This window comes from Streptomyces microflavus (assembly GCF_014650075.1).
In the GTDB taxonomy this organism is placed as follows: Bacteria; Actinomycetota; Actinomycetes; order Streptomycetales; family Streptomycetaceae; genus Streptomyces; species Streptomyces microflavus.
On sequence record NZ_BMUG01000014.1, the window covers coordinates 57,672 to 113,208 of the forward strand.

The 55,537-nt window shown below is 72.8% G+C and carries 54 protein-coding genes and 2 pseudogenes (2 of these 56 only partly in view); 28 read left to right on the forward strand and 28 right to left on the reverse strand.

The features are described from left to right. On the forward strand, window positions 1-672 hold the 3' portion of the coding sequence (locus tag IE264_RS32750; RefSeq protein WP_032759564.1) for a class II fructose-bisphosphate aldolase. 198 nt of this gene lie to the left of the window's left edge; only the last 672 of its 870 coding nucleotides appear in the window; its start codon lies off the left edge, out of view; its stop codon occupies window positions 670-672. A gap of 38 nt (window positions 673-710) precedes the next feature. On the opposite strand, the gene IE264_RS32755 is transcribed toward IE264_RS32750, so the two are convergent. From IE264_RS32755 to IE264_RS32780, 6 genes are all read right to left on the reverse strand, one after another. Then, window positions 711-2,198 (reverse strand): HAD-IA family hydrolase, encoded by a 1,488-nt coding sequence (locus IE264_RS32755; RefSeq protein WP_032759565.1) that lies wholly within the window; start codon window positions 2,196-2,198, stop codon window positions 711-713. Between the two features lie 45 nt (window positions 2,199-2,243). Next, entirely contained in the window at window positions 2,244-3,230 is a 987-nt protein-coding gene (locus tag IE264_RS32760) for a hydroxyacid dehydrogenase (protein ID WP_051821996.1), read from the reverse strand. Between the two features lie 56 nt (window positions 3,231-3,286). Next, window positions 3,287-4,219 carry a carbohydrate ABC transporter permease gene (locus IE264_RS32765; RefSeq protein WP_032759567.1) on the reverse strand — a complete coding sequence of 311 codons (933 nt, stop codon included), beginning with the start codon at window positions 4,217-4,219 and terminating at the stop codon, window positions 3,287-3,289. Then, on the reverse strand, window positions 4,216-5,199 hold the full coding sequence (locus tag IE264_RS32770) for a carbohydrate ABC transporter permease (protein ID WP_190167748.1): 984 nt from the start codon (window positions 5,197-5,199) through the stop codon (window positions 4,216-4,218). Before IE264_RS32770 ends, IE264_RS32765 begins: the two co-directional genes overlap by 4 nt. A 105-nt stretch (window positions 5,200-5,304) precedes the next feature. Then, entirely contained in the window at window positions 5,305-6,615 is a 1,311-nt protein-coding gene (locus IE264_RS32775) for an ABC transporter substrate-binding protein (protein ID WP_032759568.1), read from the reverse strand. Between the two features lie 215 nt (window positions 6,616-6,830). Further along, window positions 6,831-7,934: a substrate-binding domain-containing protein gene (locus tag IE264_RS32780; protein ID WP_032759569.1), complete on the reverse strand. Its 1,104-nt coding sequence runs from the start codon at window positions 7,932-7,934 to the stop codon at window positions 6,831-6,833. Window positions 7,935-8,284: 350 nt separating this feature from the next. Here IE264_RS32780 and IE264_RS32785 point away from each other — a divergent pair, with 350 nt between their 5' ends. The 3 genes from IE264_RS32785 to IE264_RS32795 all read left to right on the forward strand — a co-directional run bounded on the left by IE264_RS32785 (window position 8,285) and on the right by IE264_RS32795 (window position 12,118). Then, complete coding sequence (locus tag IE264_RS32785; protein ID WP_032759570.1) at window positions 8,285-10,696, forward strand: polysaccharide lyase 8 family protein; 2,412 nt, start codon at window positions 8,285-8,287, stop codon at window positions 10,694-10,696. 65 nt (window positions 10,697-10,761) lie between these two features. Next, window positions 10,762-11,271 (forward strand): DinB family protein, encoded by a 510-nt coding sequence (locus tag IE264_RS32790; protein WP_032759571.1) that lies wholly within the window; start codon window positions 10,762-10,764, stop codon window positions 11,269-11,271. 88 nt (window positions 11,272-11,359) lie between these two features. Next, window positions 11,360-12,118, forward strand: coding sequence for a transporter substrate-binding domain-containing protein (locus IE264_RS32795; protein WP_015606389.1), 759 nt, complete (start codon window positions 11,360-11,362; stop codon window positions 12,116-12,118). Window positions 12,119-12,228: 110 nt separating this feature from the next. On the opposite strand, the gene IE264_RS32800 is transcribed toward IE264_RS32795, so the two are convergent. The 5 genes from IE264_RS32800 to IE264_RS32820 all read right to left on the reverse strand — a co-directional run bounded on the left by IE264_RS32800 (window position 12,229) and on the right by IE264_RS32820 (window position 14,856). Next, window positions 12,229-12,396, reverse strand: a complete 168-nt coding sequence (locus IE264_RS32800) for a DUF6381 family protein (RefSeq protein ID WP_176145221.1) — start codon at window positions 12,394-12,396, stop codon at window positions 12,229-12,231. A gap of 125 nt (window positions 12,397-12,521) precedes the next feature. Then, window positions 12,522-13,529 carry an iron-containing redox enzyme family protein gene (locus tag IE264_RS32805; protein ID WP_032759572.1) on the reverse strand — a complete coding sequence of 336 codons (1,008 nt, stop codon included), beginning with the start codon at window positions 13,527-13,529 and terminating at the stop codon, window positions 12,522-12,524. Next, the gene (locus IE264_RS32810) at window positions 13,529-13,861 is read right to left on the reverse strand and encodes a CDGSH iron-sulfur domain-containing protein (RefSeq protein WP_032759573.1); all 333 of its coding nucleotides are present in this window, start codon (window positions 13,859-13,861) and stop codon (window positions 13,529-13,531) included. Before IE264_RS32810 ends, IE264_RS32805 begins: the two co-directional genes overlap by 1 nt. Beyond that, window positions 13,845-14,534, reverse strand: coding sequence for a HemK2/MTQ2 family protein methyltransferase (locus tag IE264_RS32815; protein WP_032759574.1), 690 nt, complete (start codon window positions 14,532-14,534; stop codon window positions 13,845-13,847). The genes IE264_RS32810 and IE264_RS32815 overlap by 17 nt, the downstream gene beginning before the upstream one ends. A 142-nt stretch (window positions 14,535-14,676) precedes the next feature. After that, a complete protein-coding gene (locus tag IE264_RS32820) occupies window positions 14,677-14,856 on the reverse strand; it encodes a hypothetical protein (RefSeq protein ID WP_015606394.1) in 180 nt (59 codons plus the stop codon). Between the two features lie 242 nt (window positions 14,857-15,098). On the opposite strand from IE264_RS32820, the gene IE264_RS32825 reads away from it, so the two are divergent. From IE264_RS32825 to IE264_RS32840, 4 genes are read left to right on the forward strand one after another with little or no spacing between them, the layout of a single operon-like run. Continuing rightward, a complete protein-coding gene (locus tag IE264_RS32825; protein WP_031125335.1) occupies window positions 15,099-15,851 on the forward strand; it encodes a (5-formylfuran-3-yl)methyl phosphate synthase in 753 nt (250 codons plus the stop codon). A gap of 8 nt (window positions 15,852-15,859) precedes the next feature. Next, complete coding sequence (locus IE264_RS32830) at window positions 15,860-17,377, forward strand: aldehyde dehydrogenase family protein (RefSeq protein ID WP_032759575.1); 1,518 nt, start codon at window positions 15,860-15,862, stop codon at window positions 17,375-17,377. Then, window positions 17,374-18,474, forward strand: a complete 1,101-nt coding sequence (locus IE264_RS32835) for an NAD(P)-dependent alcohol dehydrogenase (RefSeq protein WP_032759576.1) — start codon at window positions 17,374-17,376, stop codon at window positions 18,472-18,474. Before IE264_RS32830 ends, IE264_RS32835 begins: the two co-directional genes overlap by 4 nt. Before the next feature lie 26 nt (window positions 18,475-18,500). Continuing rightward, a complete protein-coding gene (locus IE264_RS32840) occupies window positions 18,501-19,409 on the forward strand; it encodes a class I SAM-dependent methyltransferase (protein WP_032759577.1) in 909 nt (302 codons plus the stop codon). A gap of 34 nt (window positions 19,410-19,443) precedes the next feature. Here the strand turns inward: IE264_RS32840 and IE264_RS32845 are convergent, their stop codons facing one another. Together IE264_RS32845 and IE264_RS32850 are read right to left on the reverse strand one after the other, a co-directional pair. After that, complete coding sequence (locus tag IE264_RS32845) at window positions 19,444-20,448, reverse strand: MerR family transcriptional regulator (protein ID WP_032759578.1); 1,005 nt, start codon at window positions 20,446-20,448, stop codon at window positions 19,444-19,446. 3 nt (window positions 20,449-20,451) lie between these two features. Then, complete coding sequence (locus IE264_RS32850) at window positions 20,452-21,123, reverse strand: HEAT repeat domain-containing protein (RefSeq protein ID WP_032759579.1); 672 nt, start codon at window positions 21,121-21,123, stop codon at window positions 20,452-20,454. Between the two features lie 229 nt (window positions 21,124-21,352). Between IE264_RS32850 and IE264_RS32855 the strand changes: the two genes are divergently transcribed. From IE264_RS32855 to IE264_RS32875, 5 genes are all read left to right on the forward strand, one after another. Then, window positions 21,353-23,278, forward strand: coding sequence for an HtaA domain-containing protein (locus IE264_RS32855; RefSeq protein ID WP_032759580.1), 1,926 nt, complete (start codon window positions 21,353-21,355; stop codon window positions 23,276-23,278). Window positions 23,279-23,588: 310 nt separating this feature from the next. Further along, entirely contained in the window at window positions 23,589-24,839 is a 1,251-nt protein-coding gene (locus IE264_RS32860; protein WP_032759581.1) for a polyprenyl synthetase family protein, read from the forward strand. Continuing rightward, a complete protein-coding gene (locus IE264_RS32865) occupies window positions 24,836-26,353 on the forward strand; it encodes a phytoene desaturase (RefSeq protein WP_032759582.1) in 1,518 nt (505 codons plus the stop codon). The genes IE264_RS32860 and IE264_RS32865 overlap by 4 nt, the downstream gene beginning before the upstream one ends. Continuing rightward, a complete protein-coding gene (locus tag IE264_RS32870; RefSeq protein ID WP_032759583.1) occupies window positions 26,350-27,384 on the forward strand; it encodes a phytoene/squalene synthase family protein in 1,035 nt (344 codons plus the stop codon). The genes IE264_RS32865 and IE264_RS32870 overlap by 4 nt, the downstream gene beginning before the upstream one ends. After that, window positions 27,381-28,403 (forward strand): Rieske (2Fe-2S) protein, encoded by a 1,023-nt coding sequence (locus tag IE264_RS32875; RefSeq protein ID WP_032759584.1) that lies wholly within the window; start codon window positions 27,381-27,383, stop codon window positions 28,401-28,403. The genes IE264_RS32870 and IE264_RS32875 overlap by 4 nt, the downstream gene beginning before the upstream one ends. Before the next feature lie 42 nt (window positions 28,404-28,445). On the opposite strand, the gene IE264_RS32880 is transcribed toward IE264_RS32875, so the two are convergent. The 4 genes from IE264_RS32880 to IE264_RS32895 form a co-directional block, all read right to left on the reverse strand. Continuing rightward, window positions 28,446-30,008 (reverse strand): FAD-dependent oxidoreductase, encoded by a 1,563-nt coding sequence (locus tag IE264_RS32880; RefSeq protein WP_032759585.1) that lies wholly within the window; start codon window positions 30,006-30,008, stop codon window positions 28,446-28,448. Continuing rightward, window positions 30,005-30,718: a class I SAM-dependent methyltransferase gene (locus IE264_RS32885; RefSeq protein ID WP_015606407.1), complete on the reverse strand. Its 714-nt coding sequence runs from the start codon at window positions 30,716-30,718 to the stop codon at window positions 30,005-30,007. The genes IE264_RS32880 and IE264_RS32885 overlap by 4 nt, the downstream gene beginning before the upstream one ends. Then, window positions 30,715-31,944 carry a lycopene cyclase family protein gene (locus IE264_RS32890; RefSeq protein WP_032759586.1) on the reverse strand — a complete coding sequence of 410 codons (1,230 nt, stop codon included), beginning with the start codon at window positions 31,942-31,944 and terminating at the stop codon, window positions 30,715-30,717. Before IE264_RS32890 ends, IE264_RS32885 begins: the two co-directional genes overlap by 4 nt. A gap of 115 nt (window positions 31,945-32,059) precedes the next feature. Then, window positions 32,060-32,494 carry a hypothetical protein gene (locus IE264_RS32895; protein ID WP_032759587.1) on the reverse strand — a complete coding sequence of 145 codons (435 nt, stop codon included), beginning with the start codon at window positions 32,492-32,494 and terminating at the stop codon, window positions 32,060-32,062. Between the two features lie 188 nt (window positions 32,495-32,682). Between IE264_RS32895 and IE264_RS32900 the strand changes: the two genes are divergently transcribed. After that, window positions 32,683-33,165, forward strand: a complete 483-nt coding sequence (locus tag IE264_RS32900) for a helix-turn-helix domain-containing protein (RefSeq protein ID WP_015606410.1) — start codon at window positions 32,683-32,685, stop codon at window positions 33,163-33,165. Next, the gene (locus IE264_RS32905) at window positions 33,158-33,520 is read left to right on the forward strand and encodes a DUF4180 domain-containing protein (protein ID WP_015606411.1); all 363 of its coding nucleotides are present in this window, start codon (window positions 33,158-33,160) and stop codon (window positions 33,518-33,520) included. The genes IE264_RS32900 and IE264_RS32905 overlap by 8 nt, the downstream gene beginning before the upstream one ends. 175 nt (window positions 33,521-33,695) lie before the next feature. Here IE264_RS32905 and IE264_RS38200 read toward each other — a convergent pair whose 3' ends face one another. From IE264_RS38200 to IE264_RS32915, 3 genes and pseudogenes are all read right to left on the reverse strand, one after another. Beyond that, window positions 33,696-33,839, reverse strand: a complete 144-nt coding sequence (locus tag IE264_RS38200; RefSeq protein ID WP_229887878.1) for a hypothetical protein — start codon at window positions 33,837-33,839, stop codon at window positions 33,696-33,698. 31 nt (window positions 33,840-33,870) lie between these two features. Beyond that, window positions 33,871-33,930: pseudogene (locus IE264_RS38600) on the reverse strand (hypothetical protein); the annotation flags it as partial. 112 nt (window positions 33,931-34,042) lie between these two features. After that, on the reverse strand, window positions 34,043-35,026 hold the full coding sequence (locus IE264_RS32915; RefSeq protein WP_015606412.1) for a sporulation protein: 984 nt from the start codon (window positions 35,024-35,026) through the stop codon (window positions 34,043-34,045). A 254-nt stretch (window positions 35,027-35,280) separates the two neighbouring features. On the opposite strand from IE264_RS32915, the gene IE264_RS32920 reads away from it, so the two are divergent. The 6 genes from IE264_RS32920 to IE264_RS32945 all read left to right on the forward strand — a co-directional run bounded on the left by IE264_RS32920 (window position 35,281) and on the right by IE264_RS32945 (window position 40,146). Next, window positions 35,281-36,618, forward strand: a complete 1,338-nt coding sequence (locus IE264_RS32920) for a hemolysin family protein (RefSeq protein WP_015606413.1) — start codon at window positions 35,281-35,283, stop codon at window positions 36,616-36,618. Then, window positions 36,615-37,631, forward strand: coding sequence for a hemolysin family protein (locus IE264_RS32925; protein ID WP_015606414.1), 1,017 nt, complete (start codon window positions 36,615-36,617; stop codon window positions 37,629-37,631). The genes IE264_RS32920 and IE264_RS32925 overlap by 4 nt, the downstream gene beginning before the upstream one ends. 145 nt (window positions 37,632-37,776) lie before the next feature. Continuing rightward, complete coding sequence (locus IE264_RS32930; RefSeq protein ID WP_032759588.1) at window positions 37,777-38,397, forward strand: L-threonylcarbamoyladenylate synthase; 621 nt, start codon at window positions 37,777-37,779, stop codon at window positions 38,395-38,397. 102 nt (window positions 38,398-38,499) lie between these two features. Then, a complete protein-coding gene (locus tag IE264_RS38760; protein ID WP_032759589.1) occupies window positions 38,500-39,114 on the forward strand; it encodes a helix-turn-helix domain-containing protein in 615 nt (204 codons plus the stop codon). Window positions 39,115-39,185: 71 nt separating this feature from the next. Further along, on the forward strand, window positions 39,186-39,806 hold the full coding sequence (locus IE264_RS32940) for a hypothetical protein (RefSeq protein WP_032759590.1): 621 nt from the start codon (window positions 39,186-39,188) through the stop codon (window positions 39,804-39,806). A 115-nt stretch (window positions 39,807-39,921) separates the two neighbouring features. After that, the gene (locus IE264_RS32945) at window positions 39,922-40,146 is read left to right on the forward strand and encodes a hypothetical protein (RefSeq protein ID WP_015606418.1); all 225 of its coding nucleotides are present in this window, start codon (window positions 39,922-39,924) and stop codon (window positions 40,144-40,146) included. Window positions 40,147-40,171: 25 nt separating this feature from the next. Here the strand turns inward: IE264_RS32945 and IE264_RS32950 are convergent, their stop codons facing one another. The 5 genes and pseudogenes from IE264_RS32950 to IE264_RS32970 form a co-directional block, all read right to left on the reverse strand. Next, the gene (locus IE264_RS32950; RefSeq protein ID WP_032759591.1) at window positions 40,172-40,702 is read right to left on the reverse strand and encodes an AAA family ATPase; all 531 of its coding nucleotides are present in this window, start codon (window positions 40,700-40,702) and stop codon (window positions 40,172-40,174) included. Next, complete coding sequence (locus tag IE264_RS32955; protein ID WP_051821993.1) at window positions 40,692-42,422, reverse strand: ABC-F family ATP-binding cassette domain-containing protein; 1,731 nt, start codon at window positions 42,420-42,422, stop codon at window positions 40,692-40,694. The genes IE264_RS32950 and IE264_RS32955 overlap by 11 nt, the downstream gene beginning before the upstream one ends. Window positions 42,423-42,732: 310 nt before the next feature. Beyond that, window positions 42,733-44,220: a polyprenol phosphomannose-dependent alpha 1,6 mannosyltransferase MptB gene (gene mptB / locus IE264_RS32960; protein WP_032759592.1), complete on the reverse strand. Its 1,488-nt coding sequence runs from the start codon at window positions 44,218-44,220 to the stop codon at window positions 42,733-42,735. Between the two features lie 106 nt (window positions 44,221-44,326). Next, window positions 44,327-44,743 carry an SRPBCC family protein gene (locus tag IE264_RS32965; RefSeq protein ID WP_032759593.1) on the reverse strand — a complete coding sequence of 139 codons (417 nt, stop codon included), beginning with the start codon at window positions 44,741-44,743 and terminating at the stop codon, window positions 44,327-44,329. A 45-nt stretch (window positions 44,744-44,788) separates the two neighbouring features. Continuing rightward, window positions 44,789-45,798 (reverse strand): annotated as a pseudogene (locus tag IE264_RS32970) (aldo/keto reductase). Window positions 45,799-45,962: 164 nt separating this feature from the next. On the opposite strand from IE264_RS32970, the gene IE264_RS32975 reads away from it, so the two are divergent. Next, window positions 45,963-46,859: a LysR substrate-binding domain-containing protein gene (locus IE264_RS32975; protein ID WP_015606424.1), complete on the forward strand. Its 897-nt coding sequence runs from the start codon at window positions 45,963-45,965 to the stop codon at window positions 46,857-46,859. 17 nt (window positions 46,860-46,876) lie between these two features. Here IE264_RS32975 and IE264_RS32980 read toward each other — a convergent pair whose 3' ends face one another. Continuing rightward, window positions 46,877-47,146 carry a hypothetical protein gene (locus tag IE264_RS32980; RefSeq protein WP_015606425.1) on the reverse strand — a complete coding sequence of 90 codons (270 nt, stop codon included), beginning with the start codon at window positions 47,144-47,146 and terminating at the stop codon, window positions 46,877-46,879. Between the two features lie 184 nt (window positions 47,147-47,330). Between IE264_RS32980 and IE264_RS32985 the strand changes: the two genes are divergently transcribed. The 6 genes from IE264_RS32985 to IE264_RS33010 all read left to right on the forward strand — a co-directional run bounded on the left by IE264_RS32985 (window position 47,331) and on the right by IE264_RS33010 (window position 54,298). Further along, window positions 47,331-47,951, forward strand: coding sequence for a DinB family protein (locus IE264_RS32985; RefSeq protein WP_032759594.1), 621 nt, complete (start codon window positions 47,331-47,333; stop codon window positions 47,949-47,951). Between the two features lie 109 nt (window positions 47,952-48,060). Next, the gene (locus tag IE264_RS32990) at window positions 48,061-48,888 is read left to right on the forward strand and encodes a PP2C family protein-serine/threonine phosphatase (protein WP_015606427.1); all 828 of its coding nucleotides are present in this window, start codon (window positions 48,061-48,063) and stop codon (window positions 48,886-48,888) included. A gap of 66 nt (window positions 48,889-48,954) precedes the next feature. Then, on the forward strand, window positions 48,955-49,950 hold the full coding sequence (locus IE264_RS32995) for an MASE1 domain-containing protein (protein ID WP_015606428.1): 996 nt from the start codon (window positions 48,955-48,957) through the stop codon (window positions 49,948-49,950). Window positions 49,951-50,232: 282 nt separating this feature from the next. Next, the gene (locus IE264_RS33000) at window positions 50,233-50,427 is read left to right on the forward strand and encodes an antitoxin (protein ID WP_015606429.1); all 195 of its coding nucleotides are present in this window, start codon (window positions 50,233-50,235) and stop codon (window positions 50,425-50,427) included. A gap of 255 nt (window positions 50,428-50,682) precedes the next feature. Continuing rightward, entirely contained in the window at window positions 50,683-52,284 is a 1,602-nt protein-coding gene (locus IE264_RS33005; protein ID WP_032759596.1) for a sigma-70 family RNA polymerase sigma factor, read from the forward strand. A gap of 274 nt (window positions 52,285-52,558) precedes the next feature. Continuing rightward, the gene (locus tag IE264_RS33010) at window positions 52,559-54,298 is read left to right on the forward strand and encodes an FUSC family protein (RefSeq protein WP_229887881.1); all 1,740 of its coding nucleotides are present in this window, start codon (window positions 52,559-52,561) and stop codon (window positions 54,296-54,298) included. A gap of 59 nt (window positions 54,299-54,357) precedes the next feature. Here the strand turns inward: IE264_RS33010 and IE264_RS33015 are convergent, their stop codons facing one another. Continuing rightward, entirely contained in the window at window positions 54,358-54,699 is a 342-nt protein-coding gene (locus IE264_RS33015) for a hypothetical protein (protein WP_015606433.1), read from the reverse strand. A gap of 44 nt (window positions 54,700-54,743) precedes the next feature. Next, on the reverse strand, window positions 54,744-55,537 hold the end of the coding sequence (ctaD, locus tag IE264_RS33020) for an aa3-type cytochrome oxidase subunit I (RefSeq protein WP_043971305.1). Its footprint extends 937 nt past the window's final position; only the last 794 of its 1,731 coding nucleotides appear in the window; its start codon lies beyond the right edge, outside the window — the gene reads right to left on this strand; its stop codon occupies window positions 54,744-54,746.

The window sequence follows — 55,537 nt, forward strand, 5'->3', positions numbered from 1 at the left end:
GCCGCACACGAGACGGCCCGGGCGGCCACCGTTCCGGTCGCCCTCCATCTCGACCACGTCCACTCCCCCGAGCTCCTGCACCAGGCGGCGGAGTGCGGCTTCGGCTCGGCGATGTTCGACGCCGCCCGGCTGCCGTACGCGGAGAACGTGGCGGCCACCCGCGCCGCCGTCGTATGGGCGCACGAGAACGGTCTCTGGCTGGAGGCCGAGCTCGGCCAGGTCGGCGGCAAGAACGGTCAGACGCCGCTGGACGCCCATGCGCCCGGTGCCCGTACGGACCCGGAGGAGGCCCTCGCCTTCGTCGCCGCCACCGGGGTCGACGCGCTGGCCGTGGCCGTCGGCACCGCGCACGCCATGACCTCGCGGGACGCCCGGATCGACCACGACCTCCTGGCCCGGCTCCGTAAGGCCGTGCCGGTGCCCCTGGTGCTGCACGGTTCGTCCGGCGCCTCGGACGAGGAGCTGGCCCGGGCCGTGGCCGGGGGGATCGCCAAGGTCAACATCGGCACCGCGCTGAACATCGCGATGACCGGCGCGGTACGGGAGCACCTGGCGCGGGACGAGCGGGGCGTCGATCCCCGTGCCTACCTCGCGCAGGGCCGGGACGCGATGGCCCGGACGGTGACCCGCCTGATAGGGGTTCTGCCCGCGCCCGCCGTGAAGGCGGCGTAGGGCACGGGGAGGGGGCGTCGTGCCCCCTCCCCGTGCTGTCACCCCTGCGCGGGTGTCCGCCATTGCGCGACGAGCGATGTGAGGCTCTCCAGGACCCGGCGGCCCGGCGCCGCCGGGATCGGTGTCGCGGAGGGGACGGCCACCACCCGGCAGCCGGCCTCCTCGGCCGCCGCGGTGCCGGTGGGGCTGTCCTCGACCACCAGGCATGCTCCGGGCGGGAGTCGGAGGCGTGCTGCGGCTTCGAGGTAGGGGTCCGGGTGGGGCTTGGAGCGGTCCGTCTCGCCGTCCGCCACCGTCGTACGGAACGCCTCGGCGCCCAGCGTCTTCAGCACCGCGTCCACGACCCGGCGCGGGGAGGCCGACACCAGGGCCGCGGGTATGTTCCCGTCCGCCAGCAGGTCGAGCAGGTCGCGGGCGCCGGGGCGTAGCTCGATGCCCGCCTCGACCGCCGCGAGGAACGTGTCCTCCAGGGCGGATTCCAGGATCCGGTCGTCGACGGCCCGGGGGCACAAGGCTGCGAGGTGGACGGCCGTGTCGGCGCAGGTGCGGCCGAGGACTCCGGCGCCCTCCTCGTCGGTGAGGGTGTGGCCGTGGGCGGCGGCGACCTCACGGGCCGCGTCGAGCCACAGGGGTTCGGTGTCCACCAGGGTGCCGTCCATGTCGAGCAGGACGGCCCGCGGCAGGGTCGGTACGGCGGTGCCGTCGAGGGTCCAGTGCGAGTCGGGGGTCCGGTCGAGCGCGGCGTACACCTGGGCCGCGACGTCCTCGTGCCGGACCGGGCGCAGCGGCCGGGCGCCCGCCGTGATGTCCGGGCCCGCACAGGCCAGCCACGCCGTGCGTTCGGTCTCGCTGTTCCCTCCGTGGCCGCCCTCGTCCCGGTGCCCGTGGTCCGTGACGACGAGGACGGTCCAGGCCTCCTCCTCGTACGACGGACGGGTGCGCAGGGCGGTGAGGAGGCTGCCCAGGCGGCGGTCGGCCGAGGCGATGGACTGCTCGTACGTGGAGCCGCAGCCGAGGTGGTGGGCTGTCTCGTCGGGGGCGCCGAGGTAGACGAAGGAGGCCTCGGGGTCCTCGTGGGTCAGGACGGTGACGGCGTCGCGGACGGTCGCCTCGTCGGCGTCCTCCCAGGCCTGCGGGGTGTCGGCGGCCGGTGCGTGGTGGGTGAGGCGGGTGGGGCGGCGGAACATCGGTCCGCCGTCGGCCACGGTGACCAGGGGTTCCCAAGCCGCCGCGGCATAGGTGCGGCGGCCGTCCTGGCGGGCCAGCCGGGTGGTGAAGTCCGGGAAGACGCCGAGGCGGTGGCCGCTGAAGTCGTTGGACCACACGGCGTGCTTGGTGACGCGCACGCCGGTGACGATCGTCGCCCAGCACGGGCCGGACATCGTGGGGGTGGAATCCGCGACCGTCACGGGGGCCAGGAATCCGGCGTCGGCGACCGTATCGAGGTGCGGGGTGGGGACACGGGCGAGCGTGTCGAGGCGTACTCCGTCGATGCCGACGACGAGCACGCGGCGGGCGCGGGGCATGGTGGTCTCCCGGGGCGGTGCTGGAGTGGTGGCAGGGGTGCGGGGTCAGGCCTGCTGGTGGAGGGTACGGGGGTCCACGGCGTGGGCGAACGGCAGCCCGTGGGCGTACCGTTCGAGCTCGTCGACCGCGGCGTCGGCCAGCCGGTGGAGCTCGCCGCCCTGGGAGCCGGCGATGTGCGGGGTGAGCAGGACGTTCGGCAGGTCGTACAACGGCGAGTCGGCGGGCAGCACTTCCGGCTCGGTGTGGTCGAGTACGGCGTTGAGGCGGCCGCTGACCAGCTCCTTGACCAGCGCGTCGGTGTCGACCAACGAACCGCGTGCCGTGTTGACGAGCGTCGCGCCGTCCCGCATGAGCGCAAGGCGTCCCGCATCGAACAGGTGCCGGGTCTGCGGGAGTTCGGGGGCGTGGATGGAGACCACGTCACTCTGCGCGACGAGCGCGTCCAGTGGGGTCAGCTCCGCGCCGAGGGCCTGTGCGCTCTTCTCGTCCAGGTACGGGTCGTGCACGAGGACGCGCAGGTCGAAGGGGCGCAGCAGTTCGGCGACGCGGCGGCCGATGCGGGAGGCGCCGACGAGGCCGACCGTGCGGCGGTAGTTGCCGATGCCCGGGAACTCCGCGAGCAGGTTGACCCGGGTCCGTGACTCCCGGTAGACGCGGGCGCTCCCCAGGACGTGCTTGTTGGTGAAGAGGATCGCCGCGACCGTGTACTCGGCGACCGGAAGGGCATTGGCCGTGGCGGCCGTGGAGACGGTGATGCCCCGGTCCCAGACCTCCTGGGTGATGTGGTGCTTGACGGAGCCCGCCGCGTGCACGACGGCCCGCAGCCGGGGCATGGCGGTCAGGGCGGCCGCGTCCAGGGGCGGGCAGCCCCAGCCCGTGAAGAGGGCCTCGGTGTCCCGCAGTGCGGCGCGCTGGGCGGGGTCGTCGGCGCCGAAGTCGGTGACGAGCAGGGCGGGTTGTACGTCCGCGACCCGGGCGAGGCGCTCCAGGGCCGTCGGGAGGAGGATCGCGTCGCGGGTCTCCCCGCTCATCGCCAGAACGGTACGGGGTCGGGTGCGGGGCCGGCTGGACGACGTGGCGGGGCGGCTCACTTGACGGCTCCTGCGGTGAGGCCCGAGCGCCAGAAGCGCTGCAGGCAGAGGAAGGCGATGATCAGCGGGACGACGGCCACCAGGGAGCCGATGATGACCAGGGGGTACAGCTCGGGCTGCTGGTAGACGTTCTGGTTCCACATGAACAGACCCAGGTTGACGGGGTAGAGCCGCTCGTCGTTCAGCATCATCAGCGCGCCGTAGAAATTGTTCCAGTTGGCGGTGAACGAGAACAGGAAGATGGTCACGAAGCCGGGGGCCAGCATCGGCAGGGCCACCTTGGTGAAGGTCTTGAGCTCCCCCGCCCCGTCGACCCGGGCCGCCTCCAGGACCTCGCCCGGTACGTACCCCTCGGAGAAGACGCGGGCCAGGTAGACGCCGAACGGGTTGACGAGGCTGGGGATCAGCACAGCCCAGTAGGTGTCGACGAGGCCGAGCTCCGAGGCCATCAGGTACAGCGGGAGCTGGACGACGGTGGAGGGGATCAGGACGCCGACGAGGACGACGCCGAACAGCTTCTCCTTGCCCCGGAAGGCGTACTTGTCGAAGGCGTAGCCGCAGGCGACGGAGACCAGGGTGGAGAGGACGGCCGCGACCAGGGTGTACAGGAGGCTGTTGAACAGCCAGCGGCCGTACAGCCCGTCGTTGTAGGCGAACAGGGCGTCCAGGTTGGACAGGAGGTGGAAGTCGCCCAGGCTGAACGGGTTGGTGGCGAACAGGTCGCGGTAGTTCTTGGTGGCGGCGATGAGCAGCCAGGTCAGTGGCATGAGGGTGTAGACGGCGACGACGGCGAGTACGGCGTTGACCGCGACCTTCGAGGTGAGCCCCTGGGTACGCCGGGGGCGCGGGCGCGGTGACGGTCGGCGTCCGGCCTTGGTGCGGGTCTCGGGGGCGGGCGGTGCGTCGGGGGTGGCTGTCTGGGTGCTCATGAGGCCTTCCACCGGTTGCCGAGCTTGGTGACGACGAAGGACAGCAGGCCGGCGACGAGGGCGAGCAGCAGGGAGCTCGCGGCGGCCAGGCCGTAGTCGTGGCCCTTGAAGGCCGCGGTGTAGATGAACATGGTCGGCGACCAGTCCTCGCCCATGGTGTTGGCGCGGAGCTGGACGAGCTTGGGGGCGTCGAAGAGCTGGATGGCGCCGACGCAGGTGAAGAGGAGGGTCAGGACGACGGTCGGCCGGATCATGGGGACCTTGACCTGGAGAGCCGTGCGCAGGGCACCCGATCCGTCGACGGTCGCAGCTTCCAGGACCTCGCGCGGGACCGCCTGGAGCCCCGCGTAGAAGATGATCATGTTGTAGCCGGTCCACTGCCAGGCGGAGATGTTGACGACCGAGTAGATCGCCTCGTCGTGGCCGAAGAAGTTCCAGTTCGCGCCGAGCGCGTCGAGTACGTCGGTGATCGGGCTGAGGCCCGGTGTGTACAGGTAGAGCCAGATGAGCGAGGCGATCAGGCCCGGCACCGCGTGCGGCAGGAAGTACGCGATCTGGAAGAAGCGGCGGGCCCGGGCCATGGCCGAGTCGACGAGCAGGGCGAGGACGAGCGCGCCGCCGACCATGGCGGGGATGTAGAGCACGCAGTAGAACGCGATGTGCCCGAACGAGCGGAGGAACGCCTCGTTGGTGAGGGCCTCGGTGAAGTTGCCGAATCCGGCGAAGACGCGTTCGGTGCCGCCGAAGCCGAGGCCGGAGGACTCCTCGCGGAAGAGGCTCATCCAGGCCGCGTAGAACATCGGCAGGACGGTGACGGCGGTGAAGAGGGCGAAGAACGGCACCATGAACAGGGTCACGGCCCGGCGCTGTCCGCGCCGCGCGCCCGGGCCGCTGGGGCTCTTCGGTGCGGCGGGGCCGTCCGAGGGCGATGCGGCCCGGGGTGGTGGGGTCTTGGCCGGCCGGGTGAGTGGGGCTGCCACCTGGTGCTCCTTCGGCAGGATGGGCGGGAGGGGAGAAGGGGAGCCCGGGGCGGGGCGGTGGGGGCCTTGCGGCCCCGTTGCGCGCCCCGCCGGTCGGGGGCCGGGCTACTGGGCGAGCTTCAGGCCGCGGTCCGTGACCGCGCTCTCGCCCTTCGTCTGTCCGGCGCTCAGCATCTTGGTGTGGTCGCCGCCCGCGGCCATCTGCGCCGAGGTGACCTGCTGCTGGACCGGGCCCCAGGTCCAGCCGGGCACGATGGTGCCTGCCGCCTCACCGGAGAGCTTGTAGACGTCCTGGTCGCCGAAGTAGGAGTTGTCGAACTCCTTGGCGGCCGCGGCCCGCATTCCCTCGTTGGCGGGCAGGGCGCTGCTGGGGGTCTTGAGGGAGGAGAGGCGGGCGGTCATGGCCTGGGGGTCGGTGGTGACCCACTTGATGAACTCGGCGGCCGCTCCGGTGTGCTTGCTGCCCTTGGGGACGATGTAGGAGGTGCCGCCGTACATGCCGGTGCTCGGTGTGCCGTCCCAGGTCGGCAGCGGGGCTATGCCCCACTTGCCCTTGCTGTCGGGGTAGCTGACGGGGAAGCTGCCCGCGCTCCAGGCGGCGCCGATGATGGTGGCGACCTTGCCGGTGGCGCGCTCCTTGGTCTCGCCCTCGCCCCAGAGCGGAGTCCTGGAGGCGAGGCCGTCCTTGAGGAGGCCGTCCCAGTAGGCGGCGACCTTCTGCGACTTGGGGTCGTCGATGTTCACCTTCCAGGCGTCGTCCTTCGTGCCGTACCACTGGGCGCCCGCTTGCCAGGCGAGACCGGAGAGCAGGGCCGGGTCGCCGCCGCCGAAGTTGGTGATGGTGAGGTCCGGGTCGCCCCGGTGGATCTTCTCCGCGGCCGTGCGGTACTCCGCCCAGGTGGTGGGGACCTCGACGCCGTACTTCTGGAAGAGGTCCTTGCGGTAGTAGAGCTGGATGGGCGTCACGTCGAAGGGGACGGCCCAGGTGGAGCCGCCGAGGTTGACCAGGGACTGCACGGCCTCGGGGAACTCCTTCTTCACCAGCTCGCCGGAGCTGGCGGTGAGGTCCTCCAGGTTGCCCTCGCTGGCGTACTCGGGGAGGGCGGAGTAGTCCATGGTGGCGATGTCGGGGGCGTTGCCGCCCTTGACGGCGTTGGAGAGCTTGGTGACGCCTTCGGGGCCCGCCGGGACGAGCGAGAACTTCACCTTGATGTCGGGGTGGGTCTTGTTGAAGGCCTCGGCCGTCTCCTTGGCGCCCGCGGTGGCCGACCAGAAGGTGAGCGTGACGGGCTTGCCGCCGTCGCCGGGGCCCGACGCGTCCGGGCCCGAGCCGCCACCGCAGGCGGTGGTGAGCAGGGCCAGTGAGGCGGCGGACGCTGCGAGGGCGAGGCGGGTGGTGCGGTTCGTACAAGGCATGGGCCGGCTCCTACGGGACCTCGAACTGCGGGAGATGAGGCGAACGCCACACATCATTTTGCGCAGAACCGATCACCGTCAAGAGCAAATGACCAATTCAATCGAATCGATCATATGACGGCGTGCGTGCGGATCGCCTCCGCGGCGCGTCCGGGCATGCGAAAAGCCGTACCCACAGGGCCTGTTGACCCGGGGTACGGCTGGGGCGCGTCGGATCAGGCGCCGGCGGCGGCAGCGGCCCCGCAGGAGACCCGGACCCGCAACGCGGGCAGGATGTCGAGATGGCGGCGGGCGGCGGGGCCCTCGTCGGGCACACCCAGCCGGGCGAGCAGAAGCCTCGCGGCCGCCGCACCGACCGCGTGCTTGTCCGGCGCGACGGCGGTGAGCGGCAGGTCGGCCAGGCTCGCGACCTCGTCGTCGTACGCGATCACCGCGAGGTCCTCCGGCACCCGCACGCCCCGGGCCTGGAGGCGCGGGATGAGCACGATCGCGTCCGCGTCGCTGTGCACGACGGCGGCGGTGACGTTGCCGCTCGCCACCCCCTCGCAGAGGTACTCAAGCGTCCGCTCGAAACGATCGGTCTCCGAGCGCGACGGCGCGCCCTCCAGAGGGGAGGCGGCGACCGGGCTCAGCCCCAGCGCCTCGACGGCGGCCGCGTAACCGGCCTTGAGGCGGGGGGCGGTGGGGCTCTCCTGCACGGCGAGCGCGATGGACCGGTGGCCGAGGCGGGCCAGGTGCGCGACCGCTTCCGCGGCGCCGTGGGCGTGGTCGGAGCGGACCCGGTCCAGGCCCGCCGCCGGGTGGCCGAGCGGGGCCCAGCGCTCCACCAGGACCACCGGGGTGTCCTGTTCGGCCACCCACAGCCCCTCGCCCTGCTCCGGGTGGCCCCTCTCCCAGCTGGGGGTCAGGAGGAGGCCGTCGGCGCCGGTGGAGAGCAGGCGGCGGGCCTGGGCCGCGTCCTCGTCGGGGAGGTACCGGGAGAGCCCGATGGTCAGGCGCGCACCGGCGGCCTCGACCGTCTCCCGGGCGCCGCGTACGACGTCCGCGTAGTAGTACTCGGTGGTCGGGACGACCATGCCCACCACAAGCCCCTCGGCGGAGGGTACGGCGGCGGGTGCCGGGCGGGAGGCGCCGGAGGGCCAGACGACCGCCCCGTGCAGCCGCTCCACCAGCCCCTGGGCCGCGAGCGTCTCGACGTCCCTGCGCAGGGTGACCGCGGACATGCCGAGCTCCTCGGCGAGTTCGGCGACGCGGAGGCTGCCTCGCTCGCGGACGAGCTGGAGCACCCGCTCGTGGCGCTGGTCGACGTGGAGTCGCATGGATCCCCCTGGTCTCGGAGACGGCTGTGGCTGTGGGGCCGGCGGCGCGGGTCGGGTGCCCGTGATGGATCCGTCCGGCACCCCTCAACCATATCGATCACATCCGCTCGAAACGATCCCACCGGCAGCTCCGCCTCTGCCGAGGGGACTGGTTGCCGATAAGCCCGTTGGAGCGACATACACCCCACCTGAACCGATCAACACGATCAATTCGGCCAAAGTTATTGAGCGGGTTGCCGGACGGCTGTTAGAAAGTGCCTGCCCGCTCAGAACAGTCGGATCCAGGACCCCGGTCAGCGCTCGGCGCACCGGTTCCGCCGGAAACGAGACACCCGACCCGGAGCTCACCCATGACATCTGCCTGGTCCCGCCGCACGTTCCTCGCCACCTCCGCCGTGCTCACCGCCGCGGGCGGCAGCGCCCTCGTGCTGGCCGCGCCCCGCACCGCCACCGCGGCTGACGACGATCCGTACGCCGCTCTGCGTGCCACGTGGAGCGCCCTGATCCTCGGCGAGGGGTTCAGCCCGACCGCCGAACCCTTCAAGAGCCGGCTGGCGACCCTGGGCAGCCAGGCCCGGCAGTGGCTGGACACCATGGCTCCGGCCACCGGATCGCTGTGGCCGGACGCCGTGTACGCCGACCCCGACCCGGACACCGACCCCGAGTCGTACGGCTTCTCCGCGAAGATGGCCGACAGCTTCATCCGGCTGAACACGATGGCCCAGGCCTACCGGCAGCAGGGCACCGGACTGACCGCGAACACCGGACTGCGCGACGCGATCGTCACCGGCCTCGAACACCTCAACAGCCAGGTCTACAAGGCCGGTCGGACGCGGTACGGGAACTGGTACAGCTGGCAGATCGGCGCGCCCCAGGCCCTGCTGGACGTGTGCGTGCTGATGTACGACGCCCTGACCCCGGCACAGCTCGGGCGCTACTGCGCCGCCGTCGACCACTTCGTCCCCGACTCCGCGGTCGCCTCGTACACCGGCACGAGCACCGGGGCGAACCGGGTCGACCTGTGCCGGGTGCTGGCCCTGCGCGGGGTCGTCGGCGGGACCGCCGCCAAGATCGCCCTGGCCCGGGACGCCCTCTCCCCCGTCTTCCCGCTGGTCACCAAGGGCGACGGCCTCTACGCCGACGGCTCGTTCATCCAGCACACCACCGTGCCCTACACCGGCAGCTACGGCTCGGTGATGCTCGGCGGGCTCGGGCTGCTGTTCGCGCTGCTCAAGGGCACCACCTGGGAGGTGACCGACCCGAAGCGGCAGGTGGTGTTCGACGCCGTGGAGAACGCCTGGGCACCCTTCCTCTACAACGGCCTCGTCATGGACTCCGTCGCGGGCCGCGCCATCAGCCGCGGCGAGGTCGACGACCACCGGCGCGGCCATCCCATCCTGGCCTCCATCGCCTTGCTCGGCCGGGGCGCGTCCGCCGCCGAGAACGCCCGGTGGCGGGCGCTCGTCAAGGGCTGGGCCCAGCGCGACTACTACAGCCCGCCGCTGAGCAACCCCTCCCTCGGCCTCACCGCCCTGGCCCGCCTCAAGTCCGTACTGGACGACACCTCGCTCACCCCGGTCCCAGAACCGGAGGGCCACCGCCTCTTCCCCGACATGGCGCGGGCCACCCACCGCCGCCCCGGCTGGGCCGCCGCCCTGTCCATGGCGGACCGGCGGATCACGTACTACGAGACCGGCAACGGCGAGAACCTGCGCGGCTGGCACACCGGGGCGGGAATGCTCTACTGGTGGGGCGACACCTTCGCCAACGGCCAGTACAGCGACGCGTTCTGGCCCACCGTCGACCCGTACCGGCTCCCCGGCACCACGGCCTCGCGCAAGGTGCTGGCCGACGGGGCGGGTGGCGACTGGGGCGCGGCGCTGCCCGATGTGAACTGGGTCGGCGGGGTCACGGACAAGAAGCGGGCAGCCGTGGGGCAGTACCTCAAGGGGCTGTCCAGCACGCTGCTCGCGAAGAAGTCGTGGTTCTTCCTGGACGACACCGTGGTCTGCCTGGGCGCCGGTATCCGCTGCCAGGACGGGGCGGCGGTGGAGACCACGGTCGACAACCGCAACCTGGGGCCGGTCGGCAACGCGCCCTTCACCGTCGACGGCTCGGTGAAGCCCGTCACGCGCCCGTGGTCGGCGACCCTCACCGACGCCTCCTGGGCCCACCTGGGCGGGCACGGCGGCTATGTCTTCCCGGGCGGGGCGACGCTCAAGGCGCTGCGCGAGAACAGGTCCGGGCGGTGGCGCGACATCAACACCGGTGGCTCCACGGACACGGTGACGCGCGCCTATCTCACTCTCTGGGCCGATCACGGCCAGAACCCGGCGGGCGCCTCGTACGCCTACCAGCTGCTGCCCGGAGCCTCCGAGCAGCGGACCGCCGCCCGGGCCGCCGACACCGGCTGGCTGCGGGTGCTCGCCAACACCGACGACCAGCAAGGGGTGTCGGTCCCCTCGCTCGGGCTGACCGCCGTCAACTTCTGGTTCGGCGGGAGCGTCGGGCCGCTCGACGCGGACGCCCCCTGCTCCGTCATGGTCACCGAGCACGCCGACGGCACGGCCACCCTCTGCGTCAGCGACCCCATGCGGATGCGGACGAGCCTGGCCCTCACCTGGAACAGGGCCGTCGCCTCCGTCGTCTCGAAGCCGTCGACCGTGACCTCGGCGGCCACGGGGGCCTCCCTCCGCCTGGTGTTCGGCGATCTCTCCGGTACGCGCGGGGCGACGCAGACCGTGAAGGTGCGCCTGGCCTGAGCGCCGGGCCGGGGACGACGGGGATACTGACCGCCGGCACGACGGACGGAACGAGGGGCGCAGCCATGACAGATGACCACCGGGTGGGGCCCCCTTCCTTCGGGAGTGAGCGCGAGACTCTGCGGGCGTTCCTCGACTACCACCGGGCGACTCTGGCCATGAAGTGCGAGGGGCTGACGGACGAGCAACTGCGCGAGAAGTCGATGGAGCCGTCGGCCCTGTCGCTCCTCGCGCTGGTCCGGCACATGGCGGAGGTGGAACGGGCCTGGTTCCGCCGGACCTTCGAGGACGGCGAAGCCCCGATGGTCTGGTCGGAGAAGGTCGACTTCCAGGCGGCGTACGACGCGAGCGCGTCGACCCGGGCGGAGGCGTTCACCGCCTGGGAGGCGGAGGTCGAGACCTCGCGGCGCATCGAGCGGGAGGCCGGTTCCCTGGATCTGGCGGGCTACCAGCCCCGGTGGGGCGAGGAGGTCTCGCTGCGGATGGTCATGGTGCATGTCCTTCTGGAGTACGGCCGTCACAACGGGCACGCGGACCTGCTGCGTGAAGGGGTGGACGGGACGGTGGGCGCCTGAGCCCCGGGGTGCAGTGCGGTCGCGGGCCAGGTCGGCGGGGTTCCGGAGCCCCGCCGACGCCGGGCGCCGGGCTCGTAGACTCGCCCGCATGACCTCGCAGCAGATAGCTCCGGCCCTCGTTCCCGCGTTCGCGCCCAGTGGCACGCTGCGCGCGTCGATCAACCTCGGCAATCCGATCCTCGCCAACCGGGCTCCGGCGGGCGGCGACCCGGTCGGTGTGTCGATCGATCTCGCGTACGAGTTCGGCCGGCGGCTCGGGGTGCCCGTCGAGCTCGTGGTCTTCGAGAGAGCGGCCGCCTCGGTGGACGCGGTGAAGGCGGAGAAGGCGGACATCGGCTTCTTCGCCGTCGACCCGGCGCGGAGCGAGGGACTGCTGTTCACCGCTCCCTATGTGCTGATCGAGGGCAGTTACCTCGTGCCCGAATCGTCCGCGCTGACCGAGAACGGGCAGGTGGACCGTGAGGGGACCCGTATCTCGGTCGGTTCGGGCAGCGCCTACGACCTCTTCCTCACCCGCGCGATCCAGCACGCCGGGATCATCCGGCTGCAGGGCGCTCCTGCCGCGCTCGCCGCACTGCGGGAGGGAGAGGTGGAAGTGGCCGCCGGGATCCGCCAGTTGCTGGAGGGCGAGGCCGCGCGTGCGTCCGGCGTACGGGTGCTGCCGGGGCGCTTCATGGTGATCCAGCAGGCCATGGGCATCCCGGCCGCCCGCGGTACGGCGGCCCAGGAGGTGCTGGCGTCCTTCGTGGAGGAGATGAAGGCGAGCGGATTCGTCGCGGACGCGCTGGAGCGGCACCGGATCGAGGGGGCGCTCGTGGCACCGGCCGCTCAGCCCTCCTCCTGCTGACCTCCGCCGCTCAGCGCTCCTCCTCTTCCTGACCTCCGCCGCTCAGCCCTCCTCCTCTTCCTGACCTCCTCCGGTCTCCGCCGGTCGGCTCGCCTTGCGGCTTCCGGCGGTCAGCTCCCCTCCTGCCCCTCCAGCTCCTCGCCGAGCAGGCGCCGGGCCTTCTCCCGCAGGCGCTGCCGGTGCTCGGGGTCGGTCGCCCGGTCGGCGGCGCGGCCCAGCTCCTCGGCGCGTTCACGGGTGCGGCGGCTTCGCTCCAGGGGGGTGTCGGGCAGGTTCATGGGGACGTCCTTCGTCGTGGTTTCCTCCGTCGGCAACAGCTGTGGCGTGCGCGACCGGAGCCCCAGCGTCACCGGAGACCGGCCGGATCGCATCTCGTGCGGTCACGTACGGTGACACCCGCCGCTCAGCCCGGTTGCCCGCGCAGCGCTGTGGAGTTGCTCCGCCAGGCGGCGAGGAGGCGGGCCGCGAGGCGGTCCTCCAGCAGCCCGGTGGCCTCGATGCCGAAGGCGATGTCGGACTCCAGGTCCGGCTCGTCGGCGAGCAGTCCGCCGATGACGTCCCGGCGTACCACCTGTTCGTGCACGGCGTCGGCCTCCACGTGCTCGTCGTAGAACCGCTGGGCGGCCGGTCCCGCCCCGACGCGCTTCAGTGCCGCGGCGAGCCGGCGCGAACCGGGTGACGAGGTCACCTCGACGGCGGCGAAGTGGCCGACGAGCGCGCCCCTGAGGGAGCGGTGCAGCCCGAACAGGGACATCAGGTTGACGGTCGCGAGTACGTCGGCGGGCGCGGCGTCGAGGTAGTGCCCGTACGCCGTCTCCAGGGAGAGGTCCGTCATCAGGTCCGCGTACAGGCGGGCGTGGATGTCCGCTTCCCGCCCGGCGCCGAACTCGTCGAACTCCACCGCCACCATCGCGGCCTTGGCCCGTCCGTACAGCCGGGGGATCACCCAGGCGTGCGGATCGGCTTCCTTGAGGTGGTAGAGCGAGCGCAGGGCGGCGTACTCGCGCAGGTGCCACAGCTCGCCGTGGTCCTGCAGGAAGTGGCTGACGCTGTGCCCGTCGTCGCCGATGGGCTCGACCAGCAGGCCGCTCAGGGCGCTCTCCACGTCCCCGTCCGTACCCGCGCCCGCACGGAGGGCGGCGAGGAAGGGTTCTTCCAGGGAGCGGCGCAGTGCGAGCAGGCCGGGGCTCCACTCGTGCTCGTCGTCCACACCCTCGAAGCCCTGGTAGTGCAGTTCGTACAGGATGTAGAGGGCAAGCTGGAGGTCGTCGCCGAAGGGGTCCGCGTCACCGACCGCGGGGGCCGGGTGGTCCGCGCCGGTGCGCAGGGCGTCGATGACCGCGTCCGACAGCGGTCCGCGCGGGGCGGGCAGTGGGGGGCTTCTGCGCCTCGGCTCACGGTAGGCGGGCATCAGGCGGCTCCGTCGGTCTTGTTGTCCATCGTCTTGGTCTTGTCCGTCTTCTCGGGCTCGTCCGTCTTCTCGGGCTCGTCCGTCTTCTCGGGCTCGTCCGTCTTCTTCTCGGGCTCGTCGCCTGCCGCGCGCTCCGGCTTCACGCGGCGGCGGTGGCTGGTGTCGCACCACGGGTACGTGCGGGTTCTGCGGCAGGTGCAGATGGCGGCGGTGAAGCGGCGCGAGGTGTACAGGGTGCCGTCGTCGCCGACCACCTCGACGGGCCCTTCCACCAGGATCGGCCCCTCGGCCCCGAGGGTGACGCGGGCGGGTCGGTCAGGGCTGCTCGGCACGGATGACCACCAGATTCTCCTCGTCGGCGTGCTCGCCCAGGAGCCCCCGGCCCCGCAGCCACGGGAGCCGGGAGAGCAGGACGGGCCCGAACGGCACGCTCGCCGTATCGCTCACCTCGGCCCGCAGCCCGCCACGGGACAGTCGCCGCAGGGTCGCCTCCGTACCGGTGAGGTCGGAGTGGACCATGAGCAGGACGCCTTTCCTGCGCAGAAGGTACGGGGCCGCGTCGCAGATGCGGTCCACCACCGCCCGCCCGTCGTGCCCCGCGTCCCAGGCGCGGGCGCTCCCGCGCCGGGGTGGCGGGCCCAGCGGGGAAGGGACGTAGGGCGGGTTGCTGAGCACCAGGTCGTACGTCTGTCCGGGCACCGGGTCCGCCAGGTCGCCCCGGTGGACGGTCACCCGCTGCCGGGCGAGCAGCGCGTTCAGGCGGGCGGTGAGCACGGCCCGCCGGCCGACGTCGACAGCGGTCACATGTGCTCCCCGGCGTGCGGCCGCCACCGCGAGGAGGCCGCTGCCGGTGCCGAGGTCGATCACTTCGGAGCCGGGGCGGACGGTCTCACGGGCCAGGGCCCTCAGCAGGAGATGCGTATCGTGCTGAGGTGCGTAGACCCCGGGCAGGGTACGCACACCCAGCTGCCGGGAAGCGGTCGTCGTGGGAACGGCAGCGGTCACAGGGGCCTCCTGCACGCGTCGGGCGCGTGGATCGTAGGTCGTGCCACCCATCAAGGCTCCGCTCGTTCGGCCGGGGACGCCATTCGTGAGTTCGCACAGCGTGACCGGCCGTCCGGTCCGCACTTCGGGCAGGTCGCGTGCGTCAGCGCCGGCGCGACGAACCGGTGCGCAGGCCGGAGCCGACCCCTGCCACGTGCAGGGCGAGCAGCGCGAGGCCGATGAGCATGACGTTCGTCGAAGCGAAAACCTCGTTCGTCGAGATGTCCGCCGCGTTGATCAGGAAGGCGATGAAGAACAGGACTGCCGCCGCTATACCGAGCATGGGGGTGTTTCCCTTCCGAGTGTGTGAGTGAAGTGACAGCCGTGTGCCCGTGAATCGCGGAGTTAGACAGGCGGTCGACGCGTTTCGGGGGCGTGAGCACGTCGGGGCAGTGCCCCGTTCGCCATCCCGCGCGCCCTGCCGGAGGCCACGGGCCGCGGCCAGGATGAGCCGACCGCACAAGATCCCGGCGAATCCGCGCACCTGCCCCCGGGCGGGTGGACATGCGGTGGAAGGAATCCACGTTGCTGCTTCTCATCTCCCCGGACGGTGTCGAAGAGGCCCTCGAGTGCGCGAAGGCGGCGGAACACCTTGACATCGTCGATGTCAAGAAGCCCGACGAGGGCTCGCTCGGCGCGAACTTCCCGTGGGTCATCAGGGAGATCCGCGGCGCGGTCCCGGCGGACAAGCCGGTCTCCGCCACCGTGGGGGACGTGCCGTTCAAGCCCGGCACAGTGGCCCAGGCGGCGCTCGGCGCGGCTGTCTCCGGCGCCACGTACATCAAGGTCGGCCTCTACGGATGCACGACGCCCGACCAGGCGATCGAGGTCATGCGCGGGGTCGTCCGGGCCGTGAAGGACTACCGGCCGGACGCGTTCGTCGTCGCCTCGGGCTACGCCGACGCCCACCGGATCGGCTGCGTCAACCCGCTCGCCCTGCCCGACATCGCCCGCCGCTCCGGCTCCGACGCGGCCATGCTCGACACCGCGATCAAGGACGGAACCCGGCTGTTCGACCATGTGCCGCCCGAGGCCTGCGGGGAGTTCGTCCGGCTGGCCCACGAGGCCGGTCTGCTGGCCGCCCTTGCGGGCAGCGTGAAATCGGCGGACCTCGCCACGCTCACCCGCATCGGGACGGACATCGTCGGCGTGCGCGGGGCGGTGTGCGAGGGGGGCGACCGCAACAAGGGGAGGATCCAGCCGAGGCTGGTGGCCGACTTCCGGGCGGAGATGGACCGGCACGCCCGGGAACACGCGGCCACCCTCGCCGCGAGCTGACCGCCGGTATGGACCTGGATCAGCCCAGCGTCGCCAGACACCCGGATCAGCCCGGCACCGCCAGGGACCCAGACCAGCCCGGCACCGCCAGACACCCGGATCAGCCCGGCGCCGGCAGGGCTCCTCGTCCTTCCCTCCCCGGGCCAGGGCTTCGAGGCGAGCACTTCACCGTCCTCGACCCGGCGACGGGCCAGGCCTTCGACGAGGCTCCCGACCAGCGGCCCCAGGAGCTGGACGCCGTGGTCGGCCGGGCCCACGAGGCATGGCTCGGCTGGCGGGCCGACCCCGTCGCCCGCGCCACCGCGTTGCTGACGGCGGCCGACGCGGTGGAGGCGGCCGGGGCGGACCTCGCCCCGCTGCTCACCCGTGAGCAGGGCAAACCCCTGTCCGAGTCGTACGCGGAGGTCGCCCGTACGGCGGCCCGCCTGCGCTACTTCGCCGGGTCGTCCCCCGAGTCACGGACGATCGCGGACGGCCGGCCGGTGCACAGCGAGATCCGCTGGCGCCCGCTCGGGCCCGTCGCCGCCATCGTCCCGTGGAACTTTCCCCTCCAGCTCGCGTCGGCGAAGTTCGCGCCCGCGCTCGCCGCGGGGAACACGGTGGTGCTCAAGCCCTCCCCCTTCACGCCGCTCGCGACCCGGCTGCTGGGGTCCGTCATGTCGGCCGCCCTCCCCGAGGGCGTGCTGACGATCGTCACCGGCCGAGAACCGCTCGGCGCCCGCCTCGCGTCACACCCGGGGATCCGCCATGTGACCTTCACCGGTTCGGTTCCCACCGGGCGGGCCGTCGCCGCAGGCGCGGCGCCTGGACTCGCCCGGGTCACCCTGGAGCTGGGCGGCAACGACGCCGCGATCCTGCTGGACGATGTGGATGTGGAGCGGATCGCGGACCGGCTGTTCTGGGCCGCGTTCCGCAACTGCGGGCAGGTCTGCATGGCGGTCAAGCGGGTCTACGCCCCGGCCCGGCTCCACTCCCGGGTGGTCGAGGCCCTCGCGGAGCGTGCGAAGACCGTCGTCGTCGGATCGGGTCTCGACCCGGGTACGGAGCTGGGGCCGGTCAACAACGCCGCCCAGCTGGCCCGGGTGGAGCGCTGTACGGCCCGGGCCCTGGCGGACGGGGCCCGGGCCGTGGCCGGGGGCCACCGGCTGGACCGGCCGGGCTACTTCTACGCCCCGACCGTCCTGGCCGATGTCCCGCCCGACAGCCCGGTGGTGACGGAGGAACAGTTCGGTCCGGTGCTGCCGGTGCTGCCGTACGGGAGCCTCGACGAAGCCGTCGAGGCGGCCAACGCCACCCGCTACGGGCTGGGCGGCTCGGTATGGGGGACCGACCTGGACCGGGCCGAGGCGGTGGCCGAGCGGCTGGAGTGCGGGACTGCGTGGATCAACCACCACGCCGAACTGTCCCTCGCCCAGCCCTTCGCCGGGATCAAGGAGAGCGGTGTCGGCGTCGCGGGCGGGCCGTGGGGGCTCTACGGGAACCTCAGGCCGTTCGTCGTACACCGTCCACGGGAGGCGGGAGGGTGAGGTTCGGTGCGGCCGTGCTGCGCTCGTACGAGGAACCGTTCGCCGTCGAGGAGGTGATGCTGGGGTCGGGGCCCGCCGGCGGCGAGATCCTGGTCCGGATCGCGGGCTGCGGGATGTGCCGGACCGACCTCGCCGTCCGGCGCTCGGCGGGCCGCTCGCCGCTGCCCGCGGTGCTCGGCCACGAGGGGGCCGGGGTGGTGGTGGAGACGGGCGGCCCGGACACGGGGCTGAGCCCCGGCGACCATGTCGTGCTGAGCTTCGACTCCTGCGGACACTGCCGGAGCTGTCTGGGCGCTGCCCCCGCCTACTGCGACCGGTTCGCCGCGCTCAACCTCTTCGGGGGGCGTACCGAGAACGCGGCGCGGTTCACCGACGCGGCCGGGGGCGCGCTCGCCCCCCGGTGGTTCGGCCAGTCCTCTTTCGCCGAGTACGCGATGGTCCCGGCCCGCAACGCCGTGCGGGTCGACGCCTCGCTCCCCCTCGAACTGCTCGGACCGCTCGGCTGCGGGTTCCTGACCGGCGCCGGGGCGGTGTTCAACTCCTTCGGCGCCGGCCCCGGGGACACCGTCGCGGTCTTCGGCGCGGGAGCGGTGGGCCTGGCCGCGGTCATGGCGGCCACCGCCGCCGGTGCCTTCACCGTGGCGGTCGACCGGCACCCCGAACGGCTGGCCCAGGCCGAGAAGTTCGGGGCGGTCCCGCTGGATGCCGCCTCGGCCGACCTGCCCGGCCGCGTCCAGCGGCTGACCGACGGCGGCGCGCGGTACGCGCTGGACACCACGGGTTCCGGCGGGCTGATCAACGACGCGCTCCGGGCGTTGCGCCCGACGGGCCACCTGGGCCTGGTGGCCCGGCTCCACACCGCGCTCCCGCTCGAACCGGGGACCCTGGACCGGGGCCGGAGGATCTCCCACATCTGCGAGGGGGACGCGGTGCCGGGGCTGCTGATTCCCCGGCTGACCGAGCTGTGGCAGGCCGGCCTGTTCCCCTTCGACCAGCTGATCCGCACGTACCCGCTGGCCGACATCGACGAAGCCGAACGCGACTGCGAGGCGGGCCGCGTGGTCAAACCGGTCCTGATCCCGGAACACCGGACGTGATCTCTATTCGCACCGAAGGAGTGCACATGGTCGACACAGCGCACCGGAACACCGGTGTGGAAGGTGTGGCAGGAGGGGTCGGCGTGACGGCTCTTCTGGTCGCCGCTGCGCGGGCGATCGAGACCCACCGCCCCGACAGCCTGGCCAGGGACGTCTTCGCGGAGCACTTCGTGCTCGCCGCACCGGCGTCCGCGGGCTGGCCGATCCATCCGCGACAGGTCCCGGAAGGGGACGCGGACCCGCTGTGGGGACGGTTCGCACGCTACTTCGGGCTGCGGACGCGGGTCCTGGACGACTTCCTCCTGCAGTCGGTGCACGCGGGGGGCGCCCGCCAAGTGGTCCTTCTCGGGGCGGGGCTGGATTCGCGGGCGTTCCGGCTCGACTGGCCCCCCGGCTGCGTGATCTTCGAGATCGACAGGGAGGAGGTGCTGGCGTTCAAGCACCAGGTCCTCGACGGCCTTTCGGCCGCGCCGAAGGCGGCCAGGGTGCCGGTCCCGATGGATCTGCGCGCCGACTGGGCCGGCGCCCTGCCCGGCGCCGGCTTCGACCCGGCCGCGCCGAGCGTCTGGCTGGTGGAGGGGCTGCTGTTCTATCTGCCGCCCGCCGCCGAGACCTACCTCATCGATACGGTGGACCGGCTGAGCACGGCGGGAAGCGCGCTGGCCTTCGAGGTCAAGCTCGACAAGGACCTGCTGGAGTACCGCGACAGCCCGCTCTACACGGCGACGAAGCACCAGATCGGCATCGACCTGCTGGACCTGTTCGACCGGGAGCCCCGGCCCGACTCGGCGGGGAACCTGACGGACAAGGGCTGGTCCACCTCGGTCCACACGCCCTTCGACTTCACCCGCCGGCACCGGCGCGGCCCGCTGCCCGAGCAGAACGACGCGCTGGCAGGCAACCGATGGGTGTTCGCGGACAAGCCACGGCCGTAGACACGGGCCGGGTACCGGGGTCCGGTGGGATCCGTCAACGTCCGGCGCGCAGCTGAAGGAGGTAGGTGGCGGTCAGCGCGACGGCTCTCTCAGCGTCGTGCGACAGCTCCACGAGGGCGCGTGACGCGGTCGTCCCCGGTACGCCCGCCAGCGCCTGGGTCAGCCGCCCCCGGGCCGGCGCTCCGGTGGTGTCGTGGGCGAGGCGGTCCACGAGCCGGGCCGCGATCCGGTCGGCCGCCGCGGTGTCGCTCGCCAGCACGCTGAGGGCGTCGGCCGCTTCGGTGTCGTTCCTTCCCTCCGCGATCATGTCGATGAGCGTCGGTACGGCGTCGGCATCGCCGCGTGCCCCGAGTTCCAGAGCCGCGTATCCGCCGACCACGGGATCGGGGTGCGCGAGGGCGTCCCGCAGATGCCCGGTGGCCTCGTCACCGGGCATCTCGGCAAGGGACCGGACGGCGCGTTCCCGCACCGCGGCCACCGGTGAGCCGATGCCCTCCGCCAGCAGGGCCTGGCCACCGTCGCCCGAGCGTGCCAGCGCCCATCGGAGGGCGCCCGCGACATGGGGGTCCGTCTCGCCGAGTACCGCCTCGACCAGGGCTTCCACCGGCAGCGGTGGATCGTCGGCCGAGGAGAGGGCCGCGCGCTGGCGGGCGTCGGCGCTCGGCGATCCCAGTGCCTGGAGGAGCGTCACGACGTGGAGGGCGTCCTCCCAGCCGGCGGGATCGGCGGCATGGATCCGGCTCAGCCGTGTGAGCAGTTCGGTCTCCGCCGCGATACGTTCGCGCGTCCGGCCGATGAGGTCGCCGACGAGCGACGAGGGAGTGAAGCCGGGATCGTCGAGCGCGCGTCCGACCTCGCGCAGCGACAGCCCCAGTGCCCGTAGGCTCTCGATGTGGAAGATCCGCCGGATGTCCTGCGCGGAGTACTCCCGGTAGCCGGAGCCTGTACGGCCCGAAGGGCGCACCAGGCCGAGCGACTCGTAGTGCCGGAGCATGCGGGCGCTGACCCCGGACCGCCGCGCCACCTCACCGATCAGCACGCCTCATCGTCCCTCCTGGCCGGACCCGCCGAGCGCCACGACGCGCTTCGCCTCCTCGACGGCGTACGTGAATCCGGCGTCCGGGTCGCGCAGCAGCCGCTGGGTGGCGAGCGCGTGCGCGCGGATGTGCGGGTCCGGGGCCTTCTCCGCACGGAGCAGGGCCGGCACCATCACCTCCCCCAGTGCGACCAGCGCCTGGCTGAGGCTCAGTTGCGTCTCCCGCCCCCCGCGCCCGAGCTGCGTCGCCAGCACCGTGGCCAGCGCGGGCTCCTGGCCCTCCGGCACGAGGACGACGGCGGCCCGCCAGGCGCTCCGCGCCACCTCGTCGTCGGCGTCGGTCAGCAGCTCCCGGGTGATCGCAGGCCACACCTGCCGGTCCCCGGTCTTGGAGAGCGTGTGCAGTGCCTGACTCCGTGCCTGCGCCCGCCCCGAGCGGAGTTCGCGGAGCAGGGCGGGGAGCGTCAGGGAGACCGGGTGGCGGGTGAGCGCCCAGGTCAGCATGTCCCTGACGAAGAACTCGGGCTCGGTCGCACACCGTTCGACGAGCCGGTCGACATAGCGCGGGTCGGGCGTCGTCCCGATGGCCAGAGCGGCCCGCAGCCGTACGGAGGAGCGGTCGTCCTCCAGCGCCTCGAGCGCTCGCACCACTTCCGTGTCCTGTCCTGCGACCGTCATGACGATCACCTCCTCGGTCAGCAGTGAAGGCCCTGTCACGGTGTCAAGGTCAAGCGGGAACGAGCGTCGGACACCCGACGATGACATTTAGGTAAGCCTCACCTAATATGACGATGTCGTCTTCGGGTCCCCACACAAGAAGCCGGTATCCCCTCTTCTTTGTCATTCGTCCGAGCACGGCTGCCCCACCGGCTGTGCCGCGCCCTCCCCCGAAGGAGACATGCAGCGCATGTCCATGCCCCGCCGCGGCCGCCTGGCCGCTCTCGCCGCCCTGACCGTCGTCTCCATGGGCACCGGCGTCCTCGCCGTTCCCGCCTCCGCCGCCCCGAGCGCCCTCGTCGCCGCACAGGCCCAGCAGCCCGGGAACACGTCGGCGGCCGCCCCGATCCTGGTGGCCGGCGGGTCCTCCTGGGGCTTCAAGGAGTCCTGGGTCCGCTATGTGACGTCCATGGGCGGCTCGGTGAACGTGGCCGGCGGCGCCACCAAGGACGCGGCCGGGCTGATCGGTTACCCCGTCAAGCACGGTTCGGTGGACGCGGCCAAGCGCTCCGCCGATGTGCGCTTCGGCGGTTCGGTCACCTACGCGGTGCCCGAGCACGGCATCACCGCCATCACCCTCGCCAACCCCCGGGTCGTCCTCAAGAACGGCCAGGGCACGCTCCACGTGGACGTGACGACCGATCTGGTCGCCGGTCAGGCCCCGGTCACGACGGCCGGTGTGCCGCTCGCCACGCTGCAGGCGTCCGCCGGTGCCCTGAACGGGAACGCCCTCGACTGGACCGGCATAGCCACCGCCCTCACCAGCCAGGGTGCGGACATCTTCGCCTTCCAGGGCCGGCCCATGTACCCGGTCGGCACGGCGCTGGACCCCCTCGCCATCGGCGGCCGCGTCAGCGTCCCCACGCTGACGGTCAGCCAGGTCACCGGGCTGGGTGCCGAGACCGAGGTCACGGTCGTCGGCTCGGGCTACCAGCCCGGCCGCGGGGTGTACCTGGCGCAGTCCATCGCCCTGCCCGGCACCACGTACCCCAGCGTCTACGGCAACGCGGCCTGGGTCCGCCAGGTCGGCGCCGACGGAACCTTCACCGTGACGGCGAAGCTCACCGAGACGTTCACCTCCGGCGGCACCACCGTCGACTGCCGTACGACCGCCTGCTTCGTCACCACCTTCAACTCGCACGACGGCAGCGACCCGACCTGGATGCCCTCGCGCGCCCAGGACGTCGCCCAGCCGCTCAGTTTCGGCACCGCCGTCCCGGCCGCCGTCGTGACCCGGCAGCCCACCGCTCGTACCGCCCGCTCGGGCGCCGACGCCGTCTTCACCGCCGACGCGACCGGCTACGACTCGGTCCGCTGGGAGCGCAGCACCGACGCCGGCAAGAACTGGAGCGCCGTCTCCGGGGCCACCTCCACCACTCTTACGGTGAAGGCGAGCGCCGCGCTCAACGCGCACCGCTACCGCGCCGTGTTCGTCAACGCGTCCGGCGAGACCGCCACCTCGGCCGCCGTGCTCACCGTCTCCGCCGTGCCCGCCCGGATCGTCTCCTTCAACGCCTCCCCCGAGCCGGTCGGCAAGGGCGGCAAGCTGAAGGCGGCCGGCACGCTCCAGACCGTAGGCGCCACGGACAACACCTGGCGTCCGTTGGCCAAGACGTCCGTCGTGATCGAGTTCCAGGCGAAGGGCAGCAAGACCTGGAGCCGGGCCGCCGCGGTCACCACCAGCAGCAAGGGCGTCTTCTCGGCCTCGGTCACCGCCAAGGCGGACGGCACCTGGCGCGCCCGTTACGCGGGCACCGCCGACCGTGCCGCCGCCGTCAGCGGCGCCGACTACGTGGACGTCAAGCTGCGGACCTCCGTCTCCGGCTTCAACGCCTCCCCGGAGCCGGTCCGCAAGGGCCGCACCATCACGGCCAAGGGCACCCTGCGGAGCCTGGACGGGAGCTGGAAGAACACCTCCGGCCAGTCCGTGAACATCCTGTTCCAGGCCAAGGGCTCCAAGAAGTGGACCAAGCTGGCCACCGTGCGCACGAACGGCAAGGGCGTCTTCAGCAAGGGCTTCACCGCCAAGAAGGACGGCACCTGGAAGGCCGAGTTCAAGGCCACGTCCGCCCGTCTGGGGACGACCAGCTCCGGCGACTACGTCGACGTACGCTGACCGTCGTCGGCCCGTACCCCTTCACCGGACGGCCGGTCACCGCAGGCAACTCGCCCGCAGGTGACCGGCCGTCCGGCCGTGTACCCGCTCCCCCGCGCCCGTAGGCCGAACGGGCGGGCCGACCGTTTCCGGGGCTCCGCTCCGGGTGTTTCTGCGCCGGGAGCGTGCCGCTGCCGTGATCGTCTCTGACCACCGTCTCCCTCCCTGTGCGGCCCGCCCACCCGATCAGTCCTGAGGAACCGCATCCGGACGGGGTACGAGTGCGGAAGGAGTGACGAATGGTTCGCCCCCCTGAGCGGAAGGACGTGAGATGGCCCGTATCCAGGCCGTGGAACACTCCTTCGCCGCCTGCCCGCTCCCGGTGGGCCCCGGCCCGTCGGGAGCGGAAGCCGGTGCCGTCGACGCGGACGTGGCCGGCGCCGTCCTGCGTACCGCACGGGCGGTTCTCGCGGAGCGGGTCGCCCAGGCGGCGGAGATCGACGCCTCGTTCGCCGGGGACCTGGCCGGGCGGGTCGCCGACTTCACGCTGGACGGGGGCAAGCGGATGCGTCCCCGGCTCCTGTGGTGGGGGATGCGCACCTGCGGTGGGGCGGATGCCGGGTCCACCGCCGCCGCACTGCGGCTGGGGGTGGCGCTGGAGCTCATCCAGACGTGCGCGCTGATCCACGACGACGTGATGGACCGCTCGCGGCTGCGGCGGGGGAAGCCGGCCGTGCACATCGGCCTCGCCACCCGGGCCGGTCTCTCCCCGGACTCGGAGCGGGGCTCCGCGTTCGGTACGTCCGCCGCCGTGCTGGCCGGGGACCTCGCGCTGGTCTGGGCCGACGACACCGTTACGGAGACGGCGCTGCCCGCCCACGTACGACACCGGATCCGGACCATCTGGCGCTCCATGCGGACCGAGATGGTCGCCGGGCAGTACCTGGACCTGCACGGCCAGGCCACCGGAGGCTCCTCGGCGGCGCGGGCGATACGGACCGCCTGCCTCAAGAGCGCCCTGTACTCCGTCGAACGGCCCCTGGCGATCGGGGCCGCACTGGCCGAGGCCGACGAGCGCACCACCGCCGCGCTGCGCTCGGCCGGGCGGTGCGCGGGCATCGCCTTCCAGCTCCGGGACGACCTGCTCGGGGTCTTCGGCGACCCGGCTAACACCGGAAAGCCGTCCTGCGACGACATCCGCGAGGGCAAGCCCACCTTTCTCCTCGCCGTCGCCCGTACGCGGGCCGAAGCGGCGGGCGACGACAGGGCGCTGGCCGTCCTCGGCCACGCCGTGGGCAATCCCGACGTCACCGAGGACGGACTCGCGGACGTACGCGGTGTCTTCGAGAGCACGGGGGCGCGCGCCCATGTGGAGCGCAAGGCGGAGCGCCTCCGCGACCATGCCGTACGCCGTCTGGGTGAGGCCGTCGATGTGGACGCGCACGGTGGCCGGCAGCTGCTCGGCCTGCTGCGCACGGTCTCCGGAGACAGCTCCGGGGACTCCCCCGACGACACCCGCGGGCACGAGCGCCGGGCGGCGGACCGGGACCTGAGCGCGGCCGAAGGAGGACATGTCCGGTGATCACGGTGAAGGGGCCCGTCGACCATGTGGTGGTGGTCGGTGCCGGTCTTGCGGGGCTGGCCGCGACGCTCCATCTGCTCGGCGCGGGCCGCCGGGTCACGGTCGTCGAGCGGGACTCCGGGCCCGGGGGCCGGGCCGGGCTGCTGGAGTCGGGCGGCTACCGCATCGACACCGGTCCGACCGTGCTGACCATGCCGGATCTGGTGGAGGAGGCCTTCGCCGCGGTCGGGGACCGGCTGGCCGACCGGCTGGAGCTGATCCCGCTGGACCCGGCCTACCGGGCCAGGTTCGCCGACGGGACCCAGCTCGACGTGCACACCGACGGGGCCGCGATGGAGGCCGCCGTCGAGCAGTTCGCGGGGGCCCGGCAGGCGGTGGGCTACCGGCGGCTGCGCAGGTGGCTGGAGCGCCTCTACCGCGTACAGATGCGCCGCTTCATCGACGCCAACTTCGACTCGCCGCTCCAGCTCGCCCACCCCGATCTCGCGCGGCTCGCCGCCCTCGGCGGTTTCGGCCGGCTCGACGCGCGGATCGGGCACTTCGTCTCGGACGAACGGCTGCGCAGGGTCTTCTCGTTCCAGGCGCTCTACGCGGGCGTCCCGCCGGCCCGGGCGCTCGCCGCGTACGCCGTCATCGCCTACATGGACACGATCGCCGGGGTGTACTTCCCCAAGGGCGGCATGCACGCGCTCCCGCGTGCGCTGGCGGACTCGGCCGCCGAGGCGGGCGCCGCCTTCCGCTACGGACAGACCGTGACCCGGCTGGAGCGTTCGGGTGACCGCGTCACCGCGGTCGTCACCGACCAGGAGCGCATCCCCTGCGACGCGGTGGTCCTCACCCCCGATCTGCCCATCGCCTACCGACTGCTCGGCCGCGCCCCCCACCGGCCGCTCCCTCTGCGCCACTCACCCTCTGCGGTGATCCTGCACGCGGGCACGGACCGCACCTGGCCGGATCTGGCGCACCACACCATCTCGTTCGGCGCGGCCTGGAAGAGCACCTTCCGCGAACTCACCCGCGCCGGGGAGCTGATGTCGGACCCCTCGCTCCTCATCACCCGGCCCACCGCGACCGACCCCACGCTCGCCCCGCCCGGCAAGCACCTCCACTACGTGCTGGCGCCCTGCCCGAACACCGAGGTCGGGCCGGGCGTACGGGAGTGGCGGGAGCTGGGGCCCCGCTACCGGGACGAGCTGCTCGCCGAGCTGGAGCGCCGTGAGATGCCCGGCCTCGGCGCGGCGATCGAGGAGGAGGGGCTGGTCACTCCGGTCGACTGGACCGCCCAGGGGCATGCGGCGGGCACCCCCTTCTCCGTGGCCCACACGTTCCCCCAGACCGGGCCCTTCCGCCCGCGCAACCTGGTGCGCGGCACGGTCAACGCCGTCCTCGCGGGGTGCGGCACCACGCCCGGTGTCGGCGTGCCGACCGTCCTGATCTCCGGGAAGCTGGCGGCGGAGAGGATCACCGGCCCCCGTCCCGTCCCTCGTCCCGTCCGGAGAGGCACCACCGCATGACCGTCCGTGAACTCGACGCCGCAGGCATCCACGAACCCGCCCTCCGCGCGGCGTACACCCACTGCCGGGGGCTCAACGCGCGCCACGGCAAGACGTACTTCCTCGCGACCCGGCTGCTTCCCGTCGACCGGCGCCCGGCCGTCCACGCCCTGTACGGCTTCGCCCGCTGGGCCGACGACATCGTGGACGATCTCGACTCCTCGGCCACCCCCGGGGAGCGGGCCCACGCGCTGCTCGCCCTGGAGGCCCAGCTGGAGGCGGGGCTGCGGCGGGAGAGGGCCACCGAGCCGGTGATCCGGGCGCTCGCCGACACGGCACGGCGGTACGGCATCGACCGCCGCCACTTCACCGACTTCCTGGCCTCCATGCGCAGCGATCTGACGGTCGGCGGGTACGCCTCGTACGAGGAGCTCGGCCGGTACATGCACGGGTCGGCCGCGGTGATCGGCCTTCAGATGCTGCCGGTGCTCGGGACGGTGGGACCGCGTGAGCAGGCCGCTCCGCACGCGGCCGCGCTCGGCGTCGCCTTCCAGCTCACCAACTTCCTGCGGGACGTGGGTGAGGACCTGGACCGGGGCAGGCTGTATCTGCCGGCCGAGCTGCTGGCCGCGCACGGGGTGGACCGGGAGCGGTTCGAGTGGAGCCGGAGCACGGGGGCGCGGGACACACGGATCACCGATGTCCTGCGAGCCGCAGCGGCCCACAACCGGGCCGTCTACCGGGACGCCCTGCCCGGGATCGCGATGCTCGCCCCAGTGTCGCGGCCCTGCATCCGTACGGCGTTCGTGCTGTACAGCGGCATCCTCGACGCGATCGAGGCCGACGGGTACGCCGTCCTGCACCGCCGGGCGGTCGTGCCGCGCCGACGGCGGGCCGCCGTGGCGCTGGACGGGCTGGTGCGGGCGGTCGCCGTGCGCGCGGCGAGTCGGAGTGGCCGGGAGGAGCCGGTCGCGGGGCCCTGCGACGCCGCCCCGTCGTCCCGGCCCCGGGTGGCCGGCGCCCCCGCGCCCGTACGGGAGGAGGCCGTATGAGTCCGGCACCGGGACGGCCCAGCCGTGTTCCGTTGCGCCTGCGGCGCGCGCCCGTCCCCTGGGAGAGGCAGGCGCCGACGTGGCGGGAGGCGAAACCGGGGCTGATCGCGGAGGCCCTGAAGCGGGCGCAGAGCCGGCCGTCCGGCAACTGGTACGTCATCGGCGCCGCCCGGGACCTTCCTCCCGGACGGACGCTCGGGGTCACGGTCGGCTCCACCGAGGTGGTGGCATGGCGGGACGCCGGGGGGAGGCTCCGCACCGGCCCGGGGGCCTGCCCGCACCTCGGGGCGCCGCTGCGCGACAGCCCCGTCCGCTGCGGCACCCTGGTCTGCCACTGGCACGGACTGGCCCTGGACGGGGAGCCGTTCGCCGGGTGGGAGCCCTACCCGGCCTTCGACGACGGGGTCCTCCTCTGGGTGCGGCTCGACCGGGTGGGGGGCGAGACCCCTTCGGAGCGGCCCTACGTTCCGGCCCGGCCCCGCGTCCGGGACGCCGTGGAGGCGGTCTACGCGGGCGTCGGCCGCTGCGAGCCGGAGGACGTGGTGGCCAACCGCCTCGATCCGTGGCACGGGGCGTGGTTCCACCCGTACTCCTTCGTGGACCTGACCGTGACCGGAACGCCCGCCGACTCCACGGCGGACGGCCCGGCGGAGGACGACGGGTTCACCGTCGACGTGTCCTTCAAGGTGGCCGGACGGCTGGTGGTGCCGGTCCGGGCGCGGTTCACGGCGCCCGAGCCCCGTACCGTCGTCATGCACATCATCGAGGGCGAGGGCGCGGGGTCCGTGGTGGAGACGCACGCCACCCCTCTCGCTCCGGACGGGCGGGGGCGGCCCCGAACCGCTGTGACGGAGGCGCTGGTCGCCGCGTCGGACCGCCGCGGATTCGCCGTGGCCCGGGCGGCCGCGCCGCTGCTGCGGCCTCTCATGCGTGCTTCGGCGGGCCGGTTGTGGCGGGACGACCTGGCGTACGCGGAGCGGCGCTGGGAGCTCCGCGACAGCGGGCGGTTCCCGGGCTGACCGGGGACGGGCCACCGCACCCGCCCCCTCGCGGCCCGTCCGTCAGCCGTCCCCCAGCGCGGCGAGCCGGCGCAGAACGGCGGAGCGGCCCGCGCGTGGCACGGTCCAGAGCGTCTGCCCGCGTACGCCCCACCGTTCCAGCAGGGCGTTCGCGGCGAGGAATCCGCTGGTGGCGGCGCGTTCCATCAGCGCCACAGGGAGCCCGGTGCGGACCATGTCCCCGGCGACCGTGACGGCGGGGTCGGGGGTGCGCACGCCCGGCCGGTCCCGGTAGCCGCCCACGGGGAACATCGGGCAGTCCGCCCGCCATTCGTGGCGTTCGTCGATGATGCGGGCGCTGAGCGTCTCCGGGTAGATCCGGTGCAGTTGGCGCAGCACCTCGGCCTGCACGGCTCCCCGGTCCGCGTCCGGTGCGACGGCGTACGCGTGCAGTTCGACGACCGAGCCCCTGGTGCGCCGGGCCCAGCGCGCGGCCTCGCCCTCCCAGCGGTCCAGGACGCTCACGTTGTCCAGGGGCCCGTAGCCGCTGGTGCCGAGGAAGCCGGGACGGTCGTACGCCACCGGCCGGTCGAGCCAGAGCCGGGAGACCAGGAACGGCGGGGCGGTGCGCAGCCGGTCGATCCTGGCCCGCCAGTCGGCGTCGCCCAGCTCCGGGGAGGCGGCGACGACCCGGCGCAGGCCGCCGCTGTCGAGGGCGAGGACGAGGGCGTCGTACCGGGTGGTGCGGTCGTCGGTGGTGAGGTCGAGCCCGCCGTCGGGCCGGGGCCGCACCTGCCGGACCGGTGTCCGTGTCCGTACGTCGGTGCCGTGGCCTTCCAGGTAGCCGTGGAGGGGGTCCCACAGGGCGGTGGGGAACGGCTCGTCGGGGACGTCGAAGAGCAGGCCCTCGCTGGAGCCGAGGAAGTAGATGTGGAACATCAGCACCAGTTCCGCCGCCGACAGTTCGCGCGGATCGGCGAAGAAGCTGCGCGAGAACACCTCGAAGGCCAGGTGGTGGGCGGCTTCGGGGAAGCGGATGCGGGTGAGGAAGTCATGGGCGCTGACGCCGTCGAGCCGGTCGTAGACCTCGGGCACGCGTACGTCCAGCAGCGGCAGGGCGGCTCGCGGGTTCATCCGGGCCAGGTCCCGCAGGCCGAACGTGGGGCTGAGTGCGACGAATCCAATGGCGCTGAGGGGCGGGGTGCGCGGCACCCGGGCGAAGCTGTCGTGGAGGCCGGAGCTGTGGCGCAGGGGGTAGTCGGGCAGCCGGGTCAGCGAGTCGAGCCCCGGGTCGACGCGGCGCAGCAGGCCGCGCAGGTTGTAGTACTGCCGGAAGAAGGCGTGGAAGCCTCGGCTCATGGTGACGGTGGTGCCGTCGGCGAGTTCGGTGGGCCGGCCGGAAAGCCGTCCGCCCAGGCTCGGTTCGCTCTCGTGGAGGGTGACGCGTACGCCGCGCTCGGCCAGCAGGGTGGCGGCCGCGAGCCCGGCGATGCCGCCGCCGACGACCGCCGCGGTGGGGGCGGCCTCTCCGGTGAACCGGGCGCGGCCGTCCGGGGCGGGCACCACGGCCGCCCGGCGGTCGCGTCCGTGCCGGTGGCCCGTGCCCGGGGAGCGGAGGAACGTCATGACCGCTCCCCCACGCCGACGAAGGTGTGGGTGATCCCGGTCTGCCAGCCGGGCAGTGGGAGGACGCGTACGTCGCGGAAGCCGGCCCGGCGCAGACGGCCGGCGAACGCGGGGGCCGTGTCGAACTCGATGACACTGCGCCGGAGATGGCGGTAGAGCCCGTCGTCCCCGGCGAGCCGTCCGGCGGGCTGGATGACCGTGGCGCAGACCGTGTTCCACACGGCCCGGTGGACGGGGGATCCGCCGAGCGTGTACTCGTGCACGGCGAGGCGGCCGCCCGGGGCGAGGAGACCGCGTACCAGGTCGAGGGCCTTGTCGGGGTCGGCGAGGTTGCGGAAGAGGTAGCCGGCGAACACCGCGTCGAAGGAGCCGGGTCGCAGCCGCCCGGCCAGCTCCTCGACCGGGGCGTGCAAGAAGTCGACGCCCTCCGGCCAGCTCTTGGCCGCCGCGCGGTCCAGCATGCCCGCGGAGGCGTCGACGCCGGTGATCCGGGCGTGGGGGGCGGCGGCGAGGAGCGCGGCCGTGGAGGCTCCCGTACCGCATCCCAGGTCGAGTACGCGCAGTCCGCGTCCGCCGTCCGGAAGACCCAGTCGGCGGGCGCTGCGGCGCAGATGGGCGTGGTAGCCGGGGCTCGCCGCGACGAGGCGGTCGTAGGCGGCGGAGCCGTGGTCGAAGGCTGCAGACAGTGCGTCGCCGCGCAACAGGGTCATGGGGTGCTCTCTTGGTGGCCGGTCGGTGGGGGTGGGAACGGGGGCGGTTCGCGTCGCGCCGTGAAGGGGAGTTCGACGACGGTCCGCAGCATGGGGACGACCGGTGTCCGCAGGCCGATCAGCAGGTCCTCGTGGATCTGCGAGCTGCCGTCGAGGAAGCGGAGCAGCCGCTCGGCGGGAACACCGCGGAAGAGGCGGGTGAAGAAGTCGGCGCCGTCCACCCGGCCGCTGTCCAGCGCCCGCAGCATGACCGCGTCCATCGCGCGCGGCCGGGCTCCGTACGGTGGCGGCATGCGCGGCGGCCGTCCGGCGCGCAGCCGGGCGGCGACGGTCCGGCTCTGCCGCTGCACGGCCGCGAAGGTGTAGCCGGTGGAGGGACGGGTCGCGCCTCCGGCCGTGCCGATGCGGTACACCGAACGGCCCGCGCGGTGCGGGAAGGGGCCGTCCGTCATGGGGATGATGCCGCGCTCCTGTGCGGTGACCCGGAACTCCCCGAGTTCCAGGACCTCTTGGGTGTAGTGGTGCAGGGCGTTCAGATAGCCGCCGGTCTCCAGCGGGGCGGGCGAGAACTCGGTGTACTCGACCAGGGCGGTGTGCGGGTCGAGCGGCAGGACGTAGCCGAACGAGAGCCCGCGCGCGGGCTGCGGTGTGCGGAAGTCCATCAGGTCCGCGGTCGTCGGGTCGAAGACCGGGCGCTCGGTGCGGACGAACCAGCCCATGAAGTGCTGGAGCAGGGTGGTGCGGGCGGGCGGCAGGCGGCGGGGCGGGCGGGAGTCGAAGACATGGCGGCCGCGTACGACGACGGGTTCGCCCCGTGCGTCATGGGCGAGGACTTCGCCGCCGCCGTCCGGTGCGTCCCGTACGGCGGTCACCGTCGCCTCGATACGGCGGAAGGCCCCTGCGGCGGACAGCCGGTGGCCGACCAGGGCTTCGAAGGCGTCCGACCGCAGCATCTTGTAGCGGAAGGGGGACGAGCGGGCCACCGTGGCCGCCCCGTCGGCCGCCCGCACCCGCAGCTGCGGCCAGGAGGCGGCAAGGGCCGAGTCGTAGGGGCCACCCGGCGGCTCCCAGAAGCACCATGTGCGCGGCGGCGCCCTCAAGGGCCCCGGCGGGGCGTCGACGAGAACGACCGACAGCGGTACGGCGCCGCCCGGCGCGCACAGGTGGTACGCCAGGCTCAGGCCGGCCGCTCCGGCGCCCACGATGACGACGTCGGGGTCGGGCACGGATTCCCTCTCGGTTGGACGGGTACGGATCCTTCCGGCTGGACCGGTACCGAATCCTTCCGCACCGGGGGGCCGGACGGATGCGTGCGACGCGCCCGTATCCCGCCGCAACCGGCTAGTTCGCGGTGTGGTCGGGATGGCCCCGGGTGCGCCGGGCCTCCTTCATCTCGGCCTCGTACAGGTGGTCACGGCCCTCGGCGAGCCGGCCCCGGATCTCCTGCTCGGCCGTCCGGAACACCTCGTAGTACGTGGAGTTGTACTCCTCGACGATCTGGAAGGTCCAGTGCCCGGGGATGACGTTGCGGCCGAGGATCTCCCGCTCGACACGGTCGGCATGCGCACCGTGTCCGGCCTCGCGGAGCAGCCGTACCGCGTCGTCGAGGGCGAGGTCGGCGCTGCCGGTGAGCTGGTGGAACGTGTAGAGGGCGCCGCGGGCCCGTTCGGTGGTCTCCAGCGCCTTCGAGAGCGCGCCGAGAGCCTCGACGGTCGTATCGGTGACTCCTTCCGGGCGCTGGTGCCGTGGGTCGGGAGGCCGGTTTTCCGCGTTCATGGATCTCCTGGTCGACTGGTCGGCTTCGACGTCCGGGCAGCGGGTTCCCTCCCCACCTTCCTCGTCCGGGGCTCATCACACCTGCCGTGAGCTCCACACGGACGAAGAGGCACTGCAGCCTTCTCCATCACACCTCATCACTCCTTATCATTCCCTTCAGAGGGTATTTTGGAGTAGTCTTCAGCCCCATGGAGAGTGGGGAACGTGAGCTGTATTCGATCGGCGAGGTGGCCGAACGGCTGGGTCTGCATGTGCGGACCGTCCGGAACTATGTGCGCGACGGGCGGCTCAAAGCCGTCCGGATCGGCAAGCAGTACCGGATCAGCCGGGCGGACTTCGAGGCGCTGACCAGCCGCTCGGCCGCCGGTGCGCCTTCCGTCCCCGATGCGGGACGGGGGCATGTGGAGGTGTCGAGCATCGTGCAGATCGACGCGATCGGCCCCGACGCCGCGCACCGGCTGAGCACCTTCGTCACCGCGAGCGCGCAGTCCCCCCGGGACACGCCGGACCCCCTGCGCGTCCAGACGGTCCACGACAGGGAGAGAGCCCGGATGAAGATCGTGATTCTCGGCGGCGCCGAGGCCACCGCCGAGCTGCTACAGCTGATCGACGGTGTGCTCGGCCCGGAGAACGGCATGCTCGACGGCGGGCAGGAGGCCCACCGTGCCTGACCTGCTCGTGGAACACCATGGCGTACCCGTGCTGGCCTGCTCCGGCGAAGGACCCGCGATCGCCACCGTGCAGGACGCGCTCGACCATCTGATCGGGCCCGCCTTCCAGGGCGCCGAGGTGGTCGCGGTCCCGGCGGAGCGGCTGGACGACCGCTTCTTCGACCTGAGCACCGGGGTCGCCGGTGAGATCCTCCAGAAGTTCTCCAACTACCGGCTCCGGCTGGTCGTCGTCGGGGACATCGCGCGCCATCTGGCGGCGAGCGCGGCCCTGCCCGACCTGGTCCGCGAGGCCAACCGGGGCCGGGACATCTGGTTCGTGGCCGATCTGGACGACCTGGCCGCCCGCCTGGCCTAGGCGGGGCCCGCCATGACGCAAAGGTTCATGGCGCGAAGGCGCGCCGCACCGCGCGGGCGCGTGCGGTGCGGCGCCGGTCGTGTTCGGCCGCCGGAACCTCCGGGTCGACAAGACGCCCGCGCTGGTGATCTGTCCGGCCGGCGCTTTCAGGGCTGTCGCGCCGCCGCCGTATCGATCAGGCAGAGCGTGCCGAGTCCGCCTTGTCCGCCGTCCTGGTGAACTGGACCACCTCGGCGCCGAGGTGGTGGGCGATCTTCAGCGCGATATGGCCGGGCCCTCCCATGCCCACGATGCCGACGGTCGCAGGGCGGGCGGACACCGCAGGAATCGATGATGTTGCCGATCGCCACCTGGTCGCCGACCCGGAACCCGGTCACCGCGCTGCTCACGGCGGTGATCTCGCCGGTCATCTCGTGCCCGGGGACGAGCGGGAAGACGCTCCCCGCAACTTCGCCCCGCGAGCCGGCCCGGCGCGGCCCGGCGTCCGTGAAGAGAGCCGTCCGCGCCGGGCCACGCAGGGGGTCACTCCCCCTCGTCGCCCTCCCCGCCGTCGTCGTCGCCCTCGAAGGCGTCGCCGATCTCGTCGATCACCTCGGCTGCGACCATTCCCCCGACGACACCGACGGCGGCCCCTGCCGCGACTCCCGCCACCACCGCCCCGGTTCCGGGGCCCGAGCGGTGGTGCTCGTCGTGGTGGCCGCCCTGCGCGTACGGGTACGGCGCGGCGTGGGCAGCGTGGGCGCCGATCACCTGCTCCAGCCAGGAGTCCACCTCGGCGTTGCGCTCGGCCTGCGTCACCGTGTGGTGCGAGGTCGTGAAGCGGTGCACGGTGTCGTGGCTCCCGGAGAAGAGCCCGGCCCGCTTGTCCGCCTCGATCACGACCTCCAGGCCGCCGGGCGAGGCGAGGAACGTCACCTCGATCTCGTTCACCGCGTGAGCCCGGCCGGCGGGCGGCACGATCTCGATCTCCTGGTAGCAGGGCAGCTGCTGACCGGTCCCCCGGATGTGGCCGAGCTCCAGATCGGCCGACTTGAAGCCGTATCCGAGCTGCCCGAACGCCTCCAGGATCGCCTCCTGGGCGGGCAGCGGGGCCACCGCGAGGGGGTCGAGGTCGCTCTTGTCCCGCGCCCCGGCGACCGCCAGCTCCGTCCGGATCCCGAGAACGGGACCGAGGGGCTGGCCGTGGAGCTCCGTGACCGGGGTCTCCCAGGGCAGGGTGACGGTGAACGGCAGGGTGTGCTCGGCTTCCTCCGCGAGGCGGAACCCGCCGCCGACGGTGAACCGTTCGAGGACGACCGTCCCTTCGTGCTCCTCGTCCTGGCCTTCCGCCTCGACCCGGGCGACCAGGAGGAGGGTGACCTGTTCGACCGTCACCTCGCTTCCGCCGCCGCGCAGCCGGACCTCACCGGAGAGCGGGCCGCCGGGGAGGCCGGGGGCGGGCTGCAGAACGGTGTCGACCGAGGGGCCGCCGACCCCGAGGGCTCCGAGCAACTTCTTGAACACCATGTCCGGCGTCCACTCCTTCTTCGATTTCTTCGATCAATGCAAACACCTCTCTACCCAGCCGGCCCGCGCTGTGATGCGCACCACTCCCCATTGCTTTGCGGTCCCTTTACTATCAACAGGGCGGGTTTCCACCCGCCGTCAACGTCGAGCCCGACGACCGAACAGAGAAGGAGCTGCGGTACCGCAATGGGTGAGCCTCCCAGTACGAACCGTGTCATCCCTGCCCCGGCACACCAGGGGACGGAGGTGACACGGTGAGCGAAGTACTCCTGCTCCTTCTCGCCCTCGGTCTGACTCTGGCGTGCGCGGTGTTCGTCGCGGCCGAGTTCTCGCTGACCACCATCGAGCGCAGCGAGCTCGAACGGGCCGCGCAGGCCGGTGAGCGCGGAGCCGAAAGCGCGCTCAAGGCCGCCAAGCGGCTCACGTTCCAGTTGTCCGGCGCCCAGCTCGGCATCACCGTGACCTCCCTGGTCATCGGCATGCTGGCCGAGCCGTCCCTCGCCGTGCTGCTGCGCTCCCCGCTGGAGGCCGTCGGCCTCCCGTCGGGTGCTGTGTCCACGGTCGCGACCCTGCTCGGGGTGGCGCTGTCCACCGTCGTCCTCATGGTCATCGGTGAACTCGTCCCGAAGAACTGGGCGATCTCCAATCCGCTCGCCGTCGCCAAGGTCGTGTCCGGCCCGCAGCGCGCGTTCACGGCCTGCTTCGCCCCGCTGATCCGCCACCTCAACAACACGGCGAACCGTGCCGTGCGCCGGTTCGGCCTGGAACCGGCCGAGGAGCTGGCCTCGGCCCGTACGCCCCAGGAGCTCATCGCCCTCGCCCAGCACTCGGCCCGCGAGGGCGCCATCGAGCAGGACTCCGCGGAGCTCTTCGTCCGCACCCTGCACCTGGCGGAGCTGTCCGCCGAGAACGTGATGACGCCCCGGGTGGACGTGCGGGCCCTGGAGGCCCACGCCACCGCGGCCGATGCCGCCAACCTCACGCTGGCCACCGGGCTGTCCCGCTTCCCGGTCTACCGCGACAGCCTGGACCAGGTCATCGGTACGGTCCACATCCGTGACGTCCTGGCCCTGGACGAGTCCGAGCGGGCCCGGACCCCGGTCACCTCGCTGGCCACCGAGCCCCTCCTCGTACCGGATTCGCTGCCCGTGGACCGGCTGCTCGCGCAGATGCGCCGGCACCGGACCATGGCGGTCGTCATCGACGAGTACGGCGGTACGGCGGGGGTCGCCACCGTCGAGGACATCGTCGAGGAGGTCGTCGGAGAGGTCCGCGACGAGCACGACCCGCACGAGCGCCCCGACCTGGCACCGGTCGAGCCGCTCGGCGACGGCCGCCCCGTCTGGGAGGCCGAGGGCAGCATCCGACTGGACCAGCTCGGCCGGATCGGGTTCCCCGCGCCGGAGGGTCCGTACGAGACGCTCGCCGGTCTCCTCGCCAACCAGCTCGCCCGCATCCCCGTCCGCACGGACCGGGTCGACATCGGCGGCTGGCAGTTCGACGTGCTCGACATCGAGCACCACCGGGCCGACCGGGTGCGGATCACCGCGCCGGTCCCGGCCCTGACCCTCGTGGAGGAGGACGCCCGATGACCACCGTTCAGCTTCTCATCGGCGCGCTCACGCTCCTCACGAACGCGTTCTTCGTCGGCGCGGAGTTCGCCCTGATCTCCGTGCGCCGCAGCCAGATCGAGCCGCAGGCCAGGAGCGGCAGCCGCCGGGCGAAGAGCACCCTGTGGGGCATCGAGCACCTGTCGGCCGCCATGGCCACCGCACAGCTCGGCATCACCATCTCCTCCCTGGTACTGGGCGCCGTCGCCGAACCGGCCATCGCGCATCTGCTGGAGCCGCCGTTCGACGCGATCGGTGTCCCCGAGGCGCTGGTCCACCCGATCGCCTTCGTCATCGCGCTGACCCTGGCGACCTATCTCCACATGCTCATCGGCGAGATGATCCCGAAGAACGTCGCGCTCGCGGCGCCCGTCGCGACGGCTCTGGCGCTGGGCCCGTCCCTGGTGGCCCTGACCCGGGCGCTGCGCCCGGTCATCTTCGGTATCAACGCGTTCGCCAACATGCTGCTGCGGCTGCTGAAGGTCGATCCCAAGGACGAGATCGCCTCGGTCTTCACCGACGACCAACTGGTCCGCCTGGTGAAGGACTCCAGCGATGCCGGTCTCCTGGCCCCGGCCGACGGCGAACGGCTGCAGGACGCCCTGGAGCTGGGTACCCGCCCGGTCGGCGAGGTGATGGTCCCGCTGAACCGGACCGTCACCGTCGACCTGGGCATCACCCCGCAGCAGCTGGAGCGGGCTGCGGTCGCCTCGGGCTTCTCCCGGCTCCCGGTGACCGGGCCCGACGACGGGCTGCTGGGCTATCTGCACATCAAGGACGCCCTCGGGGTCGCCGAGCGCACCAAGCCGCTGCCCACGAGCGCGATCCACCCCGTCATCCGGGTCGAGATCGACACACCGCTCGACGACACCCTCACCGCGATGCGCGCCGCCGGTACGCACCTCGCCGCCGTGGCCGGCGGCAAGGGGACGGTCATCGGCTTCGTGACGATGGAGGACGTCCTGGAGGAGCTGGTCGGACCCGCCGTGGTCTGACGGGCCCCGAAGGGGTTTCCCAGCACAGTTCCACAGCGCGGTTCCACAGCACGGGAGGAGGGCGGTCCGGCACATGCCGGGCCGCCCTCCTCCTCGTGGCACCCGCTGTCCGGACGGGCCGCCTCCGAGCACGTAAGCTCGGCGGATGGCCAAGTACTTCGACGTGCACCCCGAGAATCCCCAGCCGCGCACCATCAGCACGGTGGTCGACAGCATCCGTTCCGGTGCGCTCGTCGCGTATCCGACCGACTCCTGTTACGCGCTGGGCTGTCAACTGGGCAACCGCGACGGCATCGCCCGGATCCGGTCGATCCGCAATCTCGACGACCGCCACCACTTCACGCTGGTGTGCCACGACTTCGCGCAGCTGGCGCAGTTCGTCCGTGTCGACAACGACGTGTTCCGCGCGGTCAAGGCGGCCACGCCCGGCAGCTACACCTTTATCCTCCCGGCGACGAAGGAAGTCCCCCGCCAGCTGCTGCACCCGAAGAAGAAGACGGTCGGCGTGCGCATCCCTGGCCATGTGGTGACCCAGGCGCTCGTCGCCGAGCTGGGCGAACCGCTGCTCTCCAGCACCCTGCTGCTGCCGGACGAGGCGGAGCCGCTGACGCAGGGCTGGGAGATCAAGGAGCGGCTCGACCACGAGGTGGACGCCGTCATCGACTCGGGCGACTGCGGCACCGAGCCGACCACGGTCATCGACTTCTCCGGCGACGAGCCCGAGATCGTACGCCGTGGAGCCGGGGACCCGTCCCGCTTCGAGTAGGCCGTACGGCGTCGGGGCCCGGCGAAGAGCCCGGCGCTGGTCCTTCCGGGTGAACCTGACTGAATGTCAGAAATGATCCGGACAACGGATTGTCCTACTGGCATGACTGCATCCACAACGCCCCGGACCTCCGTACGGACCTCCCGCAGGACGGTTTGCGCTCTGCCCTGCCCCGCCGAACGCAGAAGGCTGCGCGAGGCCTGGGGCCTGAGCACCGGTCAGCTCGCGGCCGCCTTCGGCATCACCCCGGCGACCGTCCGGTCCTGGGAGAGCGGCCGCACCTCCCCGACCGGACGGCGCCGGGTGGCGTACGCACGCTTCCTGCTGGGCCTCTCCCTCACCCAGCAGCTGCCGGACACCGGCGGCCGGGACGGCACACGGGCAACCGAGCGGGCCTTCGGGCGGGGCCCGGCTGTGCCGGAGCCGCGCGGGAGCCGGAGCCCCGCCGTGCCGGTCTCCCCGCCGCATGCGCCCGAGGCCGTCCGGCACGCCACTCCGGCCGCCGGACGTGCGGCGCACACCACCCCGGCCGCCGGACAAGCGGCGCACACCACCCCGCCTGCCGGACGCCCGGCGCACACCTTTCCGCCTCGGGTGCGCCGGAGCGCCGACCGGGTGTCCGCCGGGCGGCGCAGACGGCTGCGGTACGCGGTCTGTGCCTGGGGGGCCTGGGCGCTCGCCCTGTACGTGCTGTTCACCATGCCCGCCGCCGGCTGACCACGACGCGCCGGTAGCCGGTTCCCGCTCCCCCGCCCCCCATCGCCCGCGGTGGGGGGAGACTGGCGGACATGACAGGTGAGCGTCTGCGGTTCGACGGCTGGATCGCCGGTGTGGGGACCTCCTCGGGCACCCGGCTGGTGGTCGGGCACTGGCCGCGTTCGCCGTTCGGGGCGTTCAGCGATGTCATGGTCGAGCATCCCGACGGCGAGCGGGTCCTGCTGGCGCCCTCCCGCCGGATCGCGGATTTCGTCGCCGCCACCTACCGCTTCGACCGGATCGAGGTGGTCCCGGTGGCCGTCACCGTCTCCGGGGCCACCTGGCGCGTCGAGGCGGGGGCGCTGCACCTGCGGCTGCGGGCCGGACGCCGGTCCGCCCTCGGTCTGCTGCTGTCCGCCGTACCGGCCCCGCTGGTCCGCAGCCCCCTCTGGGCCGCGCTGTGCGATGTTCCGGCCCGGTTGCTGATGCCGGGCGTACGCACCCTGGGCCGCGCGGGTCCGGGACGGCGGGAGTGGTACGGGGCACGGGATCTGCGGCCGGTCCTGGCCGCCGATGCCGTACTGGACGGGGTGAGCCTGGGCCGGCTCGCCCCGCTCGATCCGCCCGTCGCCTTCGGGTTCGGCTCGGCCCCGCGCACCCCCTCCCTGGTGCGCGTCACCACAACGGTGGAAATCGGGCTCGCCGGGCGGTGAGGGGCTCCCCCCGGCCCCCGGGCGGGGCGCGGCCGTTCCCGGGCCGTCTTCGGCCTCCCTGCGGGGCGGGCCGGCCGGGGATGCGCGGGGGCGGGGCGCGTCGCAGGGTGGACCCATGGCAAATCCCCCGATCGTCATCCACCGGCCGACCCCCTCGGGCGGCCGCCGGGTGACCGTTCACTACGAAGGCCGGGACGAGATACTCGGGCTGGCCCACAGCGACCACGACGTGATCGTGTTCCTGAGCGAGGCCGGCCTCGAAGAGCCGGACCGGATCCTCGACAACCCGGTCTGGGTGGAGTGGCGGGGCGGGCGGGCCCACCGCTACGAAGCGGCCTGAGGGGCCGCCTCCCCCGCACGCCGGGTCACTCGCGCAGGCCGGCGAGGATGGCCGAAACCGTCTCCTCGGGTGTCTGGGCGGACGTGTCCAGCCAGAGGCCGATACGGGGCGTCCCGCTCCGCAGATACGCGTCGAACGCCTCGACGGTCCACTCGCCGTACCCCGTCTTCCCGCGCGCTTCCTCCCGCTCGCGCACGGTCTCCGGCGCGGGGGCGAGCACGACGACGTGGAGCGGACGGGTGCGGATTCTGCCGACGTAACGGGGCAGGTCCTCCCCGAGGACGATGTCCTGGACGACGGCCGTCCATCCGTCGTCCGCGTAGGCGTCGGCCACCTGCGCGGAGATCCGTTGCCGCAGGTCGAGCTGGCTCCGCGCCTCCTCCGGCCCGTCGGGGGTCATCTCCGCACGGCCCGAGACGATCATGCGGCGGAAGACGTCTCCGCGTACATGGACCGCTCGCGGCAGGCTCTCCGCCAGGAGCTGGGCGACGGTGGACTTCCCCGCGGCCATCACCCCGGTGATCAGTACGACACAGGGGCCGAGGTCAGCGCCCATCCCCATCTCCTCCTTCTGCCTCCGCACGGCTCGGGCGCGTGTTCCACCCGGCGGCCCAAGACGTGGAGTCCGGGCTGCCGAACAGTTCACGGACCTCCTCGGCGTCGCTCTCCCGCAGCTCGTCATCGAGAAGGATCCAGCGGGTGATGCCCACCGATTCCAGGAACGGAAGGTCGTGGCTGGCGATGACGAGGGCGCCCTCGTAGGACTCCAGAGCGCTCGTCAGCTGCCGCACACTGGCCAGGTCGAGGTTGTTCGTCGGCTCGTCCAGCAGGAGCAGCTGCGGGGCGGGCGCGGCGAGCATCGTCGCCGCGAGCGCGGCCCGGAAGCGTTCGCCGCCGGAGAGGGTGCCCGCCGGCTGCTCCGCGCGGGCGCCCTTGAAGAGGAACCGGGCGAGCTGGGAGCGGATCTGGTTGTCGGTGGTGCCGGGGGCCGTGCGGGCGACGTTCTCGGCGACGCTCAAGGTGTCGTCGAGGACGTCGAGCCGCTGCGGAAGGAACTTCAGCGGCACGGACGCCGTGGCCTCGCCGGAGCTCGGTGTGAGCTCCCCGGTGAGGGTGCGGAGCAGGGTCGTCTTGCCCGCGCCGTTGCGGCCGACCAGGGCGATGCGTTCGGGTCCCTTCACTTGGAGGCTGCCCTCGCGCAGCCGCCCGTAGGGCAGGCTCAGCTCGCGTACGGTCAGGACGGTCCGGCCGGCGGGTACGGCGGTGTGGGGCAGGCTCACCTTGATCTCGGCGTCCCGGCGGACGGCTTCGGCGGCTTCCTCCCGGCGCTCGCGGGCCTCGTCGAGGCGGTCCTCGTGCAGCCCGCGCAGCCGGTCCCCGGACTCCTGGGCCGAGCGCTTGCGTTCCCCCGCGACGATGCGCGGGGCCTTCCGCTGGCCGTCCAGCTTCTTGTCGTGGCGCTGGCGGCGGGCCACCTTGGTCCGGGTCTCCTCCAGCTCGCGCTGCTGGCGCCGTACGTCGGCCTCGGCGGAGCGCAGCATCCGCCCGGCGGCCTCCTGCTGGGTGGCGAGGGCCTCCTGATAGGCGGACCAGCCGCCCCCGTACCAGCTCACCGAACCCGATCGCAGCTCGGCGATACGGTCGACCCGCTCCAGCAGGTCCCGGTCGTGGCTGACGACGATCAGGATGCCGGTGCGCCAGGAGTCGACGGCGTCGTAGAGCCTGCGGCGGGCGAACAGGTCCAGGTTGTTGGTCGGCTCGTCGAGGAGCAGGACGTCGGGGCGTTCGAGCAGCAGCGCGGCCAGACGCAGCAGGACGGTCTCCCCGCCGGACAGCTGCCCGACGGTGCGGTCCAGTTCGACGGAGCCCAGGCCGAGGGAGCCGAGGGTAGCCAGGGCGCGTTCTTCCACGTCCCAGTCGTCGCCGACCGTCTCGAAGTACTCCTCCCGTACGTCTCCGGACTCGATGGCGCGCAGGGCGGCCCGCCGCTCGGCGATGCCGAGGGCCCCGTCGACGCGCAGGGCGGTGTCCAGGGTGATGTTCTGGGGCAGGTAGGCGAGGTTCCCGCCCACGGTGACAGACCCCTCCGAGGGGCGCAGGTGTCCGGCGAGCAGACGCAGCAGGGTCGACTTGCCGGTGCCGTTGGCGCCGACCAGGCCGGTGCGGCCGCGGGGGACGGTGAGGGAGAGCCCGTCGAAGAGGCTCGTGCCGTCGGGCCACCGGAAGGTGAGGTGGGAGGCGGCCACGGAGGCGCTGGGCGCGGTGGGATGGCTCATGGTGGGTTCTCGCAGTCGGAAGCGGGGGAACAGGGGGGCTTCGTATGCGAACAGCACGCGGCGACCCGGCCGCAAGGCCGAAGAGTGGTGGGGAAAGCAGTCCTGCGAAGGTGAGGGACGGCTCAGCACCGAGGTCGCATCCACGCGGAAGCCACGGGCGGCAGACATGCCGACAACGTCGTGACCGTGTACGGGCCAGGGCCGTACCGCGCGATGATCGCGGACCTCAGATGCGCAACGTCCACCTCTATCGGAGACAACAGGACGTGATCAGCGTAGCGGAGCCCCGAGCGGTGCGTCGAGCGGTTATCTAGGCGGTGCCCTGCGGGGCGTCGGCGCTCAGCGGTTCGGGAGCGGGTTCCGCCGTGCGGGGGCCGGGCACGGAGGTGGGGGCGGCTTCCGCGACGAGCGGGGTGCGGCGGACGACGAGGGTGGCGACGAGGGCCGTGATCGCGGCGAGGGCGAACCCGTAGGGCGGGGTGGCTCCCGTGGGGTGGGTCTCGTAGACGAGCGCCGCCGACAGCACGACCAGGACGGTGGCGACCCGGCCGTACTGCTGGGTGGCGGCCACGACCACCAGCCCCCACAGGAGGTACCAGGGCTGCACCATCGGCGAGAGCGCGACCAGCACCAGCAGGCCCAGGCCCAGGGCGTGGACCGGTGGCAGGTGGCCGTTCATCGACCTGCGGGCCAGGACGAGGATCAGGACGACCGCCGCCGCCAGGCCGAGGGTCTGCACGGCGGACTTGACCGGTTCGGGGTCGGTGCCCAGGAGCAGGCGGCCCAGCTCGCCCAGGCCCAGGCCCAGGTCGCTGACGACGGAGAGCGCGGTGTGGATGTTGCCCGCGACGCCCTGGGTCCTGAGCCAGCCGAAGCCGGTGCCGCTGATCAGTGTGGCCGAACCGGCGACGGCACACGCGACGAGGCCGGGCGCGAGGAGCCCCTTGGCCCAACGCCGCAGCCGGGGTCCGGTCGCCGAGGCGTGCACGGTGACGCCGATGAACAGCAGCGCCACCGCTGCCGGGGACTTGACCATCATGGCGAGTCCGACGAGGGCGCTTCCGGCCACCCATCTGCCACGCAGCGCGAGCGCGAGCCCGGCCAGCATGAGGCCGATCATCAGGCCGTCGTTGTGCATGCCGGCGACCACGTGCATCAGCAGGAGCGGGTTGAGCGCCCCGAGCCACAGGGCGCGGCTCTCGGAGGTGCCGTGCTCCCGGGCCACTCGGCGCAGGGCCCAGACGATGAGGACGAGCGAGGCGAGCGCGATGAGCCGCATCGCCAGGACTGCGGGCACGATCGTCCCGCCGGTCGTCTTCGCCACGGCGGCGGAGAGCAGGAGGAAGAGCGGTCCGTACGGGGCCGGGGTGTCGCGCCAGTGGTTGCCGACGCTCGCCGCCGCGTCGCCGCCGATTCCGGCGGGGTCGAGGCTGGAGGGGCCGACGGTGTAGACGTCGTGGCCCTCGATGACCATCGCGCCCTGGGCGATGTAGCTGTAGACGTCGGCGCTGTAGAGCGGGGGCGTGAGCAGGAACGGCGCTGTCCACCAGGCGAGGGTCGTGAGCGTTTCGCGTACGGAGGAGGCGGTCCTGCCGTACTGCCACCAGGCGACGACCAGCACGGTCAGTCCGGTGTAGGCGAGGACGGCCGCGGCCGTCCGCACGGTGGAGCCGTGGTCGATCCAGAGGCCCCAGGGGTCGTGGGCCGGCAGTTTTCCGGAGATCCAGCCGCCCGCGGCGGTCGCCAGGGCGCCCGCCGCACCCAGCCGACGGTATCCGGCAGCATTCAAAGCCCACATGACCGGAGAACCTATCGGACGGCGTGACGCCTCCGTTCCCCTCCCCCGTCCACCGGGGCCGGGGAGCTGCCGGGCACCCGGAGCCGGTTCCGGGTGCCCGTGGCGTTCAGCCGGTGAGCGACTGCTTCAGGGCGGCGAGGCCGTCGGCGTATATGCCCTGGAAGAGGCCGGTGGCCTCGTCGTCGCCGATCCCGTCCGGGGTGAAGGTGCCGGACCACTCCACCCGGGCGCTGCCGGGGTCCTCGCCCGCGTGCACGGCGATGGTCGAGAGGTAGCCGGTGACGGGGAAGGGGGCCTGGAGGATGGAGTAGCTGTAGGTGCGTGCGGCGTCGTCGAAGGCTTCGAGGCGCTCGACGATGACGCCGCCGTCCTCGTTGGTGAGGGTGCGGACGCGGCCGCCCTCGCTCGCTTCGCTGGTGGGGATGTAGGGGAGCCAGTCGGGCAGCGAGCCGAAGCCGCCGATGAGCTGCCAGACACGGTCGGCGGGGACGGGGAGTTCGATGGTCGCGGTGGTGGTGGCCATGGGGGTGAGGTCCTTACGGTGCGGGCACGCGGTGCCAGGGGTGGTTCAGGCGGTGGGGACGGGGGCGTCGGCGGAGATCAGCTTCTCCTCGCGCAGGGCCGTCCAGAAGGCGGCGGGGACCTTCTCGTCGAGGGCGGCGAGGTCCTCGGCGATGCGGCTCGGCCGGGTGGCGCCGGGGATCGCAGCCGCGGTGGCCGGGTGGGCCAGGGCGAACTGGAGCGCGGCGGCCTTGATGCCGATGGAGTGCTGCTGGGCGAGCGCCTTGATGCGCTCGACCTTGGTGACGATCTCCGCGGGGGCCTTCTGGTACTCGAAGTGCGCGCCGCCCGCGAGGATGCCCGAGCTGTACGGTCCGCCGACGACGAGGTCGACGTCGTGCTCGGCGGCGGCCGGGAGGAGGCGCTGGAGGGCGCGGTCGTGGTCCAGGAGGGTGTAGCGGCCGGCGAGGAGGAACGCGTCGGGGCGCGGCTCGTCGAGGTCGAGGGTGAGTTCGAGCGGCTCGACGCGGTTGACGCCGAGGCCCCACGCCTTGATGACGCCTTCCTCGCGGAGCCGGGTGAGGACCCGGAAGGCTCCGGTGCGGGCGCTCTCGTAGGCCGCGAGCCACTCGTCGCCGTAGAAGTCCTGGGCGACGTCGTGGACCCAGACGATGTCCAGGCGGTCGGTGCGCAGCCGCTTCAGGCTGTCCTCGATGGAGCGGAGGGTGGCGTCGGCGGTGTAGTCGTTGATCATCTTGTTGGGGCGGCCGTGCTCGAAGAGGCCGCCCTTCTCGCCGAGGTCGCGGGCGGCCGGGTTCTCGGTCTCGTCCAGGACGACGCGGCCGACCTTGGTGCTGAGGACGTAGTCGTCGCGCGGGTGCTGGGCGAGGACGTCGCCGAGCCGGATCTCGGAGAGGCCCGCCCCGTAGAAGGGGGCGGTGTCGAAGTAGCGGATGCCCTGGTCCCAGCTGCGACGACGGTGGCGGCGGCCTCCTCGTCGGGGATGGCGCGGAACATGTTGCCGAGCGGGGCGGTGCCGAAGCCGAGGCGGCCGGGGAGGAGGTGGGTGATGCTCACGAGTGCGTCCTTCACGGGAGGAAGTTGCCGACGTTTCGTGGGGATAGATCCCTTTGCTCACGCTCTGTCGGCCTTACGCATTCGAGGTTAGGATCGACACCTTGAGACTGTCCAAGACTTGTTCGGGCTCACTTAAGTCTCTGAAGGTCTGACTAGGACGTGACATGCTCGATCTCCGCCAGCTCCGCTACTTCGTCGCCGTCGCCGAGACGGAACACGTCGGCCGCGCCGCCGAGCAGCTCCACATCTCGCAGTCGCCGCTGAGCCGGCAGATCGCGCAGCTGGAGAAGGATCTCGGCCTCACCCTGTTCGAGCGCGACCGGCAGCGGATCCGGCTGACCTCCGACGGCCGGGTCTTCCTGGGCGAGACCAGGGCGCTGCTGACCCACGCGGGGCGGCTGGAGAACCTGGGACGCCGGCTCGGGCGCGGCGAGGAGGGCGGGCTCTGCATCGGGTACGTGCCCGACGCGATGCACACCGGCCTCCTGCCGGCCGCCCTGCGCACCCTGCGTACGGAGCGGCCGGGCATCCATGTCGCGCTGTACGGGCAGCAGAGCGCCGAGCAGTTCGAGGGGCTGCGCCGACGCAGCCTGGACATCGCCCTGGTGCAGGAGCCGCCGGCCGAGGACGACCCGGATCTGTGCTCTGCGCTGCTGCTGGAGGATCCGCTGCTGCTGGTGCTGCCCGAGGGCCATCCGCTCGCCCAGCAGCCGGACCTCGCACCCGCCGACCTGGACGGGCAGCCGTGGATCGCGGTGGAGAGCAGCCGCGACCCGGCCTGGCGCGACACGTTCGTCGCCTCGTGCGTGGCGCTGGGCTTCACCCCGGACATCACCCTGGACGCCGCCGAACCTCTCACCGCGCTCGGGCTCGTCGCGTCGGGTTTCGGCCTGGCCCTGGTCCAGCGGAGCATGGTGCGCGGCACGGCGCCCGGGGTCGCCGTACGCGAACTTCCCTGGCACGACGGGTCCGCACGGCTGTGGGCGGCCTGGCACCGCACCGATCTCCGGCCGGTCGTCGGGGAGTTCCGGGCGACGGTGCTCGACGCGGCGCCCGCGTAACCCCGTTGCCTACGCTCCTAGCGCATGTCGCCGCGCCAGTCCCACTGGTGGCCGTCGATCGAGCGGGGACCGTACTCGGCGCGGCCACCCGGTCCGTAGGCGCCTATCTCCGTGACCAGTCCGACGCCCTCGCGCAGGGCCTCGTCGCTCCAGCCCGTGACGTCGAGGAGCAGCCCGTCGAGCGGTCCGCCGACCAGCTCCCGGTAGTCGTGGCCCGGCCTCGGGCCGGGGTGCGGGTCGTCGTGGTCGGTGCCGTACACCCGTCGCTGCCTCATCAGCTCGTCCATGCAGGCAGCATCCCACCGGCCACTGACAACGGCCCGGCGTGCGGGGCCATCCGGCCACCGGGCGTCCCCCGCTGCCCCGCCGGAAAGCGGATGCGGCCGGCGGGCCGGTGTGGAAGGGTCCCCGGCGAACCGTCCCCGCCGGACGGCCGGCACACGACGCACACGCCCGGGAGCGAACCCACCGATGGCCACACCACCACGCCTCGTCCCGCTGCTGGAGCAGTTCGACTTCGCCCGGGAGCGGCTCACCGGCCGTCTCACGGGTCCGCTCATGGACAGCGGCAACGGTGTCGGGATCGGTGTCACCCCGCTCGGCGACGACGAGTACTTCTGGCAGCCCGTACCCGGCTGCTGGTCCGTCCGCCGCCGCGAGGCGGGACCCGGGCCCCGCGCCACGGTGCTCGACGGGAGCGGCGACTGGGGCCGGGACTCGGCGGCGTCACCGCACCCCTTTCCGCCGCCGTTCACCACCATCGCCTGGCGGCTCAGCCACCTGAGCGAGATGCTGGCGCTCCGCGCGGACCACACGAACGGCAGCCGCTCCCTGACCCGGGCCGGCCTCGCCGTCCCAGGCGACGCCGCCGGGGCTGTGGCGGCGTTCGTCTCCGCGGCCGAGGCATGGCACGCGACCCTGCTCACCGCCGACGACACCGCCCTGGACACCGTGGGGTACAGCGCCTATCCGTACGGCAGCGACGCCGAGGACCTGTTCGTCGACATCGTCTGGTGGGTCAACCAGGAGATCCTGCATCACGGCGCCGAGATCGCCCTGATCCGCGATCTGTACCGGGCGCGGCAGCCCTGAGGCGCTCCCTCCGCCCGGCACGGGACCGGTGCGGGACCGTCGTCGGCGAAGTCGCCGCCGTGGGGTGCGCGCCATATGATTCAGGGACTCACGCACCGCGGAGCAGCCAATGAACCGGCGTCGGACTCCCCGCTCGGTAAGCGCCGAGGATCTGCTGACCACGTTGCAGAGCCTCACTGCCCGCGCTCGGCGGGAGGTGGAATTCCACCAGGCCAGAGTGGAACTCGCGCAGGCCCTTCAGCGCGACATGCTTCCGGCGACCCTTCCCGCCCTCCCCGGCCTCCAGTCCGCGGCGCGGTACGCGCCGGCCCGGGACGGTCTGGACATCGGCGGCGACTGGTACGACGGCTTCGCGCTGGCGGACGGCGCCCTCGGGTTCGCGATCGGTGACGTCCAGGGCCACGACGTGGAGGCGGCGGCCTTCATGGGGCAGGTCCGCATCGCGATGCGGGCGATCGCGGGTACGGTCTCCGACCCGGGTGAGGTCATGGGCCGGACCAACGACCTCCTGCTGTCCGTGGACTCCGGCCTCTTCGCGACCTGTACGTTCCTGCGGCTGGACCCGCAGACCTGGGAGCTGCACAGTGCGCGGGCCGGGCATGTGCCCTGTGTCTGGGCGTCCGTGGACGGACGTTCGGGCATCACGGAGGACCCGGGGGGCCTGCCGCTGGGGATCCAGACGGGCGAGAGGTATCCCGTCACCCGGCGGACCCTGGACACGGACGGCGCGATCGTGCTGCTCACCGACGGCGTCGTCGAGGGCCCGTCGCTGCTCATCGAGGACGGCCTGGACCGGGTCCGGCAGCTGGTCGGCGCGCATGCCGGGGCGAGCGCGGACGAGCTGGCCGACGGGGTCCTCGGGGCGGCGGAGCTGACGGGCCACGAGGACGACGCGGCCGTACTCGTCCTGCGGCACGCCCCGGCCCGGGCGCGTTGACGCCGGGACCGCGGGGCCGCGTGTCACCGGCGGCCGTCTCCGCGAGGTCGGTGTCTGATGAGTGCTGTGATCCGCAGCAAGGAAGCCAGACGTCGGGCCGTGTACGTGGCGCAGCTCCTGGGCGTGGTGGGCGCCTACTACCTGTCGGGGCGGCTCGGACTGACGCGCCAGGTGGTGGTGGACGGCGCCGTGGTCACCCCGCTCTGGCCGCCCACCGGGATCTCGCTCGCCGCCCTGCTGTACCTCGGCGCCCGGATCTGGCCGGGCATCGCCCTGGGCGCGTTCTTCACGGTCACCGCCATCGGTGACGCGTTCACCCTGTCCCGTCTGGGCATCGTCCTCGGCAACACCCTCGCGCCGCTCGCCGCCTACGCGCTGCTGCGCCGGGTGGGGTTCCGCAGCGAACTGGCCCGGCTGCGGGACGGGATCTGCCTGGTCTTCCTCGGCGCGTTCGCCGGGATGCTGATCAGCGCCACCATCGGCAGTGTGACGCTGATGCTCGACGACAAGGTCCCGGCGGGACGGTTCTGGCTGGTCTGGTCGTCCTGGTGGGCCGGGGACGCCATGGGGGTCCTCGTCGTCACCCCCGTACTGCTGGTGCTGAGCCGGGTGAGGCGGCCCCGGCTGTCCGACCGGTGGCCGGAGGCCTGCCTTCTCGCGGTCGTCGTGGTCCTGGCGGGGACCTTCTCCACCAGGAGCTCGCTCTCCATGATCTACCTGGTGTTCCCGGTGATCATCTGGGCGGCGCTCCGGTTCCAGCTGCCCGGCAGCGCGCCGTGCGCCCTGGTGGTGTCGGTGCTGGCGATCACCGCCGGTACGGATGCCCTGGGGCCGTTCGCGGGCCACACGCTCATGGAGATCATGGCCAACCTCACCGTGCTCAACGGATGCGTGGCGCTCACAGCCCTGCTGCTCGGGGCGATCGTGGCCGAGCACCAGAACATCCGTCGCGAGACGGAGCACGCGGTCGTGGAGCTGGAGGCGCTGGTGGAGCAGCTCGCTCCGCTGCCGGGACGGCCCGTGGCGCGGTACGACGACGACCCGCCGCGCCCGGGTCAGTAGGGCAGCGGCCGGCCGGAGGGGGTCCGCAGGTCGAGCGGGGGCGGCCCCGACGGGGGCGGGGGTCGACGGACAACGATGCGGATGCGGCCCATGGCCACCACCTCCTCCAGGTGACCGGTATCTGCCCAGTCGGCGCGGCTTCACACTTCCGGCCCGCCGCACGGGCTCCTGGGCGCACCTGTGGCCGGGCCCCGGGCGGGGGCCGGACGGTGTGGGGATGCGGGCCGGGCCGGGTGCGGTGACCCTTGATGGGTGGGGGCGCAGAGGCTAGGAGGACCAGGCATGTCCGCAATGGACAAGATCAAGAAGATGTTCAAGGGCCACGAGGACCAGGCGGGCAAGGGCATCGACAAGGCGGGAGACATGGTCGACGACCGGACCAAGGGTAAGTACAGCGGTCACGTCGACACCGCTCAGGACAAGCTCAGGCAGCAGTTCGGCACCGAACGCGACCAGGACGGACCGCCGCGCACCTGACCCCGGTCGCCGGTGCCCGGCACCGGGCCCGCGTCCGCGCGCAACCCGTCCGCCCGTAACCCGGTCCGTGCCACGGACCGCATCCCGTGGCACGGACCGCGTGTGCCGCCAGGGGCCCGGTGCCGGGCGCCCGGGTGACGGGAGGCACCGGAAGAAATCCGGGATGTTCATCGGATTCTTGTTATTGTCCGGCCCGCACCGCATCTCCCGAGTGTGGGAAGTGACAGCACCGGACCCCGGAAGAGTGAGCACAGCATGGGCAAGGATCACGGGACGGCCTTGATCGCGGCGGCGCGGAACGGCGACCAGGAGGCCAAGGACCGGCTCGTAGAGTCGTATCTGCCGTTGCTGTACAACGTCGTCGGCCGGGCGTTGAACGGGCACGCGGACGTGGACGACGTGGTGCAGGAGACGGTGCTGCGCATGCTGCGCAGCCTGCCCGAGCTCCGTGATCCGGAGAGATTCCGGTCCTGGCTGGTGGCGATAGCCATGAACGAGATACGCCGGCACTGGCGCGAGAGCCAGTCGGGGGCGATATCCGCCGACCGGCTGGACGACACGTTCGACCTGGCCGATCCGCGCGCCGACTTCGTCGAGCTGACCATTCTGCGGCTCGGGCTGACCGGTCAGCGGCGCCAGGTGGCGGAGGCGACGCGGTGGCTGGACGAGGACGACCGCGCGCTGCTGTCGCTGTGGTGGCTGGAGACGGCGGGCCAGCTGTCACGGGCCGAGGTCGCGGCGGCCCTGGAGCTCTCCCAGCAGCACACGGCCGTCCGCGTCCAGCGGATGAAGGCGCAGCTGGAGGCCGCCAGGGTCGTGGTGGGCGCGCTGGCCGCCGACCCGCCGTGCGTACTGCTGGAGGACATCCTCGGCGGCTGGGACGGGGTCCCGTCCGCCCTGTGGCGCAAGCGGCTGGCCCGCCACGCCCGCGAGTGCACCGTCTGCTCCGGCCACGGCTCCGGTCTGGTGCCGGCGGAGGGCCTGCTGGTGGGTCTCGCGCTGGTCCCGGTGGCCGCGGCGGCGGGCGGAGCCGTGGCCCCGGAGCTGCTGACGACAGCCGCGCACCTCACCCCGGCCTCCGCGGCCGGGGCGGGCCGGGCCGAGCGCCGGCGCGGTCAGGTACGGCGGCGGCGCCGCAACTCGGCCATCGCCGCGGTGGTCGCCGTCGCGGCGCTGGGTTCCGGCGGCGCGGCCGTGCACCTCTACAGCAACGACGAGGACCGGGACGCGACGACCCTGAGCGCGGGGGTTCCGAGCGAGAGCGCGACCCTGCCCACGGCGTCCGTCCCCTCCCCCACGGCGACGACGGCGTCGCCGTCCGCCTCGGCCTCCTCCGCCTCACCGTCGGCCAGTGCCTCGCCGACGAAGAGCCCTTCGCGCAAGCCCAAGCCCTCGCCGACGAGGAGCACCCGGCCCCCGGCGCCCAGCTCGGCCGCCCCGGCCCCCAAGCCCCCGCCGCCCGCGCCCGCACCCCCGGCCTCGGTGGGCGGCCAGGTCCTCCAGATCGTCAACGCCGAGCGGGCGAAGGAGGGCTGCGGACCGGTGACCTCCAACGACCTGCTGGCGACGGCGGCGCAGCGGCACTCGGCCGACATGGCGTCCCGGGACTACTTCTCGCACACCTCCCCGGACGGCACCGACCCGGGCGACCGGATCACCGCCGCCGGATACCGGTGGAGCACCTACGGCGAGAACATCGCCAAGGGGCAGCGGACCCCGGCCGATGTGATGAAGTCATGGATGGACAGCCCGGGGCACCGCGCGAACATCCTGAACTGCTCCTTCAAGGAGATGGGCATCGGGAAGCAGGACTCCGGCGGCGGACCGGTGTGGACGCAGAAGTTCGGAGCCCGCTGAGCGGCACGCCGTGACCTCCCTCCGCGGCCGGTGATCTTTCATCTGGCGGAAACGCGGCGGAAGCACCCCCTCCACCTCGGTGTTCCAGACTGGCGGCAGCGCCCAGGCCGACGGTGTCCCCCGGCGGATTCCCCCTCCCCCTGTGGACTGGAGCCCGGTGGTGTCACCCGTTTTCCCCCTCGCCGTCCGGCCGTTGCCGCTCTGGCTCGGCCACGTACTGCGTACGCAGCGCGGGCCCGTCCGCGGTGGTGCGGTGGTGCGCGGGGCGCTCGCCATGCTTCCGCTGCTCGCCGCGGTGCTCGCCGACCGGCCGACGGCGGGTGTTCCGGCGGCGCTGGGGGCGATGTTCGCCGGGATCAACGACCGCCCGGGCGGTCGTCGCTCCTCCGTGTCGCGGGTGGGGGTCCCCGCGCTCGCGGGCGCGGCCGGTCTGCTGGTCGGCTCGCTGCTTCCGGCGGTCGGCCCGCCGGGGGCCGCGATGTTCGTGCTGCCGGTGCTGCTCGGTGTGCTGGGGCTCCTCGCGGGGGCGCTCAGCTCGACCGGCCCCGTCGCTTCGGCCTGCGGTACGCAGGTGCTGGTCGCGGCCGTGATCGGGGCCGGGATGCCGCTGCCGGAGTCCGGCGGGGAGCGGGCGCTGCTGTTCCTGGCGGGCGCGGGGTGGGCGTTGTTCCTGCTGCTGGTGCTGCCCTCGCAGCGGCGGAGCAGCGGTGGCCCGTACCGGTACGACGGCGAGCGCGAGGCGGTCGCCGGGGTGTACGCGGCGGTGGCGGGGCTGCTGCGCGCGGCGGGCAGCACGCGGGCCCCGGCCCGGCGGGCGGCGCTCACGGCCGCGCTGGACCAGGCGCAGGACGCCCTGTCCGGCCCTCGGTTGCGGCGTTACGCGAGCTCAGCGGCGGAGCGGCGGCTGCACGCCCAGTACGCGGCGGCGCTGCCGCTGGCCGAGGCGGCGACGGCGCTGGCCTGGGCGGGTGAGCCCCTGCCCGGCCGGGTCGCGGAGGGGCCGCGGCGCCTGGCGCACGCGGTGCGTACGGGGAGCGCCTGCGGGCCGCTGCCCGCGCCGGTGCGGTCGGGTGCGGGCCTCCGCGCGCTGGACGACGCCCTGTTGGCGGCCGCGGAGGCGTTCGACCGCCGGGCCGGGCAGTCGTTGCGGACCGTGCGGGGGCGGCCGGATCTCGTTCCGTTGCTGCGCAGGGCGTTCGGCCCGGCGGGGCGCGAGTACGGGTTCCGGGTGGCGCTGTGCTGCGGGATCAGTGCGGCGGTTGCGCTCGGCCTGGACCATGAGCACTGGTACTGGATGCCCGCCACGGCGGTGTTCCTGGTGAAGCCGGATCTGGGGCCGCTGGTCTCCAGGGTGCTGAGCCGGGCCGCCGGGACGGTCGGGGGTGCCGCGGTCTTCGCCGGGTTCTTCGCGCTGGTGTCCGGCCCGCTGCCCGCGGTCGCGGCGGTCGCGGTGTGCGGGGCGCTGATCCCCGTCGCCACCCGGCACTTCGCGGCCCAGACCGCGGTCGTCACGGTGCTCGTGCTCTCCCTCGTCGTGCTGGCGGGCGAGCCGCAGGCCGCGTGGGGCCGGGTCGTGGAGTCGCTGACGGCCTGCGCGATCGTGCTGCTGGTGGGACATCTGCCGCTGCCCGGGCAGCGGGGCCACCGGGTGCGGGACGCGGTGGACACGGCGGTGGCGGCGGCGCACCGGTATCTGCGGCACGTCCTGGCCCACCCTCAGGACGGCGCGGCGCGCGGGGTGCTGCGCCGCGACGCCTACCGCTCACTCGCCGCGGCCCGGGCCGTGCTGGATCTCTCGGCGGCCGAACTCCCGCCGGTCGCGGGGCGCACGGCAGGGTTCGAGGAGGTGGCCGGTGCTCTGGAGCGTCTCGTGGACACGACGACGGCCTGCGCGGTCCAGCTCCACGACCGGAGCGCCGCCCTGCCCGTGCCGCACGCCGAACGGATCGCGGAACAGCTGGCCGCCCTCGACGCGGCTCACCGGGCGTCCGCGCGTTCCGGCGTGCTGGTCTGACGGCTGCCCGGGCGGGATCCGGTGCGGCCGCGGCCGGGCCGCACCGGATCCCGGCCGGCTCAGCGCAGGAGCACCGTCGACACCGTACCGACGCAGGTGAGCGCGCCCACCGCCACGACCGAGAGGGCGACGCAGCGGGCCCTGAGCCGGTCGTAGCGCGCGGTGTACTCACCGCGCAGTTCGGCCGCCCGGTCGCGGACGCGGGTGAGCGACTCGCGGGAGACGGCGACCCGGTCGGTGAGGTAGACGCGCTCCACGTCCTCGCGCTGGGCGGTGGTGAGCCAGGGCAGTTCGTCGGTGAAGCGGCGTGCCTGCGTTCGCGCCCTCTCGACCTCGGCGTTCCACAGCAGATAGCCCTCCAGCTGGGCCAGGCCGCGGGCGCTGTCCTTATCGGGTTTCACGCGTCCTCCTCTCGTCGGGCTCTCCTGGTCGGGCCGGGCCGCGCTCACTCCTGGTTGTCCCCCGGGGCCACGGTGACGGAGGCGTCGTGCCGGTTGGCGGCCTCGTCGATCGACCGCACCGAGGGGTGGTGCAGGTCGAACGCCGGGGATTCGGAGCGGATCCGCGGCAGGGTGACGAAGTTGTGGCGAGGAGGCGGACAGGAGGTCGCCCACTCCAGCGAACGGCCATAACCCCACGGGTCGTCCTCGACGATCTGCTTGCCGTACTTGGCGGTCTTCCAGACGTTGTAGAAGAACGGCAGGATGGAGAGGCCGAGCACGAACGAGGCAATGGTGGAGACCGTGTTGAGCGCGGTGAATCCGTCCACCGCGAGATAGTCCGCGTAACGCCGCGGCATTCCTTCGGCACCGAGCCAGTGCTGCACCAGGAACGTGCCGTGGAAGCCGACGAACAGCGTCCAGAAGGTGACCTTGCCGAGCCGCTCGTCCAGCATCTTGCCGGTGAACTTCGGCCACCAGAAGTGGAATCCGGCGAACATCGCGAAGACCACGGTGCCGAAGACCACGTAATGGAAGTGCGCGACGACGAAGTACGAGTCCGAGACGTGGAAGTCCATGGGCGGCGAGGCGAGAATGATTCCGGTCAGACCGCCGAAGAGGAAAGTGACCAGGAATCCGATCGACCACAGCATGGGGGTTTCGAGGGAGATCGACCCCTTCCACATGGTGCCGATCCAGTTGAAGAACTTCACCCCGGTCGGCACCGCGATCAGGAACGTCATGAAGGAGAAGAACGGCAGCAGCACCGCACCCGTGACGAACATGTGGTGCGCCCACA

Bases quoted from the DNA above. Each gene is read 5' to 3' on its own strand.
- IE264_RS32755 (WP_032759565.1), bottom strand. From the start codon at position 2,198: ATGCCCCGCGCCCGCCGCGTGCTCGTCGTCGGCATCGACGGAGTACGC.
- IE264_RS32760 (WP_051821996.1), bottom strand. From the start codon at position 3,230: ATGAGCGGGGAGACCCGCGACGCGATCCTCCTCCCGACGGCCCTGGAG.
- IE264_RS32765 (WP_032759567.1), bottom strand. From the start codon at position 4,219: ATGAGCACCCAGACAGCCACCCCCGACGCACCGCCCGCCCCCGAGACC.
- IE264_RS32775 (WP_032759568.1), bottom strand. From the start codon at position 6,615: ATGCCTTGTACGAACCGCACCACCCGCCTCGCCCTCGCAGCGTCCGCC.
- IE264_RS32780 (WP_032759569.1), bottom strand. From the start codon at position 7,934: ATGCGACTCCACGTCGACCAGCGCCACGAGCGGGTGCTCCAGCTCGTC.
- IE264_RS32785 (WP_032759570.1), top strand. From the start codon at position 8,285: ATGACATCTGCCTGGTCCCGCCGCACGTTCCTCGCCACCTCCGCCGTG.
- IE264_RS32790 (WP_032759571.1), top strand. From the start codon at position 10,762: ATGACAGATGACCACCGGGTGGGGCCCCCTTCCTTCGGGAGTGAGCGC.
- IE264_RS32795 (WP_015606389.1), top strand. From the start codon at position 11,360: ATGACCTCGCAGCAGATAGCTCCGGCCCTCGTTCCCGCGTTCGCGCCC.
- IE264_RS32800 (WP_176145221.1), bottom strand. From the start codon at position 12,396: ATGAACCTGCCCGACACCCCCCTGGAGCGAAGCCGCCGCACCCGTGAA.
- IE264_RS32805 (WP_032759572.1), bottom strand. From the start codon at position 13,529: ATGCCCGCCTACCGTGAGCCGAGGCGCAGAAGCCCCCCACTGCCCGCC.
- IE264_RS32820 (WP_015606394.1), bottom strand. From the start codon at position 14,856: ATGCTCGGTATAGCGGCGGCAGTCCTGTTCTTCATCGCCTTCCTGATC.
- IE264_RS32830 (WP_032759575.1), top strand. From the start codon at position 15,860: ATGGACCTGGATCAGCCCAGCGTCGCCAGACACCCGGATCAGCCCGGC.
- IE264_RS32840 (WP_032759577.1), top strand. From the start codon at position 18,501: ATGGTCGACACAGCGCACCGGAACACCGGTGTGGAAGGTGTGGCAGGA.
- IE264_RS32850 (WP_032759579.1), bottom strand. From the start codon at position 21,123: ATGACGGTCGCAGGACAGGACACGGAAGTGGTGCGAGCGCTCGAGGCG.
- IE264_RS32855 (WP_032759580.1), top strand. From the start codon at position 21,353: ATGTCCATGCCCCGCCGCGGCCGCCTGGCCGCTCTCGCCGCCCTGACC.
- IE264_RS32860 (WP_032759581.1), top strand. From the start codon at position 23,589: ATGGCCCGTATCCAGGCCGTGGAACACTCCTTCGCCGCCTGCCCGCTC.
- IE264_RS32870 (WP_032759583.1), top strand. From the start codon at position 26,350: ATGACCGTCCGTGAACTCGACGCCGCAGGCATCCACGAACCCGCCCTC.
- IE264_RS32875 (WP_032759584.1), top strand. From the start codon at position 27,381: ATGAGTCCGGCACCGGGACGGCCCAGCCGTGTTCCGTTGCGCCTGCGG.
- IE264_RS32880 (WP_032759585.1), bottom strand. From the start codon at position 30,008: ATGACGTTCCTCCGCTCCCCGGGCACGGGCCACCGGCACGGACGCGAC.
- IE264_RS32885 (WP_015606407.1), bottom strand. From the start codon at position 30,718: ATGACCCTGTTGCGCGGCGACGCACTGTCTGCAGCCTTCGACCACGGC.
- IE264_RS32895 (WP_032759587.1), bottom strand. From the start codon at position 32,494: ATGAACGCGGAAAACCGGCCTCCCGACCCACGGCACCAGCGCCCGGAA.
- IE264_RS32900 (WP_015606410.1), top strand. From the start codon at position 32,683: ATGGAGAGTGGGGAACGTGAGCTGTATTCGATCGGCGAGGTGGCCGAA.
- IE264_RS32915 (WP_015606412.1), bottom strand. From the start codon at position 35,026: ATGGTGTTCAAGAAGTTGCTCGGAGCCCTCGGGGTCGGCGGCCCCTCG.
- IE264_RS32925 (WP_015606414.1), top strand. From the start codon at position 36,615: ATGACCACCGTTCAGCTTCTCATCGGCGCGCTCACGCTCCTCACGAAC.
- IE264_RS32930 (WP_032759588.1), top strand. From the start codon at position 37,777: ATGGCCAAGTACTTCGACGTGCACCCCGAGAATCCCCAGCCGCGCACC.
- IE264_RS38760 (WP_032759589.1), top strand. From the start codon at position 38,500: ATGACTGCATCCACAACGCCCCGGACCTCCGTACGGACCTCCCGCAGG.
- IE264_RS32940 (WP_032759590.1), top strand. From the start codon at position 39,186: ATGACAGGTGAGCGTCTGCGGTTCGACGGCTGGATCGCCGGTGTGGGG.
- IE264_RS32945 (WP_015606418.1), top strand. From the start codon at position 39,922: ATGGCAAATCCCCCGATCGTCATCCACCGGCCGACCCCCTCGGGCGGC.
- IE264_RS32950 (WP_032759591.1), bottom strand. From the start codon at position 40,702: ATGGGCGCTGACCTCGGCCCCTGTGTCGTACTGATCACCGGGGTGATG.
- IE264_RS32955 (WP_051821993.1), bottom strand. From the start codon at position 42,422: ATGAGCCATCCCACCGCGCCCAGCGCCTCCGTGGCCGCCTCCCACCTC.
- mptB (WP_032759592.1), bottom strand. From the start codon at position 44,220: ATGTGGGCTTTGAATGCTGCCGGATACCGTCGGCTGGGTGCGGCGGGC.
- IE264_RS32965 (WP_032759593.1), bottom strand. From the start codon at position 44,743: ATGGCCACCACCACCGCGACCATCGAACTCCCCGTCCCCGCCGACCGT.
- IE264_RS32975 (WP_015606424.1), top strand. From the start codon at position 45,963: ATGCTCGATCTCCGCCAGCTCCGCTACTTCGTCGCCGTCGCCGAGACG.
- IE264_RS32980 (WP_015606425.1), bottom strand. From the start codon at position 47,146: ATGGACGAGCTGATGAGGCAGCGACGGGTGTACGGCACCGACCACGAC.
- IE264_RS32985 (WP_032759594.1), top strand. From the start codon at position 47,331: ATGGCCACACCACCACGCCTCGTCCCGCTGCTGGAGCAGTTCGACTTC.
- IE264_RS32990 (WP_015606427.1), top strand. From the start codon at position 48,061: ATGAACCGGCGTCGGACTCCCCGCTCGGTAAGCGCCGAGGATCTGCTG.
- IE264_RS33000 (WP_015606429.1), top strand. From the start codon at position 50,233: ATGTCCGCAATGGACAAGATCAAGAAGATGTTCAAGGGCCACGAGGAC.
- IE264_RS33005 (WP_032759596.1), top strand. From the start codon at position 50,683: ATGGGCAAGGATCACGGGACGGCCTTGATCGCGGCGGCGCGGAACGGC.
- IE264_RS33010 (WP_229887881.1), top strand. From the start codon at position 52,559: ATGCTTCCGCTGCTCGCCGCGGTGCTCGCCGACCGGCCGACGGCGGGT.